The 57,671-nt window shown below is 72.3% G+C and carries 40 protein-coding genes (2 of these 40 cut by a window edge); 14 read left to right on the top strand and 26 right to left on the bottom strand.

Features of this window, described 5'->3' with window-relative positions; translation table 11 throughout:
• Positions 1 to 1,260, bottom strand: partial view of a polysaccharide biosynthesis tyrosine autokinase gene (locus AAEP80_RS06405; protein ID WP_420366403.1) — the 5' portion only. Its footprint begins 180 nt before the window's first position; only the first 1,260 of its 1,440 coding nucleotides appear in the window; it begins with the start codon at positions 1,258 to 1,260; the stop codon falls past the left edge of the window.
• A 155-nt stretch (positions 1,261 to 1,415) separates the two neighbouring features.
• Here AAEP80_RS06405 and AAEP80_RS06400 point away from each other — a divergent pair, with 155 nt between their 5' ends.
• Both AAEP80_RS06400 and AAEP80_RS06395 read left to right on the top strand, forming a co-directional pair.
• Positions 1,416 to 2,120: a CPBP family intramembrane glutamic endopeptidase gene (locus AAEP80_RS06400; protein ID WP_420366402.1), complete on the top strand. Its 705-nt coding sequence runs from the start codon at positions 1,416 to 1,418 to the stop codon at positions 2,118 to 2,120.
• Between the two features lie 169 nt (positions 2,121 to 2,289).
• A complete protein-coding gene (locus AAEP80_RS06395; protein WP_420366401.1) occupies positions 2,290 to 3,597 on the top strand; it encodes a PP2C family protein-serine/threonine phosphatase in 1,308 nt (435 codons plus the stop codon).
• Between the two features lie 38 nt (positions 3,598 to 3,635).
• Here AAEP80_RS06395 and AAEP80_RS06390 read toward each other — a convergent pair whose 3' ends face one another.
• The 4 genes from AAEP80_RS06390 to AAEP80_RS06375 all read right to left on the bottom strand — a co-directional run bounded on the left by AAEP80_RS06390 (position 3,636) and on the right by AAEP80_RS06375 (position 5,804).
• On the bottom strand, positions 3,636 to 3,965 hold the full coding sequence (locus tag AAEP80_RS06390; RefSeq protein WP_420366400.1) for a hypothetical protein: 330 nt from the start codon (positions 3,963 to 3,965) through the stop codon (positions 3,636 to 3,638).
• A gap of 55 nt (positions 3,966 to 4,020) precedes the next feature.
• The gene (locus AAEP80_RS06385; protein WP_420366399.1) at positions 4,021 to 4,353 is read right to left on the bottom strand and encodes a hypothetical protein; all 333 of its coding nucleotides are present in this window, start codon (positions 4,351 to 4,353) and stop codon (positions 4,021 to 4,023) included.
• A 237-nt stretch (positions 4,354 to 4,590) separates the two neighbouring features.
• Positions 4,591 to 5,016, bottom strand: a complete 426-nt coding sequence (locus AAEP80_RS06380) for a hypothetical protein (RefSeq protein WP_420366398.1) — start codon at positions 5,014 to 5,016, stop codon at positions 4,591 to 4,593.
• A complete protein-coding gene (locus AAEP80_RS06375; protein ID WP_420366397.1) occupies positions 5,013 to 5,804 on the bottom strand; it encodes an AraC family transcriptional regulator in 792 nt (263 codons plus the stop codon). Before AAEP80_RS06375 ends, AAEP80_RS06380 begins: the two co-directional genes overlap by 4 nt.
• Before the next feature lie 54 nt (positions 5,805 to 5,858).
• Here AAEP80_RS06375 and AAEP80_RS06370 point away from each other — a divergent pair, with 54 nt between their 5' ends.
• Positions 5,859 to 7,160, top strand: a complete 1,302-nt coding sequence (locus AAEP80_RS06370; RefSeq protein ID WP_420366396.1) for an MFS transporter — start codon at positions 5,859 to 5,861, stop codon at positions 7,158 to 7,160.
• A 69-nt stretch (positions 7,161 to 7,229) separates the two neighbouring features.
• On the opposite strand, the gene AAEP80_RS06365 is transcribed toward AAEP80_RS06370, so the two are convergent.
• From AAEP80_RS06365 to AAEP80_RS06350, 4 genes are all read right to left on the bottom strand, one after another.
• Positions 7,230 to 7,787, bottom strand: coding sequence for a low molecular weight phosphatase family protein (locus AAEP80_RS06365; protein WP_420366395.1), 558 nt, complete (start codon positions 7,785 to 7,787; stop codon positions 7,230 to 7,232).
• Positions 7,788 to 7,789: 2 nt separating this feature from the next.
• Positions 7,790 to 9,088 (bottom strand): adenylosuccinate synthase, encoded by a 1,299-nt coding sequence (locus AAEP80_RS06360; protein WP_413602887.1) that lies wholly within the window; start codon positions 9,086 to 9,088, stop codon positions 7,790 to 7,792.
• Between the two features lie 257 nt (positions 9,089 to 9,345).
• The gene (locus tag AAEP80_RS06355; RefSeq protein WP_281266854.1) at positions 9,346 to 9,510 is read right to left on the bottom strand and encodes a hypothetical protein; all 165 of its coding nucleotides are present in this window, start codon (positions 9,508 to 9,510) and stop codon (positions 9,346 to 9,348) included.
• A 112-nt stretch (positions 9,511 to 9,622) separates the two neighbouring features.
• A complete protein-coding gene (locus AAEP80_RS06350) occupies positions 9,623 to 13,165 on the bottom strand; it encodes a S8 family serine peptidase (RefSeq protein ID WP_420366394.1) in 3,543 nt (1,180 codons plus the stop codon).
• Positions 13,166 to 13,371: 206 nt separating this feature from the next.
• Here AAEP80_RS06350 and AAEP80_RS06345 point away from each other — a divergent pair, with 206 nt between their 5' ends.
• The 5 genes from AAEP80_RS06345 (at position 13,372) to AAEP80_RS06325 (ending at position 18,949) form a co-directional block, all read left to right on the top strand.
• A complete protein-coding gene (locus AAEP80_RS06345; RefSeq protein ID WP_420366393.1) occupies positions 13,372 to 14,013 on the top strand; it encodes a TetR/AcrR family transcriptional regulator in 642 nt (213 codons plus the stop codon).
• A complete protein-coding gene (locus AAEP80_RS06340) occupies positions 14,010 to 14,738 on the top strand; it encodes a hypothetical protein (protein ID WP_420366392.1) in 729 nt (242 codons plus the stop codon). Before AAEP80_RS06345 ends, AAEP80_RS06340 begins: the two co-directional genes overlap by 4 nt.
• Complete coding sequence (locus tag AAEP80_RS06335; protein ID WP_420366391.1) at positions 14,735 to 16,804, top strand: YhgE/Pip family protein; 2,070 nt, start codon at positions 14,735 to 14,737, stop codon at positions 16,802 to 16,804. Before AAEP80_RS06340 ends, AAEP80_RS06335 begins: the two co-directional genes overlap by 4 nt.
• 175 nt (positions 16,805 to 16,979) lie before the next feature.
• Positions 16,980 to 17,780: an NAD-dependent epimerase/dehydratase family protein gene (locus AAEP80_RS06330; RefSeq protein WP_420366389.1), complete on the top strand. Its 801-nt coding sequence runs from the start codon at positions 16,980 to 16,982 to the stop codon at positions 17,778 to 17,780.
• Positions 17,781 to 17,959: 179 nt separating this feature from the next.
• On the top strand, positions 17,960 to 18,949 hold the full coding sequence (locus tag AAEP80_RS06325; RefSeq protein WP_402728073.1) for a LacI family DNA-binding transcriptional regulator: 990 nt from the start codon (positions 17,960 to 17,962) through the stop codon (positions 18,947 to 18,949).
• A gap of 287 nt (positions 18,950 to 19,236) precedes the next feature.
• Here AAEP80_RS06325 and AAEP80_RS06320 read toward each other — a convergent pair whose 3' ends face one another.
• From AAEP80_RS06320 to AAEP80_RS06275, 10 genes are all read right to left on the bottom strand, one after another.
• A complete protein-coding gene (locus tag AAEP80_RS06320) occupies positions 19,237 to 21,726 on the bottom strand; it encodes a LuxR C-terminal-related transcriptional regulator (RefSeq protein ID WP_420366387.1) in 2,490 nt (829 codons plus the stop codon).
• 4 nt (positions 21,727 to 21,730) lie between these two features.
• Positions 21,731 to 22,195 carry a hypothetical protein gene (locus AAEP80_RS06315; RefSeq protein WP_402728071.1) on the bottom strand — a complete coding sequence of 155 codons (465 nt, stop codon included), beginning with the start codon at positions 22,193 to 22,195 and terminating at the stop codon, positions 21,731 to 21,733.
• Positions 22,192 to 37,299: a DUF7507 domain-containing protein gene (locus AAEP80_RS06310; RefSeq protein WP_420366386.1), complete on the bottom strand. Its 15,108-nt coding sequence runs from the start codon at positions 37,297 to 37,299 to the stop codon at positions 22,192 to 22,194. Before AAEP80_RS06310 ends, AAEP80_RS06315 begins: the two co-directional genes overlap by 4 nt.
• Before the next feature lie 521 nt (positions 37,300 to 37,820).
• Complete coding sequence (locus AAEP80_RS06305) at positions 37,821 to 38,459, bottom strand: TrmH family RNA methyltransferase (RefSeq protein ID WP_402728069.1); 639 nt, start codon at positions 38,457 to 38,459, stop codon at positions 37,821 to 37,823.
• 25 nt (positions 38,460 to 38,484) lie between these two features.
• Positions 38,485 to 39,921, bottom strand: a complete 1,437-nt coding sequence (locus AAEP80_RS06300) for a hypothetical protein (RefSeq protein ID WP_420366385.1) — start codon at positions 39,919 to 39,921, stop codon at positions 38,485 to 38,487.
• Positions 39,918 to 40,682, bottom strand: a complete 765-nt coding sequence (locus tag AAEP80_RS06295) for an ABC transporter ATP-binding protein (protein WP_420366384.1) — start codon at positions 40,680 to 40,682, stop codon at positions 39,918 to 39,920. The genes AAEP80_RS06300 and AAEP80_RS06295 overlap by 4 nt, the downstream gene beginning before the upstream one ends.
• Entirely contained in the window at positions 40,675 to 41,121 is a 447-nt protein-coding gene (locus AAEP80_RS06290; RefSeq protein WP_420366383.1) for a hypothetical protein, read from the bottom strand. The genes AAEP80_RS06295 and AAEP80_RS06290 overlap by 8 nt, the downstream gene beginning before the upstream one ends.
• A gap of 62 nt (positions 41,122 to 41,183) precedes the next feature.
• Positions 41,184 to 41,483, bottom strand: a complete 300-nt coding sequence (locus AAEP80_RS06285; protein WP_420366382.1) for a hypothetical protein — start codon at positions 41,481 to 41,483, stop codon at positions 41,184 to 41,186.
• A 17-nt stretch (positions 41,484 to 41,500) separates the two neighbouring features.
• Positions 41,501 to 41,665, bottom strand: coding sequence for a hypothetical protein (locus AAEP80_RS06280; protein ID WP_402728064.1), 165 nt, complete (start codon positions 41,663 to 41,665; stop codon positions 41,501 to 41,503).
• A gap of 172 nt (positions 41,666 to 41,837) precedes the next feature.
• Positions 41,838 to 42,515 carry a TetR/AcrR family transcriptional regulator C-terminal domain-containing protein gene (locus AAEP80_RS06275; RefSeq protein WP_281266840.1) on the bottom strand — a complete coding sequence of 226 codons (678 nt, stop codon included), beginning with the start codon at positions 42,513 to 42,515 and terminating at the stop codon, positions 41,838 to 41,840.
• A gap of 197 nt (positions 42,516 to 42,712) precedes the next feature.
• On the opposite strand from AAEP80_RS06275, the gene AAEP80_RS06270 reads away from it, so the two are divergent.
• Entirely contained in the window at positions 42,713 to 43,510 is a 798-nt protein-coding gene (locus AAEP80_RS06270; RefSeq protein ID WP_420366381.1) for an HAD-IIA family hydrolase, read from the top strand.
• Complete coding sequence (locus AAEP80_RS06265; protein WP_420366380.1) at positions 43,511 to 44,299, top strand: trans-aconitate 2-methyltransferase; 789 nt, start codon at positions 43,511 to 43,513, stop codon at positions 44,297 to 44,299.
• A gap of 36 nt (positions 44,300 to 44,335) precedes the next feature.
• On the opposite strand, the gene AAEP80_RS06260 is transcribed toward AAEP80_RS06265, so the two are convergent.
• The 3 genes from AAEP80_RS06260 to AAEP80_RS06250 all read right to left on the bottom strand — a co-directional run bounded on the left by AAEP80_RS06260 (position 44,336) and on the right by AAEP80_RS06250 (position 48,081).
• Positions 44,336 to 45,202: a L,D-transpeptidase gene (locus AAEP80_RS06260; protein WP_420366379.1), complete on the bottom strand. Its 867-nt coding sequence runs from the start codon at positions 45,200 to 45,202 to the stop codon at positions 44,336 to 44,338.
• Positions 45,203 to 45,279: 77 nt separating this feature from the next.
• On the bottom strand, positions 45,280 to 47,064 hold the full coding sequence (locus tag AAEP80_RS06255) for a phosphatase PAP2 family protein (protein WP_420366378.1): 1,785 nt from the start codon (positions 47,062 to 47,064) through the stop codon (positions 45,280 to 45,282).
• 117 nt (positions 47,065 to 47,181) lie between these two features.
• On the bottom strand, positions 47,182 to 48,081 hold the full coding sequence (locus AAEP80_RS06250; protein WP_420366377.1) for a CPBP family intramembrane glutamic endopeptidase: 900 nt from the start codon (positions 48,079 to 48,081) through the stop codon (positions 47,182 to 47,184).
• A gap of 80 nt (positions 48,082 to 48,161) precedes the next feature.
• On the opposite strand from AAEP80_RS06250, the gene AAEP80_RS06245 reads away from it, so the two are divergent.
• Entirely contained in the window at positions 48,162 to 48,851 is a 690-nt protein-coding gene (locus AAEP80_RS06245; protein WP_420366376.1) for a metal-dependent transcriptional regulator, read from the top strand.
• Between the two features lie 221 nt (positions 48,852 to 49,072).
• Here the strand turns inward: AAEP80_RS06245 and AAEP80_RS06240 are convergent, their stop codons facing one another.
• Together AAEP80_RS06240 and AAEP80_RS06235 are read right to left on the bottom strand one after the other, a co-directional pair.
• Positions 49,073 to 50,362: a sodium:proton exchanger gene (locus tag AAEP80_RS06240; RefSeq protein ID WP_420366375.1), complete on the bottom strand. Its 1,290-nt coding sequence runs from the start codon at positions 50,360 to 50,362 to the stop codon at positions 49,073 to 49,075.
• A gap of 272 nt (positions 50,363 to 50,634) precedes the next feature.
• Positions 50,635 to 51,276: a HEAT repeat domain-containing protein gene (locus AAEP80_RS06235; protein WP_413602905.1), complete on the bottom strand. Its 642-nt coding sequence runs from the start codon at positions 51,274 to 51,276 to the stop codon at positions 50,635 to 50,637.
• Positions 51,277 to 51,396: 120 nt separating this feature from the next.
• On the opposite strand from AAEP80_RS06235, the gene AAEP80_RS06230 reads away from it, so the two are divergent.
• Complete coding sequence (locus AAEP80_RS06230; RefSeq protein WP_420366374.1) at positions 51,397 to 52,350, top strand: aldo/keto reductase; 954 nt, start codon at positions 51,397 to 51,399, stop codon at positions 52,348 to 52,350.
• 72 nt (positions 52,351 to 52,422) lie between these two features.
• Here the strand turns inward: AAEP80_RS06230 and AAEP80_RS06225 are convergent, their stop codons facing one another.
• Positions 52,423 to 54,498 carry a septum formation family protein gene (locus tag AAEP80_RS06225; RefSeq protein WP_420366373.1) on the bottom strand — a complete coding sequence of 692 codons (2,076 nt, stop codon included), beginning with the start codon at positions 54,496 to 54,498 and terminating at the stop codon, positions 52,423 to 52,425.
• On the bottom strand, positions 54,495 to 55,046 hold the full coding sequence (gene pyrE / locus AAEP80_RS06220) for an orotate phosphoribosyltransferase (RefSeq protein WP_281266830.1): 552 nt from the start codon (positions 55,044 to 55,046) through the stop codon (positions 54,495 to 54,497). Before pyrE ends, AAEP80_RS06225 begins: the two co-directional genes overlap by 4 nt.
• A 105-nt stretch (positions 55,047 to 55,151) precedes the next feature.
• Here pyrE and AAEP80_RS06215 point away from each other — a divergent pair, with 105 nt between their 5' ends.
• Entirely contained in the window at positions 55,152 to 56,807 is a 1,656-nt protein-coding gene (locus tag AAEP80_RS06215; RefSeq protein ID WP_420366372.1) for a hypothetical protein, read from the top strand.
• A 67-nt stretch (positions 56,808 to 56,874) separates the two neighbouring features.
• Positions 56,875 to 57,671: the 5' portion of a M23 family metallopeptidase gene (locus tag AAEP80_RS06210; protein ID WP_420366371.1), read on the top strand. It continues 514 nt past the right edge of the window; 797 of the gene's 1,311 nt are visible here — the first part of the coding sequence; its start codon is at positions 56,875 to 56,877; the stop codon falls past the right edge of the window.

Here is a 57,671-nt window from a genome sequence, read left to right as displayed (position 1 = left end):
GTTCTGAAGCGACTGGACGGCGCCGGCGAGCTGGCCCTTCATGGTCCTGCCGGACGCCACCACGACGATCGCGCCGGATGCCTTCTTCGACAGGATGGCGGCGTCGGTGACGGGGAGCAGCGGCGGGGCGTCGAAGAGGACGTAGTCGAACTGCGCCTCGAGACGCTCGATGAGCATGCTCATCGCCTGCGATCCGAGGAGTTCGGACGGGTTCGGCGGGATCTCGCCGGCCGGCAGGACGACCAGGTTGCCGCGGCCCCACGGGACGGCGACGTCCTCGAGTGCGGCGCGGCCGATGAGGACGTCCGTCAGACCGGCGCCGCCCTCGAGGTCCATGTACTGGGCGACGCGCGGACGACGGAGGTCGGCGTCGATGAGGATGACCTTGTAGCCGGCGCTGTCGAGGGCGATCGCGAGGTTCGCGACGGTGGTGCTCTTGCCCTCGGACTGGACGGACGAGGTCATCACGAAGGTGCGGGCGTCGCTGCCGATGTCGACGAACTGCAGGTTGGTGCGGAGCGTGCGGAAGGACTCGGCGCGGGGGCTGCGCGGGTCGACCTGCACGATGAGCGGCCGCTCCGATGCCTTGTTGTCGAAGGCGATGCCACCGACGATCGGCTTGTCGCTGATCTTCTCGATGTCCGCCTCGGTGCGCACCCGGTTGTCGAGGGTCTCGCGCAGAACGGCGAGGCCGACACCGAGCGCCAGGCCGACGAGCAGGCCGAGGACGACGTTGACGGGCACGTTCGGGCTGATCGGGGTGCTCGGGACCTGGGCTTCCTTGACCCGGGTGAGCTTCACCGTGCTGGCGCCGTTCGCGTCGGTGGCCTCGATGTTCTGCACGACGTTCGTCAGGCTCTGCGACGTCGCGTTCGCGATGTCGGCGGCCTGCACGGGGTCAGTCTCGTTGACGGTGATGGCGATGAGCGTGGTGTTCGTCGGGGCATCGGCGGTGACGAGCTTCGCGAGGTCGTCGGCGCTCATGTCGAGCTTCAGACTCGAGATCACCGGCAGCAGGACGATCGGCGTCGTCACGAGGTTCGAGTAGGTCAGGACCCGCTGCTGCGTGAAGGTGTTGCCCTGTGCGAGGTCACTCGCGCTGCCGCTCGTCTGCGTGGAGACGAACACCTGCGCCGAAGCGGAGTACACCGGCTGCTTGAGCACCGAGAATCCAGCTGCCGCAGCGACGCCGACCAGCGCCAGCACCAGGATGAGCACCCATCCCTTGCGCAGCACCGTGATGTAGTCGCGTAGTTCCACGCGCCTGCCTTCCCCGTGGGACGCCGGCCGCGCGGTCCCTCGCGCGAGCGAGCCGGGATTTTCCCAGCAATCGGCAGGGAAATACTGCCACACGGATGCGTCGCGCTCGGGTCGACGGGTGTCGGGTTGCGCACCGTGTCCTCTACGGTGATGCCATGCAGCCGTCGCCCGAGGTCCAGGCTCGCCCGCGGGACCGGGTGGTTCTCGTGGTGTTCGTGGCGATCGTGGTGGCGGTCGTGCTCGAACGGATCGTCGGTGGTGTCGCACGAACTGGGGGTCTGCCGAGCCCGGTCGCGCAGGTGCTGGCGAGCGATCTCGCCGTGTGGGTGCCGCTCGTGGTCGGAGCGGTCGTCGCCCTGCGGTGGACGCGTGCTGTCCGTTCCCTGTTCCGGCTCGACCTCGCCGACGTGGTCGCGGCGATCGGCATCGTGATCGTCTGCCGCGCCGTCGACGCAGTCATGTCTCTGTCGTTCTTCGGGACGACCGGACTCACCCCGGTTCCCACGCTCGGGCCACCCTCAGCGGCGCTCTTGCTCGTCGCGGCGATCGGCACCTGCATCGTGAGCCCGATCATCGAGGAGCTCGTGTTCCGTGGGATCCTGCAGCGCCGACTCGCTGACGCGCTCACTCCGCGGACGCGGTTCGTCGCGGTGATCGTGACGGCGTTCGTGTTCGCGATCGTGCACGTGCTGCTCGGCGCAGGCGTCTCGACGCTCGGCGGGTTCGAGGTCTTCGTGACGACGTTCCTGTTGGGGCTCCTCACGGGCGCCCTGGTGGCGATGACGGACCGGATCGGTGGGGCGATCCTGGCGCACGCGGTGTTCAACGCCGTGGCGGTCGTCGCGACCTGGCCGCGCTGACCGATCCGGTCGCGATGCGAGCGTGCTGGCGCGCCCGCCCCACTCGCTCTGGGGGTGCTGCCACGCGACACCGCCACCTAGCGTTGATCGCGAGGACTCCGAACACCAGACGTGCCCCGAACCAGGGCATGACGGGCCCTCGGATCAGGGCAGCGAGCGGAGGCGACCCATGCACACGATGAACCGACTCCTCGAACGCTGGTCCCTCACGCCGCTGATGAAGCAGGCTCCGCTCGCGCTGCTCGTCGCGATGGCGACGGTCCTCTCCCTGACGATTCCGCAGCTCACGGTGAGCGACGAGGGCGGCCTGTTCACCGCGATCGCGCTGACGATCGTCGCCACGCTCTGGTCGGCGGTGGTCACGGTCCGCGGACGCTCGGTGTCGGCTCTGGTGAACATCGTGCCCGCGATCGACTTCCTCGCGCTCGGGATGCTGCGGTGGTCCACCGGATCGTCCACGTCGGTGTTCACCGCGCTCGTGGTGCTCCCCGTGGTGTGGCTCGCCGCGCAGGAGGGTCGGCGCTTCATCCTGTACTCCGCGCTCGGCACGGCGGTGGTCATCCTGACGCCGTTCCTGTTCGGCGCCGGAGTGGTCGACCCCACCACCGAGTTCGTCCGGCTCGGTGTGGTGCTGATCGCGTACGGCGCGCTCGCGATCGTGGTCAACCAGCTCAGCCGCCTGCACGGCGCGCAGCTCCGGCGGTCGCGCGACCGGGAGGCCGTGGTCCAGGCCGAGATCGAGCGCGCTGCCGAGATCCAGCGTTCACTGCTACCCCGGTCGGTCGGGCAGGTTCCCGGGTACCGCGTAGCCGGGACGTGCCTGCCCACCAAGAGCGTCGGCGGTGACTTCCTGGACTGGTACGAGACGGCCGGCGGCCTCACGCTGACGCTCGGCGACGTGATGGGCAAGGGCGTCGGCTCCGCGCTGCTCGCAGCCGCGGTCCGCGCCGTGCTGCGAAGCGCCCGTACCGAACCGGATCCCGCTGCTGCGGTGCACCGGGCGTCGCAGGGTCTCGCGATCGACCCGGACCGTGTGGAGACGACGGCCGGCTTCACGACGCTCTTCCACGCCCGGATCGACGGCGACGTGTTGCGGTGGGTCGACGCCGGCCACGGGCTGACGGTGATCGCGCGACGGGACGGCTCGGCCGAGCGACTCGCGTCGTCGCATCTGCCGATCGGCCTGGGGCTCGACGAGGTGTGGACGGCGACGGAGACCCGACTCGGACCGGACGACGTGCTGGTGTGCATCAGCGACGGCGTGCTCGACCTGTTCGGCGGCGAACTCGACACGATCGACCACGTCGCCGCGATCGCACGCGAGGACACGAGCCCCGGAGCGATCGTCGAGCGCCTCATCGCGCTCGCCCGGTCGACGGAGCACGACGACGACGTCACCGTGGTGGCGCTGCGACGGGATGCCGTCGCGGCGGCACCGGAAGCGACCGGCGCACCGGGACAGCTCGTCAGGGCGTAGCGAGGGCTGCGCGGGCGGTCAGCCCGTGGTCGTTGCGGCTAGCGAGCCGCGCGGATGACGTCCGGAAGCACTCGGCTGAGTCGCTCAGCGAGTGCGACCTTGGCCTCGTCGAGCGTGCGGTAGTCGCCGACGTACTGCCCGAAGGTGTCGGACACGAAGTAGTGCGCGCCCTGCTGGTCGACGGTGCCGCCGTAGTACCCGCCGTAGTTCGCGGCCCACAGGCCGGTGTCCGGGCGCGACCAGATGATGCGCGCCTGGGTCGGGGTCGACGGCGTGACGACCTCGGCTTCGATCGCGGTGATGACCTCGATCGTCTCGGTGTCCAGCTTCGCCTCGGTCTCGGGGCGGTGGGACTCGGCGATGCTCATGGTTCCTTCCTCAGGACGTGCAGGGGGTGCGGTGCTCAGGGGGTGTGGTCTTCGACTACTCGACCGGACGGATGACCGGCGGCAGCATGATGTGCAGCTGGTCGGCGAGGTGGCCCTGGGCGTCTTCGAGCGAGTCGAACTCGCCGACGACGAGGCCGAACGTGTCCGAGGCGACGTAGTGTCCGTCACGCTTGTCGACCGATCCACCGAAGTAGCCGCCGTAGTTGGCGATCCACTCGCCGGCGTCTTCCTGCGTCCAGGTGAGCTTGGCGCGAGCCGGCCGGGCGGCGCTGACGGTCTCGGCTTCGAGGACGGCGATCGTGTCGACGGTGTCGGTGTCGAGGGTCACGTCACGCTGCGTCTTCGTGCGGCTGTCGGTCATGCTCATCGCGCTGCTCCTGTCACGTTCCGGGGTACATCCTGCGGTCCTCAAACCGTATGGCGTCCGGCCCTCCGCTCGCCAGCGGGCCCCGTCGATTCACGGGTTCTGTTCATACGGGCCATCGCCACTTCCCGGATTCGCGGGACAGTGCGACGCATTTTCGGGGTACACGTCCCCCACCGGGGTACTCGCGGAGCGGACAGTCCACCGAGTCAGCGGATCGGGCTCGATCCCGTCACCTGATCACGCATCCTCGACGGACCGCCGGTACCGCTCGATCTCCGCATCGATCACCCGCCGGGGGACGTACCGTTCCGCGAAGACCGCGGTCACCACCCCGAACGAGAGGACCACGATGCCGATCACCAGCCCGAGCAGCGCGCGGTCCCGCTGCCAGGTGTCCGGCCACAGCGCCGGGAGCACCAGACCGAGTCCGACGAACGAGGCGCTGTACGCGACCGTGACGAGCCACTGGGGCGCACGCCGTGGGAAGACCTGTCGAACCCGACGCTCGGCGACCATCACGAACACGGAGCCTGCGGCGACCGACGACATCGTCGGCAGCCACCGGCTCAACAGCCCTAAGACGCCGAACGTGACGACGATCCCGACCGCGCTCCACCACAGCCAGGCAGCGGTCCCGGCCTTGGCCCTGAGACGCTCGGTCATCCGCCCATGCTCCCCACGTCTCGTCGGTACGCGCCGGGGGTCATGCCGACCAGCGGGGAGAACTGCTCGATGCACTGGCTCGTCGTCGCCCACCCGCACGCCGCCGCAGTGTCCGTCACCGACCACCCCTGCGCGAGCAGCACCAGCGCCCGGTGCACGCGGAGCTGCAGCCGCCACTGCCGGTACCCCATGCCCGTCTCGTCGCGGAAGAGCCGGGTCAGGGTGCGCTCCCCCACGCCCGTCTCCCGCGCCAGGGCACCGAGCGACCACGCCACGGTCAGGTCGCGTTCAACGATCACCACGACGCCGCGCAGCCGCACGTCGTGCGCCTCCGGCAGGTGCAGCGGCTGCTCGGGCGCGGACGCGACCTCGTCCACGATGACCGTCCGCAGGTGCGACCGCGCCGCCTCGGAACGCGGTGCCGACGCGGTGGCGGCGAGCAGCGCCTCCCGTGCGAGCGGGGTGACCGCCAGCACAGCAGGTCCGGACGGCAGGGACATGGCCGCATCCGCCTCCAGGTACACGACCCGCATGTCGGTCACCCCGTGGGCCCGGTGCCGGTGCTCGGCGCCGGCCGGCACCCACGCGACGCGGTTGGGCGGGGCGATCCAGGCACCGTCGTCGGTGATGAGCGACAGCACCCCGCTGGCGGCGTGCACCAGGTGGCCGCGGGTGTGGGTGTGGGAAGTCGTCGTCTCGGCGTGGTCGAACAGGAACGCGGCCTCGGACCGGCCGTCGGTCAGGCGGTCGTCGATCTCGATGTCCTCGAGGCGGCGGGTTTTCGACATCGAGCGGCAGTGTACGTGTTCCGAGCAGCAGGCGGCAGGTGGTCGGATGAGGACATGACCTCGACCGCTTCCGTTCCGCTCCCCACGACCGTGCCCCCGCCCGCGCGACGCCGCCGTGTGCTCGCCGCCTGGTACGTCGGGGCGGGGCTGCTGCTCATCGCGATCAACCTGCGCATGGGTGTCGCCTCGGTCGGGCCGGTGCTCACGGCGATCGAGCGGTCGCTCCACCTGACACCGTCGGCGGCGAGCCTGCTCACCACGATCCCGGTGTTCGCGTTCGGGGCGTTCGCGTTCCTGACTCCCGTGCTCACCCGCCGGGTGGGACTGCACCGGCTGCTCGGGCTCACGATGGCCGTGCTCGCGCTCGGCATCGCGCTCCGCTTCGAGCCGCAGGGGTGGGCACTGTACGGCGGCACGGTCCTCGCGGGGGCGGCGATCGCGGTCGCGAACGTGCTCATGCCGGCGGCGATCAAGAGCGACTTCGCCCACCGCGTCGGGCTGATGATGGGGCTCTACTCGACGATGCTCTTCCTCAGCGCTGCAGTGGCGTCGGCGTCGGTCGTGCCACTCATGGTGGCGTTCGGCGGATCGTGGCGACCGGCGCTGGCGTTCTGGGCGCTCCCCGCCGTGCTCGCGTTCCTGGTGTGGCTGCCGCGCGCGCTGCACAACCCGGGGCACGTGCGGGTCGCCGGACGGAACCGCGCGGTCGACGCCCCGTCCGAGTCCGGCGAGCCCCGGATGACGGCGCTCCTCCGCGACCCGGTGGCGATCGCCGTGACGGGGTTCATGGGGCTGCAGAGCCTGTCGTACTACGCGTTCCTGACCTGGGCGCCGACGGTGCTGCAGGACGCCGGTGTCTCCGCGCACACGGCGGGGCTGATGCTGGCGTACTCGAGCCTGCCGGGGATCCTTACGGGCATCGCGGGTCCGGCGATCGCCCGACGCATCCGCCCGTCGTGGGTGCCCGTGCTCGTGGTCGTCGTGCTCTGCATGGCGGGGTTCGTCGGGCTCGCGGTCGCGCCCGCCGCCGGGGCATGGGTCTGGATGACGCTCCTCGGCCTCGGACAGGGCGGAGCGATCAGCCTGTCGCTCAGCTACATCGTGTGGCGCTCCCCGGACGCCAGGCACACGGCGCACGTGTCGACGATGGCGCAGGGCATCGGGTACCTGCTCGCGGGCCTCGGGCCGCTCGGGATCGGGCTGCTGCACACGGCGACGGGCGGGTGGACGGTGCCCATCGGGGTGCTGCTGGCCTTGCTCGTCGTCCAGGGGTTCGCCGGCGCTGCCGCCAGCCGCGACCGCCACGTGCTCGCCCGCTCCGCCGCGCCGGACGCCCCCGCCCGAGTCTCGCGCTGAGCGACACTCCTCGGGCTCGAAGCCGCGCGATGTGTCGCCCAGGCCGAGTCTCGCGTCCGGTCGCCCGCCCTACGCGACCGCGCGCAGGGCGTCGGCGATCAGGGTGAGCGCCCGGTCGATCTCGTCGGCGACGCGGGCATGCGTCGACTCCGAGCGACGGTACGGGTCGTCGACGTCGTCGTCAGCGGGGTCGGCCGGCGGCGCGACGGTGCCGCGGAGCCGGGCGACCCGCTCGACGAGGGCCTCCGGCGAGTGCACATCGGCGAGGTCCGACGGCTCGAGCCCGTCGAGCACCCGCGCGAACTGCTTGATCGTGAACGCCCGCTTCGCGGCTCGCGGCGCCAGGCGGACGACGTCGGCCCGGTGCGAGCGCTCGGCGGTCAGCACGAGGTCGGCGCCGGCGGCGATCGACTCCGTCAGGTAACGGGACCGATGCGCGGACGGGTCACCGCCGAGCCGGACGGACTGCGCGGCGGCCGCACCGTCCATGGCCATGTCGTCCTGGGCGATGGTGCCGGCCGACTCGATGACGTACGACGACGCCACCGAGCCGAGCCGAGCCTCCAGGACCTGTGCGCCCAGCGGTGACCGACAGATGTTGCCACTGCAGACGAACAGGATCCGCATCGTCAGGCCGCGTCCTGACCGAGCAGGTCGTGACGGACGACGATCGCGTCACGGCCGGGGCCGACGCCGATCGCCGAGATGCGCGCGCCGGACATCGCCTCGACCGCCAGGACGTACGCCTGGGCGTTCGCGGGCAGGTCCTCGAACGAACGGGCACCCGTGATGTCCTCGGTCCAGCCGGGGAAGTCCTCGTAGATCGGCTTCGCGTGGTGGAAGTCCGACTGCGAGACGGGGACCTCGTCCACGCGTTCGCCGTCGACCTCGTACGCGACGCACACGGGGATGGTCTCCAACCCGGTCAACACGTCGAGCTTCGTGAGCACGAAGTCCGTCACGCCGTTGATGCGCGCCGTGTACCGGGCGATCGGGGCGTCGTACCAGCCGCAGCGACGCGGACGGCCCGTGGTGGTGCCGAACTCGAAGCCGTTCGCTCGGAGGAACTCCCCCGACTCGTCGAACAGCTCGGTCGGGAACGGCCCGGCGCCGACGCGGGTCGTGTACGCCTTGACGATGCCGATGACGCGCTGGATCTTCCCCGGGCCGATGCCGGACCCGGTCGCCGCGCCACCCGCGGTCGCCGACGAGGACGTGACGAACGGGTACGTGCCGTGGTCGACGTCGAGCATGGTCGCCTGACCGGCCTCGAACAGGACGGTCTCGCCCCGCTCGAGGGCCCGGTGGATCTCGAGGGCGGTGTCCGCGACCATCGGGCGCAGGCGCTCGGCGAAGGAGAGCAGCGATTCGACGACCTCTTCGGGGTCGATCGCGCGACGGTTGAAGACCTTCACCAGCAGGTGGTTCTTCTGGTCGAGGGCTGCTTCGACCTTCTGCCGCAGGATGTTCTCGTCGAAGATGTCCTGGATGCGGATGCCGACGCGGTTGATCTTGTCCGCGTAGCTCGGGCCGATGCCACGACCGGTGGTGCCGATCTGCCGCTTGCCGAGGAAGCGCTCCGTCACCTTGTCGATGGTGCGGTGGTAGTGCGTGATGACGTGGGCGTTCGCCGAGACGCGGAGCTTCGAGACGTCGACGCCGCGGGCCTTCAGCGCGTCGAGCTCCTGGAACAGGACCTCGAGGTCGACGACGACGCCGTTGCCGATCACGGGCGTGACACCGGGGGTCAGGATGCCGGACGGCAGCAGGTGGAGCGCGTACTTCTCGCCCCCGACGACCACGGTGTGCCCGGCGTTGTTGCCACCGTTGAACTTGACGACGTAGTCGATGCGGCTGCCGAGGAGGTCGGTCGCCTTCCCCTTGCCCTCGTCACCCCACTGGGCTCCGATGATGACTGCTGCGGGCATCTGGTTCTCCTCACGTTCGCGGAGGACCTCACGCGACCGTCGGGCCGGTGGTCCACCCGAGTCTATCGGACGGCCACTTCCGCGCTACCTGCGCCAGGTCGGCCGCCGGAACCGGAACCCGACGCAGCCGACGGCCGCCGCGACCGCGGCGACCGCAGGAACGACCAGGAGGCACGGTGCCAGCTGGCACCGTGCCTCCCGTCGCTCTCATCCACGGCCGCGACCCGATCGCGTCCGCGCGTCTCTTCTGCCGGGGATCAGGACCGGAAGAAGTCTGCGTAACTGGGGTTCGTCATCGGGGCGTTGTGGCCCGGCTCGGCGAGCCGTTCGTTGACCATCGCCTGGATGACATCCGGCGGGGTCAGGCCACGACGGCGCCACTCGACGGGGTTCTGCCGGAGCTGCGACAACGTGTTCTGCATGGGGACAACCGTGCCACCGATTGACTAGTTTGTCTAACTACATATCCGGGACACGCACCTGATGGCATGGACAGGGCCCGTGGAGACGATCCACGGGCCCTGTCCGGTCGGGCTACTTGCGTGTCACCTTCGCGGTCGACGCCGAGGTCGCGGTGCCGTCCTGGTACCCCTTCGCCGTGGCGGTCACGCGGACCTGGAACGTGTGCCCCACGTCCGACGTGCCCAGCTTGATCTTCTTCGTGGTCGCACCCTCCACGACGGATCCGTCACGGAGCCACTGGTACGAGAACTTCACGCCCAGTGCGTTCCAGTCCCCGGGAGCGGCGGTCAGCTTCTTGCCGACCTTCGGGGTCCCGGACACCGTGACCGCACTGCCCTCGCGCAGCACCAGCTTCGGCGCGGCGACCGTGGCCGACACCGTGTCGACCTGGTCACCGACCGCGTTGTGCAGGTGCAGCAGGAGCACGCTCGCGGACGAGGTACCGGCGGCACGGGTCACCGGGATCGAGCCGCTGTCCGGGAACAGGACGCCACCGAACGACACAGCCGGTGCGGACGGGTCGAACGTGGCGGACTTCGTGTCGTCGACCACGTACGAGCCACTCGTCGCCAGTGCGGGTGCGTACGCCGACTCAGTGAGCACCGAGTAGTCGAACGCGCCGGTGACACCGATCGCCTCCTGCGAGACGGTCAGCACCTTCACCGCGCTGTCGAACGTGTTGACGTCCTGACCCGGGGCGCCCCCGTTCAGCGGCTGCGAGTCGAGCGTCGCACCGGTGGCGAGGTCGATCGTCGTCGCGAACGTGGCGTCCACCGTGGCCGACTTGGCGTCGTACACCAGGTAGTCCGGCGTGCCGTCACGGTCGGCGTCGATGAGCACCTCGACGTTGGTCACGGCGCCGGGGTTGGCGTCGGGACCGGTCGTCTGGACGCCGAACGCCAGCGTGCCGTCCGACGCGTTCGCGCCGTAGGCCCTGATGTCCGCCGCCTGGAGCGACCGCTTCGCCGAACCGTCCGGGAACGACTCCTGCGGGTCGGTCCCACCGAGGACGAACGGGGCCACGAGGGCTCCGGTCACACCGCGGCCGGCCAGGGCGATCGAGGACTCGGTCGAGTCGCTCTCGAAGGACACGTCCGAACCGTGCACGGCGCTCACCGGCTTCGGCGCGGCGTAGGTGCCGATCCGCAGCGGGTTGAACTTCTTGTCGGTCGGCGTGAACGTGACGAGACCGGTGGCAGCGGAGACGAACTCGCGCTGGTACCCGAGCGTCGTCGACTCCTGCGTCGGGTCGATGGTGCGCCCGACCTTCGTCGGGTCGGCGATCGTCATCGTCAGGGTGACGGTGGCGGTGCCGTGCGGCACGACCGTGACGCGCTGCTTGTCGATCGAGAACGCGACGCCGGACTGCGCGACGCGGGACTCGTAGGCCACGTCGTACGTGTGCGGCCGACCGTCGGTGTTCTTGATCTGCAGCGTGCGCTTCTCGGTGGTCGGCGAGGCGACCTCGACGACACCGAACGACGCCGTGACGAGCTGGTCGTTCTCGACGCTGCGCACCGTGGTGCCGGCGGTGACCGCCTGCAGTGCGTCGACGCGACCGGTCCCCTGCCGCAGCAGCGTCGCGTTCCCGTCACCGTCCCGCACGTCGTGCGTCGCGGTGTTCATGATCGTCGCCTTGACGTCCGGTGCCGACCAGGTCGGGTGCGACTCGAACGTCAGCGCGGCGATGCCCGCCACGTCCGGCGTCGCCATCGAGGTGCCGCTCATCGACATGCGTCCGTCACCGGTGCCGTTGGCCGCGGAGATCACGTTGACCCCGGGGCCGGCGACGTCCGGCTTGACGATGTCGTCGAACGACCCGTGGACACCACGGCTGGTGAACTGCGCGAGCGTGTTCACGGCGTCGGCGTCGGTCGCGAGCTGGAAGCCCTTGAGCTCGTCGGCGAACTTCACGTGCAGGGTCCCGGCCTGGGCAGCGGACTGGAGGCTCGCAGCACTGTCCGCCGTCAGCTCGGCACCCGGGATGGTCGCGTTCCCCGCGATCCCGCTGTCGAAGGTGTTGATCGTCCCGGCGAGCAGGACGCCGACTCCGCCGGCGGCCTGGACGTTGTTGAACCGGACACCGGAGCCGCACTCGAGCGCACCGTCCGTCCACTTCAGCCAGACGACCTTGCCCTTGACCTTCGCGGCCTCGTCCGCGCTGAAGGCAGCGCAGCCGTCCACGTTCGTGGTCGGGACGACGACGTCACCCTCGACCGGCAGCGTGCCCTGGTAGTTCTGCGAGTACTGCGCGCGGTAGGTCTTCGCGACGTCAGCGGGAGCGGTCGCCTGGACGCCGTCGTAGAGGCTCTGGCCGGTGGCGCTCGCGGCGACCGTCAGGGCCCCCTCGGCGTTGCCCGGCGATCCACCGATGTCGGTGAAGTCGTCGGCGTTGCCCGAGGCGATCACCGGCAGCACACCGCGGGCGGTGAGCGCGTCGATCTTGGCGTTGTCGGGGTCGTCCGGTGCGCCGTAGTCGGAGCCGAGCGACAGGTTGAGGACGTTGATGTCCTTGCCCTCGGTCAGTGCCTGGCCGACCCAGTCGAGCGCGGCACCGGTCACGTCGGTCGAACCGCCGCCGTCACCGAAGACCTTGAGGGCGTAGAGCCCGGCCTCCGGTGCGGTGCCGGGGCCGATCCACATGTCCTGCACGGACTGCGTGGTCAGCTTCTCGTAGTCCCCCTCGAAGGTCTTCTTGTCGGCGTCGAGGCCGTACCCGGCGATGGTGCCGGAGACGTGGGTGCCGTGGTCGCCGCCCTTGCCGTCGATCGGGTTGTCGTCGGGCTTCGGCGTCGGGTCGTACGCCGGGGAGGCCGGGTCCGCGTTGTACGTGGGGCCGGCGAAGTCGTAGCCGCCGAGGAACTTCTTCGCGTCGAACCAGCTCGGGTCCGGGGCGCTCGAGCTCGCGAGCGCCTGCTCGTACGCCTCCGTCGTGCCGGGGCCGCCGAAGTCCGCCTGCGTGTAGTCGAGGCCGGTGTCGAGCACGGCGACGTTCACGCCCTTGCCGGTGTGGCCGGTCTGCTGCCACGCGTCGAGGGCACGCGTGTAGACGTCGCTCGCCGCGTTCTTCGGGCTGACGCCGTCGGCGCCGGGCTTGACGACGTCGGGGTCGACGCCGCTCGGGGCAGCGTCGGCGCTGTCGCTGACGGTCGGGTCGACGATCTTCTTCGGCGTGAGCGGGATGACGCTCTCGACGTCGGAGCGCTCGGCGACCTTGCGGAGCGCCGCGACGTCGGCCACGACGGCGACACCGGGGACGGTGTACTCGGTCGTGTAGAGCTCGGTCGCGTCGGCGTCGGCGGACCGCACGGCGTCGCGGACGTCCTCGGTCGTCGACTTGATCGCCGACAGCCGCTGCTTCGCGGCGCCCGACGGGCTCTTCGACTGCGTGAGGTCGCCGCCCTTCGCCTTGGCGTCCACGGCGAGCGCTCCCTCGCCGGTCGTCCGCACGAAGGCGGCGATCGTCGTCTGGGGCTTCGCGCTCCGCAGCGGTGCCGACAGCTTGAGGTCGGCCGATGCGACACCGGCCGGCGCGGCAGACGCCGTGCCACCGACGGCGAGACCGCCGCAGGCGAGGGCTCCGGCCGCGACGAGTGCGGTGACGACTCGGGTCATGCGTCTCGGGTTGGGGGTGTTCGGGTCCTGTGTTGCACGGTTCACTGGGCGCACTCCTGGCTCCGTCCGTGTTGCTTGGGAATTGCTCAGAAGCTATGTGCTGCTGCTCAGGTGCGGGAGTCGGCACTTTGGGGGACGTCCCCCGTTCGGGGGTACCCCTTCCTGCGATCTTGCACAGCGGTGTGCAAGTTATTACGATGGGTGGCGTGACCAGTCCTGACGCCCCAGTCCGCGCTCCGCGCCGCGATGCGACCGAGAACCGGGCCGCACTGCTCGACGCCGCGAAGACCGCCCTGCAGCGGGACCCGGACGCCTCGATCGAGTCGATCGCGGCCGTCGCCGGGCTCTCCCGGCGTGCGGTCTACGGACATTTCCCTTCCCGCGACGACCTCGTCCGCGCCGTCGTGACCGCCGGGGCGGCCCGGATCGCCGCCGCGATGCCGACCTCCTCGGACCTCGGCGACCTGCCCCCCGCCGCCCGCATCGCCGCCATCGCGGTCACCCTCTGGTCAGAGGTCTCGCACGTCCGCTCGATGGCCCGCATCGCCGTCAGGAGCCCGTTCGGCGAGTCCGTCGCCGAGGTGTTCGCACCGCTCAGGGCCCAGGTCCGCGACGCCTGTGCGCTCGGGATCGCCGAGGGCTCGATGCGCGACGACGTCGATGCCGCCACGCTCGGCCGGTTGGTCGAGGGGGCGTGCATCGCCGTCCTCGACGAGGCCACCCGCTCCGCCACCCCGGACGACGAGGGGCGCAGGATGGTCGTCATCTCGGCACTCGGGATGGCCGGCATCGACTGGCGCACCGCACTCCTCACCGAACCCATCAGCTCCGAAGAGGACCTCGCATGACCACGCTCGAGATCGACCACGCCGGCATCGGCGAGGAGCCCGGCGCGGCCCTCCCCGTCGTGTCCGCCGTCGCCGGACCGCACCGTCCGGGCATCGTCGCCGTCGAGACCGAGCAGGCGCCGGTCCTGGCGTCGCTCGTCGCCGGCGGCCGCATGAAGCCCGAGACCGGACGCGTGCTCGTCGACGGACACGACGACCCCGCCGCGGTCCGACGGGCGTTCGCGCTCGTGGACACCCCCGGGATCGCCGAACCCTTCCCCGTGATGACGCTCCGCCGGATCGTGCGCGAAGAGCTCGCGTTCGCCGGGCGTCGTCCCTCCCGCGAGCACGTCGACACGGTGCTCGACGAACTCGGCATGACCGCGTACGCCGACACCCACGTGCAGCGCGTGCCGACCGACGTCCGCGTGCGGCTGCTCGTCGAGCTCGCACTGCTCCGCGACGGGGTCACCGGCCTCGTGATCACCTCCCCGGAACGCCACGGCGGCTCGGTCGAGGGCTGGTTCGCCGTCGTGCGGGACGTCGCGATGCGCGGCGTCACCGTCCTGCTCGTCACCTCGAAGGCCGCGGCGGCCACCGCCGAGCGCCTCCTGGCGACCATCCCCGTACCCACAGAAGACGTGCCCGCGGAAGGCACGACCGAAACCGACGGTCCCGATGACGTGACCCGGACCGACGGAGGCGAGCCGAGCCTCCAGTCCGACCACATGGAGACCCGCTCGTGACCACCACCTCGCTCATCCGCGCGGAACTCGCGCGACTCACCGCGACCCCGCTCGCACGGCTCGCGTTCATCGCGCTCATGGTCGTGCCGCTGCTCTACGGCGGCGCGTACCTGTGGGCGAACCGCGACCCGTACGCCAAGCTCGACCAGGTCCCGGCCGCGATCGTCAACCAGGACGCCGGTGCAACGCTCGACGGCGACACCGTTGACTACGGCAAGGACGTCACGAAGCGCGCCATCGACGGCGGCGACTTCAAGTGGTCGAAGACCTCGGCGGCGGACGCCCGCTCCGGGGTCCGGAACGGCACGTACGACTTCGTCGTGACGATCCCGCACGACTTCTCGGAGTCCCTGGTGTCGGCGCAGTCGAACGACCCGAAGCGCGCAGAACTCGTGATGACGACGGCGGACACGAACTCGTACCTCGCCTCGACGATCGCGGAGCAGGCTGGCAAGACCATGCGCACGGCCGTTGCCGAGCAGGTCGGCAAGGAGGCCGCCAAGACGCTGCTCGTCGGGCTCGCCGACGTGCGCGACAGCCTCGGGGACGCGGTCGACGGCGCGGGGCAGCTCGCCTCTGGTGCCACCACCGCGTCGAACGGTGCGGACCAGCTCGCTGCCGGGACGTCGCAGCTGCGCTCCGGCGCGTCCCAGCTCGCATCCGGCACCGCCTCGCTCCCCGCCCAGACGACGAAGCTGAACGACGGCGCGCAGCAGGTCGCGTCGGGTGCGTCGACGCTGTCGTCCGGCCTGCAGTCGGCGAAGGAGCAGACAGCGGCGCTGCCGGCACAGACCGCGGCGCTCGCGGACGGCGCGGCGAAGGTCGCTGCCGGCAACAAGACGCTGGCGGACGCCACCGACCCGGCGCTCGCGTTCCTCGACGACGTGTCCGCGCAGAAGGTCGTCGACGCGGTCGCTGCCCGCGCGGCCGCGCAGGGCGTGACGATCACACCAGAGGTGCAGGCGGTCCTGGAGGCAGGGGTCCAGCAGCAGCTCGACGACCCGAAGGTGCAGGCCGACCTCGCCACCGCGAAGACCCAGCTCCAGCAGGTCGACCAGCTGCGGGACGGCTCGCAGCAGGTGTCCGACGGCGCGTCGCAGCTCGCTGCCGCAGCACCGACCCTGAGCTCGGGGATCGCCTCGGCCGCCTCGGGTGCGTCGACGCTGTCGAACGGGGCGTCGCAGGTCGCTTCCGGGACCTCGGCACTGGCCGCCGCTGCGCCGACGCTGTCGAACGGCGCAGCGACCCTGGCCTCCGGTACCGCGACCGCGGACGACGGCGCGCAGTCCCTGGCGACGGGGCTGCACTCGCTGCGGGACGGCGCATCGACGCTCGCGTCACAGCTCGACGAGGGCCGGACGAAGATCCCGGCGTCGAACGCGTCGGAGCGTGAGTCGCAGGCGTCGGTCATCTCCGACCCGGTGAAGGTCGGCGACGACAACGTGGCGGCAGCGGACAACTACGGCGCGGGCCTGGCCCCGTTCTTCATCTCGCTCGCGGCGTGGATCGGCATGTACGCGCTGTTCCTCATCCTGAAGCCGATCTCCAAGCGGGCCATCACGGCGGTGCGGAAGCCGCTGTCCATCGTCCTCGGTGGGTGGCTCACGCCCGTGGTGCTCGGGATCGTGCAGATGGTGGCGCTGTTCTTCATCGTGCGGTTCGCGCTCGACCTGAACGTGGTGCACGCCGGGGCGACGATCGGGGTGATGGTGCTGGCGTCGGCGACGTTCGCGGCGATCCTGATGGCGCTCAACGTGCTGCTCGGGTCCGTCGGTCAGTTCCTCGGGCTGGTGCTCATGCTCGTGCAGCTCGTGACGGCCGGCGGGACGTTCCCCTGGCAGACGCTCCCCGGCCCGTTGGCAGCGCTCCACTTCGCGCTGCCGATGACGTACTCGGTCGACGCACTCCGGCAGACGATGTACGGCGGGTCGATGGGTGCCGCATGGTCGGACGCGGGGACGCTCGCGTGCTGGCTCGTCGGCGCGCTGCTCGTCACCTTCGTGGTCGCTGCCCGCCAGGGCCGCTCCCGCACCCTGCGGGACCTGCGCCCGAGCCTGATCGGGTAGCGGGCCGGGCCGCCGGGCCGGCCGGGCCGGGGCGCTCCCGGCGCCCGTTCGCACAACCGAAAGCACTCCGCGCCGCGCAACGCCACGGCGCGGAGTGCTTTCCGTTGTGCGGGTGCGATCCGCGCCGGCGGCCGGGAGCGGACGGGCGCGTCCCGCCACGCGTACGGTCTCGGGCATGGCGACGCTGCTCATCACCGGGGCGGCCGGACGCATCGCGACCGCGTTGCGCCCGAGGCTGCTCGACGCCGGACACGACCTCGTGCTGCTCGACGAACGACCGCCCGACCCGGCGGTCGGCGAGCGCGAGCGGTTCATCCCGGGTTCGGTGAACGACCGTGACGCGCTCGAGCTCGCACTCCCCGGGGTCGACACCGTGGTGCACCTGGCCGGCATCCCCACCGAGGACACCTGGGAAGACCTGATCGACGCGAACGTCACCGGGACCAAGAACGTCCTCGAGGCCGCTGCGGCTTCCGGGGTGCTCCGCGTGCTGCAGGCGAGCTCGATCCACGCCGTCGGCCGGGTACCCGAGGACACCGCTGCCGGAAGCGTCCCCGGCGACCGACTCCCCCGGCCGGACTCGTACTACGGCTTCACGAAGGCTGCGATGGAGCTCCTCGGCAGCCTGTTCGCCGACCGGTACGACATGTCGATCGTGTCGGCACGCATCGGGGCGTTCGGGGACCGGCCGGACTCCCGACGGGCGTTGCTCATGTGGAGCTCCCCGGACGACCTCGCCCGGTTGGTTGCGGCAACGGTGGCGTTGACCGATGCCGGGCACCACGTCGTGTGGGCGGTGTCGCGGAACACCGGCGCCCCGGCGGACTTCGCGGCGGGCGAGCGGATCGGGTTCCGGCCCCGGGACGACGCGTCGGTGGTGCTCCCCGTCGATGAGCGGGACGACCTGCCGCCAGAGGACATGACGTTCCTCGGCGGCGGCCTGGCGGACGTCCCGCTCGGACACCCGCGCAGCTGACGCGCCAGCCGCCCCGTCCCGCCCCGCGTCCGCGCCGCCCCGCGTCCGCGCCGCCCCGCGTCCGCGCCGCCCCGCGTCCGCGTCCGCGCGCCGTGGATGGAGCGGGCCATCGGCGGGGACACCACCCAGTCGGACACCGATACGATCGCAAGGACGCAAGCCGGAGGTCGATGCTGACTATGGGAGACGCGAAACCCGCGACGATCTACGACGTCGCTGCCCGGGCGGGGGTGTCGAAGTCGCTCGTCTCGCTCGTGCTGCAGCGCTCCCCGCGCGTGAGCGACGGGCGACGGGCCGCCGTGCTCAAGGCGATCCAAGAGCTCGACTACCGTCCCTCCACCGCCGCCGTGTCGCTCGCCGGTACCCGCAGCCGCACCGTCGGCGTCGTGCTGGACGACTTCCGCAACCAGTGGTTCGTGGACCTGCTCACCGGGCTCCGCGAGTCGCTGCAGGACCAGGGGCACCGCCTCGTCGTCGCCGACCGGTTCCTCAACACCGGACTCGACGCCTCCCCGGTGGAGGGCTTCCTGTCCATGCGCGTCGAGGGCCTCGTCATCGCCGGCGAACCGGACACCGACCTCGCGATCCCCGCCTCGACCCCGCTCGTCATCGCCGGGGGCCGGGTCTCGATCCCCCGCGCGGACACCGTGGCGAACGACGACCGTGCGGGCGGACGGATGGCTGCCGAACACCTCATCGGCCTCGGGCACACCCGACTCGGGTTCGTCGGCGCCCGCTCGGCGGCCGCGACCGAACGCCTCGCCGGGTTCCGCGACGGTGTCGGCGAGGCAGCCACCGTGCACGTGTCGACCCTGCCGGAGGAACTCACCGAGGACGCCGGCTTCCGTGCCGCCACCGCGCTGTTCGACGAGCACCCCGACGTGACGGCGGTCTTCGGTGCGAACGACGTGATGGCGCTCGGCGCGATGTCCTCCCTCGCCGAACGCGGACTCCGGGTCCCCGAGGACGTCTCCGTCATCGGCTACGACGACACCCCGGTCGCCGCGACGCGGTACGTCGGCCTGACGAGCATCGATGACCGCAGTGTCGAGATCGGCCGAGGCGCCGGCGAACGCCTGCTCGCACGCATCGCCGACCCGTCGCTCGCCGCGACGGAGCTGCTGGTGGAACCCCGCCTGGTCGCCCGCCGCACCACCGCCGAGCGCTGACGCCCACCGGACTGGAGGCTCGCCCGGTCACGACACCCCGCTCACCTCCGCCGAGCGCTGACGCCCACCGGACTGGAGGCTCCCCCGGTCACGACACCCCGCTCACCTCCGCCGAGTGGTCACCATCGGTCGGTGTGGGTCGCCTGCTCCGACAGGTTGCGACCACTGGGCGAGACGCCGGCGGGGTGTCGCGACCAGTCGGGGCGGGGCGAAGCGGGGCGGGGCGAAGCGAGACGCAGGCGAAGCGAGACGCCGGCGGGGTGTCGCGACCAGTCGGGGCGTGCCCGTCAGCGACCGAGGAGCCCGAGGCCGTGCGCCTGCTCGACGGCCTCGCGGCGGCCGGAGACCCCGAGCTTCCGGTACACGCTCCTGACCTGGGTCTTCACGGTGTTCACCGACACGTGCAGCTCCGCCGCGACCTCCGGCAGGCTGAGCGGCTCCGCCAGCAGCCCGAGCACGACCGACTCACGCCCCGACAGCGTCACGGCGACGTCCGGCCCCGGCATCACCGACCTGAGCCCGAGCAACGGCTCCAGGTAGGCGCGCCCACGCGGGTCCTCCGCGGCCTCGACGAGCTGCAGGACGTCGTCCCGCGGCGGCGTCAGGAGCTCGCCGCGCATGCCGTGCCGCTCGAACAGGTCGAGCGCCTCGCGGAAGGACGCCACGGCACCGAGCACGTCCCCGGTCCGCCGGAGTGCGACGGCCCGGAAGAGGACGAGCACCGCAGACGTCCTGGCCTCGTACCCGGACCGCACCGACACCGCGGTGACGACGCGCAGCGCCCGGTCAGGTTCGTCACGGGCGAGCGCGAGTGCCACGTGCTCCGCCGCCGTCCACGCCCGCACCGGCCCGAGCGCGTCCAGGGAGCGCTCCGCCTGCCGCAGCTGCCCCGCCGCGAGCTGCAGGCGGATCCGGGAGCGGGCGAGCAACCGCGCCGCGACCCCGGTCGCCGCGCTCCGGAGCCGGAAGCGCTGCACCTCGGCGTCGTGCATCGCGAGCTGGTCCGCCGGTGGCACCCGTCCCGAGATGGTCGTCGCCCTTGCACGCAGCGCGAGCACGATCGGCCAGTGCTCGAACGCGCCGAAGAGTGGATCGATGCGCCGCAGCAGCCCGGTGACACGGTCGGGGTCGCCGTCCTCGAGCGCGACGACGGCGCTCGCCAGGACCCCGGTGGGCACGTCGAGCGCGTCGCCGGTCTCGAGCAGGCGTCGCGCGACGCCGACCTCCCCGGCGAGGGCGTGCACGAACGCGGTGAGCCCGTCGACGGCGGCCTGCTGCAGCGGTCCGTCCGGCCCTGGCGCCGGCTCGATCCCGGCGAGCGTCGCCAGGGCGCCCTCCGTGTCGCCGTCCATCAGCGCGGTCGCGGCGACCTGCTGCAGGACGTACGGGAGGCGCGGTGCCAGTTCCGTGCGCCCGTCACCGTCGAGCACGGCGAGTGCCCGGCCCACGGTCGCCGCGGCGCGACGGGCGCCACGGTCGTCGCCGGCGATGCGTCGCGCCTGGGCGTCGACGGCGGCGAGGAACGGCAGCTCGTGGGCAGGGAGGCCGGACGTCCGCGCGGCGATCGCTGGCAGCACGGCGGCGTTCACGCGGGATGCCCGTGCGTGGTGCCGGTCGGCGGCCGCCTCTGCCCGGGCGATCGCGGCGAGGACCACCGGGTGGCCGGCTGCTCGGCGCGGCTGGATCGGATCGAGGATGCGGGCGATCTCCGGTGCACCGGGGCCGGTGATGCGGGTCCAGTTGCGGACGAGGACGTCGGAGAGGACGTCGAGGTCGCCGAGCTGCACGGCGGCGTCGATCGCCGGGACGGTCGCCTCGTGCTCGAGCGACCACGCCACCGCCTGCTCGGCGCGGGCCCTGACGCCCTCGGGGTCACGACGGACGGCGGCACGCCGGAGTGCGGCGGCGACCGCGGGGTGCCACGTGAACGCGTCGGTCTGGTCGGCGCCGCCGAACCCGGCAGCGCCGAACCCGGCAGCGCCGAGCCCAGCGGCGGCAGCGGCTCGGTACGGCGCGACGAGGTCGGTCACGCCGGTCAGGTGCCGGACGAGGTCGGCCGGGGCGTGCGCGGCGGTCGCCGCACGTTCGGCGAAGTCCCGGAGCCCCGGGTCGTCGAGCGTCGCCCCGACCCATTCCGCTGCCGCGCGGTCGATCGCTCGGCCGAACCGGGCGGACACGTCGACGGGCGGACGGTCCTCGGCGGCGAGGAGCCCGCTCGCAGCGGCCAGCACCCCGGCGTTGCCCGCCGCGGACTCCGTCGCCCGTGCGACGACCGCGGGTGCCACGACGACGCCGACCGCACGGCCGACCAGGGTGGCGGTCTCCGCGGCGTCGAGGGCGAGGTCGCCCGGCCCGATCCGGACCGGGTCGTCGATACCGTCGGGCCCGGGGATCCGGCCCGCCAGCACCAGCGCACCGTGTGCGGCGAACTCGACCACGGCACGGGAGCCGGCCGCCCCGAGGAGGTGCGCGTCGTCGACGAGGAGGGCGTGCCTCCCGTCCGGGCCACCGGCGGCGGCGACCGCCACCGCGGACGTGACCGCCTCGTCACCCGCGCCGGCCGAGACGACCACCACGGTGCGTCGTGTCCGGTCGGCCCAGTCCTCGACGAGCGTCGTGACGCCGGCGCGCGGCGTCCCCTCGACGACGACCGGGCACCCGTCGTCGAGCGCGCGCTCGATGCGGTCGACGAGACGGGGCCGGTGCACGACGGGCGCGTCGGCACGACGGACCACCGGTCCGGTCGTGCCGACCTGCGTGCGCGGGAGCGGGGTCACTGCGTCAAGCGGCGAACCGCTCCACGCGGAGGACGCACGACAGGCCGCTCTCGGACGTGTCGATGGTGGTGTCCCAGTCCTTCGAGGCCTTGGCGTCCACGCCGTCGACGTCGACCTCCTTGACGGCCCGGGTGTCCGACGCGCCCTTCAGGAGCGAGACGTAGATGCGGTAGCTCTGCGCGCTGTCCTCGGGATTCTCCGCCGATCCCTTCACGGACCACGACGACCCGTCACGCTTGCACGACGTGACCTGGACGTCCTTGACCGCTCCGACGTAGTCGCCGTCGCCGCCTGCCGGGGTCTGCACCTCGGTGATCGCGGGCTGCTCGGTGGCGGACGCCGACGCGGACGCCGATGCCTTGCCGTCCGGGGCGTCGCCGGAGCACCCGGCGAGGCCGAGCCCCAGTGCGGCGACCCCGGCGAGGGCGAGCAGTCGGACGGAGACGGAGCGCGTGGGGCGCAGGGTCATCGGTGTTCCTTCCTGGAGCGGCGGCGGTTCCCGATGACCGCCAGTGCGAGGCCGAGCAGCACCATCAGGGCGGCTGCGGCCAGCGCCGGGGCGGGGTCCGCCCCGGTGAACGCGAGGGCAGGGACCCCCGCAGCGGGACGGGTGGTGATCCGGACGCTGTCGGGCGCCGACACGACCGGGTCGTCGCCGGGCAGGGCCCCCGGTGGCGGCGTCCCGATCGCCGTCGCGCTGTTGACAACCGTACCCGCGGCGCCGTCGGACTGTCCGACCGTGTATGCGGCGGTCGCGGTGACGCGCTCCCCCGGCTCGAGCACGCCGGGCGTCCCGGGCCACTGGCCGTAGACGACGGTGCCGAGCCCGGCGAGCCGGTCGTCGACGTGCACGTCGTGCAGCGTCACGGTGCCGGTGTTCACGAGCGTGAAGCCGTACTGCAGCTGCTGTCCGACGGTGCCGTCGGTGCCCTCGGCGTACTGCACGGTCTTCGTGATCGTCAGGTCGCCGACCGCTCCGGCGTCCCCGACCGGTACGGTGGCGCCGGACGGGGCACTCACGACGACGGTGCCGGTCGGGCCCGTGCCGGTCGCGGTCGCGGTGTTCACGATCGTGCCGGCGTCGATGTCGGCCTGGGTGACCGTGTACGTCGCGGTACCGGTGGCGGTCTGGCCGATGTCGAGTCGTCCAGGGGTTCCCGGCCACGTCCACGTGACGCCCGAGAGCCCGGCCATCGGGTCGTCGAGCCGGACGCCCGTCAGGGTCGCGTTGCCGTCGTTCGTGACGCGGAACGTGTAGTCCACGGTGTCGCCGACCGCGCCGCTCCCCGACAGTTCGCCGGTCTTCACGAGCGTCAGGTGCGGCGCCGTCGGCAGGCTGATCCCGGCGTTCGACGAGTCGTTCACCGGCACGCCGTCCGGGGCGTACCCGGTGGCCGTCGCGGGCGAGGTCACGAGGCCCGCGTCCACGTCGGCCTGCGTCAGCACGTACGTGGCGTCCGCCGTGACGGACTGCCCGGGCGTCAGCACGCCGCTGGTGCCCGGCCACTGGTAGGTGATCGCGGAGACGCCCGCCTGGGCGTCGCGGACCGAGACGCCGTACAGGGTCTGGTCCCCGCCGTTCGTCACGACGTAGCGGAAGCGCACGGTGTCACCCGCGACGCCGGTGGCCCCTGGTGCGAGCTGTGCGGTCTTCACGATCGTGATGCCCGGCGTGGCGCTCGGCGTCGGCACGGTGGCGGATCCGCCGGCCGATGCCGAGGTCCCGTCCGGCCCGGTGCCCGTGGCGCGCGCCGTGTTCACGACCCCGCCCGCGTCGACGTCGGCCTGCGTGAGCACCGAGGTCCCGGAGACCCGGACGGTCTGTCCGGGCGCGAGGACACCCGCGCCACCCGGCCAGGTCGTGCCCGTCGTGGCGAACCCGGCGAGGTCGTCCGTGACGGCGACGTCGGTGAGGGTCACCGCGCCGGAGTTCCGCACGTCGATCGTCCACCGGACGGTGCTGCCAGCGGTGCCGGTGCCCGCGAGGGTCCCCGACTTCACCACGGACAGCCCCGGGGTCCCGGAGATCGTCGTGGCGCCGTCGTCGGACGCCCGCACGGTGGCCCCGGCGGCGCTCGTGCCCGAGGTCGTCGCCGTGGACGCGATCCGCCCGCGGTCGACGTCCGCCTGCGTCAGCGTGTAGGTCGCCGTCGCCGTCGCGGACTGCCCGGGGCGGAGCACCCCGGACGCGCCCGGCCACTGCACGCTGACCGCGCCGAGCCCCTGCTGGCCGTCGGCGACCGTGACACCGGAGAGCGTCGCCGTGCCGGTGTTCGTGACGGTGAACGTGTACGCCACCCGGTCGCCTGCTCGACCGGCGGCCCCGTCGGCGAGCTGCTGGGTCTTGTCGAGGGTGATCCCGGCGGCGGCAGCGGCGAGTCCGACGGTCGCCGAACCGGAGGCCGTCACCGGCGCACCCGTCGGCGGGTTCGCCGTCGCGGTCGCGGTGTTCAGCACGCTGCCGGCGTCGACGTCGTCCTGGGTCACCGTGTACGCGGCGGTCGCCGTGGCGGCCTCACCCGGTGCGAGCGTGCCGTCGAACGAGTCGGCGAAGCGCAGCGCGCCGAGCCCCGGCAGCGGGTCGGTCGCCGCGACGTCGTGGAGCGTCGTGGTCCCGGTGTTCCGCACGGTGACGGTGTAGTCGACCGTGTCGCCGACCGATCCGGTGGCGCCGTCGCGCAGCGCGCCGGACTTGGTCACCGCGAGCGACGGCGATCCGGGCAGCACCACGGTCGCGTCGGCGGTCGCGTCGACGGACGGCCCGGTCGGCGGCGTGCCGGTGGCGGTCGCCGCGCTGCCGAGGGACCCGCGGTCGACGTCCCGCTGGGTGAGCGCGACCGTCGCGGTGGCCGTGACGGTCTGCCCCGGAGCGAGGATCCCGGCGGCACCCGGCCAGTCGTACGACACGGTGCCGACGCCGTCCTGCGCGTCGGTGACCGTGACGCCGTCCAGCGTCGAGGTGCCGGTGTTCGTCACGCGGTACGTGAACGTCACGAGGTCGCCGGCCCGCGGCGCGGTGTCGCCGTCCGGCAGCGCCGCGGTCTTCGTGATGCCGATGCGGGCATCGGCGGGACCGGTCGCCACGGTGGCGGAGGCGTCGGCGGTCGCGGCCTGGCCGTCGGGTGCCGTCGCCGCGACGGTCGCCGGGTTGGCGACGCTGCCTCGGTCGAAGTCGGCCTGCGTGATCGTCGACGTGGCGGTGGCGGTGACGACCTGCCCCGGTGCGAGCACGCCGTCTGCCCCCGGCCACGGCCCGAACGCCACGTCGCCGAGCTGCGCGCGGAGCGCTGCCTGGTCGAGCGTCACGGTGCCGGTGTTCGTCACGGTGAACGTCCACTGCACGGTGTCGCCCACGGCGCCGGTCGCGCCCGGTGCCAGGGCACCCTGCTCGGACAGCGCGATCGCGGGCTGCGGGGCGATGGTCACGACGGCCGAGTCGGTCGCGGTGACGGTCCCGCCGCCGGGTCCGCTCCCGGTCGCGGTCGCACGGGAGGCCTGGCTCCCGGCATCGACGTCGGCCTGCGTGAGCGCGGTGGACGCCACTGCCCGTGCGGACTCCCCTGGTGCCAGGACCCCGGTGCGTCCCGGCCAGTCGACCCTGATGGTCGAGACACCGACGCGGTCGTCGGTCACGGTGACCCCGGAGAGCGTCGCGGTGCCGGTGTTCGTCACGACGTAGCCGAACTCGACGGTGTCGCCGGCGGCACCGGTGGAGCCGTCCGCGAGGCGCGCGGTCTTCGTGACGGCGATGCGCTGCTCGGCGGAGCGGAGCACGACGGTGGCGCTGTCGTCCTGCGCGCCGGGGTCCGTGACGCCGTCCGGGGTCGCCGCCGTCGCGGTCGCACGGTTGACCACGCTGCCCGCGTCGACGTCGGTCTGCGTGACGGTCGAGCGTGCGGTGGCGGTGACGGACTGTCCGGGCAGCAGGGTGCCGGCGGTGCCGTTCGGCCACGCGGACACCGTCGGGTCGGAGACGCCTGGCAGGGTGTCCGCGACGTCGACGTCGGTCAGCGTGACCGTACCGGTGTTCGTGACGCGGTAGGTCCAGTCGATCCGGTCGCCGAGGACGCCCCGGGCGCTGTCGGCGAGCGCGCCGCGCTTGTCGATCGTCCACGAGCCGGTACGGACCGTGTCGACCCCACCCGTCGCGGTGTCGCGCACGACGTCCCCGGCCGGGGTCGTCGCGGTCGTGGTCGCCGTGCTCTCGATCGAACCGCGGTCGACGTCGGCCTGGGTCAGCACGTACGTCGCCGTGGCGGTGACCGACTGCCCTGGTGCGAGCTGTCCGGCGCGTGCCGGCCACGAGCCGAAGGTCACGGTGCCGAGGCGGGCCTGGTCGTCGTCGAGCGTGACGCCGTCGAGGGTCCGGTTGCCGGTGTTCGCGATCGTGAAGGTGAAGGTGACGGTGTCGCCGGCCACGCCGGTGCCGCTCGTCACCCGCTCGTCCTTGACCAGCGCGATGCCGTCGGCCGGGTCCGCGGTGCGCACGGTGGTGCTGTCCGTGCGCGTGACCGGTGCCCCGGCCGGCGGGTTGCCGGTCGCGGTGGCGGCGTTCACGATGCTGCCGGCGTCGACGTCGGCCTGGGTGACCGTGTACTCCGCCGTCGCCGTCACGGTCTGCGACGGTGCGAGGGTTCCAGCGGTGCCCGGCCAGTCCGCGTCGATCGCGGACAGCCCGGCGAGGCGGTCGGACAGCGTCACGCCGGAGAGCGTGACGGTGCCGGTGTTCGTCGCCGTGAGCGTGTAGCGGACGGTGTCGCCGACGCGGCCGATGCCACCGTCGGTGTACGCGGCGGACTTCGAGAACGCCAGCGCGGCGTCGGGGACGATCACGACGGTCGCGGCGTCGGTGGCGCTGGCGCGGTCACCGGTCGGCGGGTTGCCGGTCGCGGTGACGGTGCTCGTCAGGGAGCCGCGGTCCACCTCGGCCTGCGTCAGCACGTGCGAGGCGGTCGCCGTCACGGTCTGCCCCGGTGCGAGGCGTCCGGCGGTGCCCGGCCAGGTGCCGTAGGCGATCGCGGAGACGTCGTCCTGGTCGTCCGCCGCCGTCACCCCGGTGAGGGTGACGTTGCCGGAGTTCGTGATCGTGTACCGGTACTCGACCCGGTCACCCGCGGCACCGGTGGCACCGTCCGCGAGGGTCGCCGACTTCACGACGCCGATCCGCGGGCCGGACGCCGCGGTCTGCACCGTCGCGGTGTCGGAGTCGTCCACGACGGAGCCGTCCGGCGCGGTGCCGGAGACGGTCGCGGAGTTCGTGACGGACCCGGCATCGACGTCGGACTGTGCGATCGTCGACGCCGCGGTCGCCGTGACGGTCTGCCCCGGCGCCAGGACACCGGTCGCGCCGGGCCAGGTGCCGACGGTCGGGTCGGAGATCCCGGCGAGGCCGTCCGCGACGGAGACGCCCGTCAGCGTGACGTTGCCCGTGTTGGCGATGGTGAAGGTCCAGCGGATGCCCTCGCCGGCAGCGCCGGTGGCACCGGGCGCGAGCTGCCCCGCCTTGGTCACCCGGAGCCCTGGAGCCGCCACGAGGTCGACGCCGGCGGTGTCGGTGGCGCGCACCGAGCCTCCCGTCGGGGCGGACCCGGTCGCGGTGGCGGCACTCGCGACGCGACCGGCGTCGATGTCCGCCTGGGTGAGGGCGTAGGTCGTCGTCGCGGTGACGGACTCACCGGGGGCGAGGCGACCGGAGGCACCGGGCCAGGGGCCGTAGGCGACGGTGCCGACACTCTGCTGCTCGTCGGCGACCCTGATGCCGGTGAGGGTCTGGTTGCCGGTGTTCGTGATCGTGTAGCCGAGGCGCACGGTGTCGCCGACCGCCGGCGTCCCGGTGCCGGTGCGCTCCTCGGTCTTGGTGAGTGCGATCGCCGGTGCGCCGTCGGACGTGCGGATCGTGGCGCTGTCGGACGCGGTGACGTCGTCGCCGCGGGCCGGCGTCGCGGTGACCGTCGCACGGTTCACGACGGAGCCGGCGTCGACGTCCGACTGGGTCACGGTGTACGTGGCCTTCGCGGTCAGCGTCTGCCCGGGCGCGAGTGTGCCGTCGCCGTTCGGACCGTCGGCGACCGTGACCGGGCCGAGGCCGGCGAGCTCGTCGGCGACCCGGCTCGCGGTCAGCGTGACCTGTCCGGTGTTCGTGATCGTGAACGTGTAGCCCACGACGTCACCGACCCGGCCCGTGCCGCCACCGAGGTACGCCGCCTGCTTCTGGACCGAGACGTCCGCCGAGGCCGTCAGCGCGACGCTGCCACGGGCGGTGTCGGACACGGTGGTGCCACGAGGGGCGGTCCCCGTGGTCTCGGCGATGCTGGCGACGGAACCGCGGTCGACGTCCGCCTGCGTCAGCGTGACGGTCGCCGTCGCGGTGACGGACTGCCCAGGAGCGAGGGTCCCGACCGCGGACGGCCAGCTGCCGAACGCGATGTCGGACAGCCCGGGCTGCGCGTCGGTCAGCGTGACACCGGACAGTGTCGCCGTGCCGGTGTTCGTGACCGTGAAGCCGAGCCGGACGGTGTCGCCCGCAACGCCGGCTGCCCCGTCGGCGAGCCGCTCGGTCTTGTCGATCCGGATCCCCGGCGCTGCTGCGGCGAGCGGCACGGTGGCCGCGTCGCTCGCGGTGACGGTGTCGCCTGCTGGCGTCGTGCCGGACGCGGTGGCGTCGTTCGCGACGCTCCCCGCGTCGACGTCGGCCTGCGTGACCCGGTAGGTCGCGGTGCCGGTGACGACCTGTCCCGGTGCGAGTCGGCCGGTCGTGGACGGCCAGTCGGCGATCGTCACGGCGGACAGCCCGCTCAGGACGTCGTCGATGCCGACGCCCGTGAGCGTGACGTTGCCGGTGTTCTCGACGCGGAAGCCGTACCGGACGGTGTCGCCGACGGCGCCGGTCGCCCCGGCGAGGGTCGCGGTCTTGTCGACGGTGATCGACCCGCGCTGTGCGACGGTCGCGCTGCCGTCGTCGGAGGCGGACACTGCGGCACCGCGCGGCGGGGTGCCCGTCGTGATCGCCGTGCTCGAGACCGAGCCACGGTCGACGTCGGTCTGCGTGAGCGTGTACGTGGCGTGGGCGACGACGGACTGCCCGGGGGCGAGTCGGCCGGTCGTGGACGGCCAGGCGTCGAACCGGACGCCGGAGGCGCCCTGCTGCGAGTCGCTGATCCCGACGCCGGTGAGGGTCACGTCGCCGGTGTTCGTCACGGTGAAGGTCATGTCGACGAGGTCGCCGGCCGCCCCGGTGGCACCGGTCAGTCGCTCGTCCTTGACGATGCGGATGCCGGGGGCGCCGCTCGTCGTGACGACGGTCCGGGTGCCGCTGCCGGACACGCTGGTGCCGGCGGGCGTGGACGCGGTCGTCGTGGCCGTGTTCGCGATCGACCCGGCGTCGACGTCGTCCTGCGTGACCGTGCGGTCCGCGGTGACGACGACGGCCTGCCCGGGTGCGAGCGTGCCCGCGGTGGCGTTCGGCCACGTGGTGGTCGGGGTGCCGAGCCCGGCGATCGGGTCGGCGACCACCATGTCGGTGAGCGTGGTCTGTCCGGTGTTCGTTCCGGTCACGGTGTACCGGACGACGTCGCCGACCTGCACGGCGCGGATGTCGCCGCCGCCGACCGTCGCCGCGGTCTTCCTGGTGGCGACCGAGCTCGACGGGTCGAGCACGACCCGACCGTCGGACGTGGCGCTCACCGGCGCACCGGTGCGGCGGTCGGTGGCGGTCGTCGTCGCGGCGCTCGCGAGCGACACGTGGTCGTCGGTGTCCGCCGCCGCGCGGTCGACGTCGGCCTGCGTGAGCCGGTACGTCGCCGTCGCAGTGACGGACTGCCCCGGCGCGAGCGTGCCGGTGGTGCCGGACGGCCACGCGCCGAACGCGACACCGGACAGGCCCTGCTGCTCGTCGGTCAGGCCGACGCCGGTCAGGGTGGTCTTCCCGGTGTTCGTGACGGTGTAGCCGAACCGCACGACGTCCCCGGCGACACCGACCGACCCGTCGGTCAGCGCCTCGGTCTTGTCGAGCGTGATCGTCGGCGCTGGTGCGTCGGTCGCGGTGGTCGACGCTGCGGTCTTCGTGATCGCGGCTCCGGTCGGCGGGCTCGCGACCGCGTTCGCGGTGTTCACCACGCTGCCGGCGTCGACGTCCGCCTGGCTCACCGTGTAGGTCGCGGTCGCCGTCGCCCGCTGTCCCGGGAGGACCGTGCCGGGCTTCGACGGGTCCGGCCAGGTGTACGACAGGACGCCGACGCCCTGCAGCTGGTCGGTCATCTGGAGCAGGTCGAGCGTCGTGTTGCCGGTGTTCGCGGCGGTCAGGGTGAAGCGGAGCTCGTCGCCCGCGCCGGCACCGCTGCCCGTCGGGACGCCCGTCTTGCTGAAGGAGAACGTGTTGACCTGCGTGATCGGCACCGTGCGGTAGCTCGTCGCCGTCACCGCTGTGCCGCTCGCTGGCGTCCCCGTGGTGGTCGCGGGGCTCGAGACGAAGCCGGCGTCGATGTCCGCCTGGGTCAGCGTGTGCACGGCGGTCGCGGTGACGGTCTGCCCGGGCGTCAGGCGTCCGGCTGTGCCGGAGGGCCAGGTCCCGACCGTCATGCCGTCGCCGTTCGCGCCGGCGTCCCGGATCGTCACGCCGGTCAGCGTGAAGTCGCCGGTGTTCGTCACGGTGTAGCCGAGGTCCACCGGGTCGCCGGGCTTCGGCGTGCCGGTACCGGGGACCGTCGCGGTCTTGACGATGCCGATCGCCGCCGTGTTGTCGGCGTCGGTCGCGATCGTGACGGTGGCGTCGCCGGACGTGGTGGTGCCCGTCGGCGTGGTGCCGCTGATCGTCGCCGCGTTCGTGATCGACCCGGCGTCGACGTCGGCCTGGGTGACGGTGTACCGGGCGACGGCGCGGACGCGCTCCCCCGGGGCGAGCGATCCGGCGGAGCCGCCGGACCACTCGACGTTCGTCAGGGTCGGCGTGCCGGTGACCGGGGTCGCCGAGGCGAGGCCGACGAGCTGGTCGCGGAGCGCGATCCCGTCGAGCGTGACCGTGCCGGTGTTCGTCGCGAGGAACGAAAAGACGACGGTGTCGCCGACCTTCCCGCTCTGCACGGCGCCGTCCGCGCCGACGTCGTAGCGTGCGGTCTTCGTCAGGGACACGGCCGGGGTCGGAGTGATCGTGACCCCGGCGCTCGCGGTCGCGGTGACCCGGGTGCCGGCGGGGGTCGTGCCGAAGGCCGTCGCGACGGAGCTGATGCCGCCCGCGTCGACGTCGGACTGGCTCAGCGTGTAGCTGGCCGTGGCCGTGGCGCTCCGGCCGGGAGCGAGCGTGATCGTGGTGTCGCCGTCGGCGAAGACGACGCTCGAGATGCCGCGCTGGGCGTCCTGCACGCCGACGATGGTCAGCGTGACGTTGCCCGAGTTCGTGATGCGGTAGCGCATGTCGACCTGGTCGCCGGCGACGGCGGCGCGGGTGGTCGAGCCGTCCGCGGCGAAGGTCTCGGCCTTCGTGACGGTCAGGCCGGGGGCGGCGTCGTTCGTCGTCACGGTGGCCGACGCCGTCGCGGTGACGGTCGCGGGGTCGACGCCCGTGGGGGCGGTCCCGGTGACGGACGAGGAGTCGACGAGGGACCCGGCGTCGACGTCGTCCTGCGTGATGGTGGAGGTGGTGGTCGCGGTGACGGACTGTCCTGGAGCAAGGGTGTTCGGCGCGTTCGGCCATGCGTAGGTGACGGTGCCGCCGAGGGCGTGCACGATCTCCGGCACGGACAGGGTCACGGTGCCGGTGTTCGTCGCGCGGTAGGTCCAGGTCACGACGGACCCGACGCCGCCGGTGCCGCTCGTGACGGTGCCGCTCTCGGTGAGGGCGACCGCGGGCGACCGGTTGGTGTTGACGGAGCCGGTGTCCGTGTCGCGGACGGTCGTCCCGCCCGGCGAGACGCCCGTCGTCGTCGCCGTGCTCGAGATCGTGCCGGCGTCGACGTCCGCCTGGGTCAGCGCGTAGGTCGCGGTGACGGTGACCGACTGCCCGGGGGCGAGGCGTCCTGCGGTGCCGGAGGGCCATGCGCCGTAGGTGAACGCGGAGATCCCGGACTGCGCGTCGGTGAGGCTGATGTTCGTCAGGGTCTGGTTGCCGGAGTTCGTGATCGTGTAGCCGAGGCGCACGGTGTCACCCGCGACACCGGTGGCGGTCGTGCCGAGCCGCTCGGTCTTGGCCAGGGCGATCGCGGGCGCACCACCGGCCGGCGTCACCGTCGTCGAACCGGTGCCGCGCACGGCGGAGCCGCCCGGAGTCGTGCCCGTCGTGGTCGCGGTGTTGACGATGCTGCCGGCGTCGATGTCCGCCTGGGTGATCGTGTACGTCGCGGTACCGCGGACGGTCTGTCCCGGCGCGAGCGTGCCGGAGGTGCCGGAGGGCCACGTGCCGTACGAGATCGTCGAGAGTCCGGACAGCGGGTCGCTCACGCCGACGCCGGTCAGGGTCGTGGTACCGGTGTTCGACACGTCGAAGCGGTACGTCACGGTGTCGCCGGCCCGGCCGGTCCCGCCGACGACGGCGCTCTTCGCGATTGCGATGCCGGGCGCCGCGGTGATCGCCGCCGATGCCGATGCGGGAGTCGTCACGGCGGTGCCGGAGGGCGTCGTCGCCGAGGCCGTCGCCCGGTTCGCGACCGTGCCCGCGTCGACGTCCGCCTGCGTCAGCGTGTACGACGCCGTCGCGGTGGCCGACTGTCCCGGCGCGAGGCGACCCGCGGTCCCGGGCCAAGAGTACGTCATCGCACCGAGCCCGGCGTGCGGGTCGGTGATCGCGACGTTCGTGAGCGTCTGGTTGCCCGAGTTCGTCGCCCGGAACGTGTAGACGAGGGTGTCACCGGCCCGGCCCGTGTACCCGCTGCCCGTCGCCACGCTCTTCGTGAAGCCGAGCGCCGGCGAACCCGCGAGCGGGATCGTGCCGGAGCCCTGCGCCGTCGCGGTCGTCGTGCCGGACGGACCGGACCCGGACGCGGACGCGGTGTTCGTCACCGAGCCGGCGTCGATGTCCGCCTGGGTGACCGTGCCGGACGCCGTCGCGGTCGCGGACTGCCCCGGTGCAAGGGTCCCGGCGGTCCCCGGCCAGGTGTAGGTCAACGAGGAGAGCCCGGCGAGCGAGTCCGTCGCGGCGACGGACGTCAGCGTGGTGTTGCCGGTGTTCGTGATGCGGAGCGTCCAGTCGGCGCGGTCGCCGGCGGTCCCGGTCGAGCCCGCGGCGAGCGAGCCGGTCTTCGTGACGGTGATCGACGCCGTGCGGTCGATCGACACGCTGGCCGCGGTGGCCTGGGACACGACGGTGTTCGACGGGGTCGTGCCGGCGATCGTCGCGGTGTTCCGGACGGTGCCCGCGTCGACCTGCGCCTGCGTCAGCGTCGAGGTGGCGGTCGCGGTGACGGTCTGCCCCGGAGCGAGGCGCCCGGTGGCCCCCGGCCACGAGGACGTGATCGCGGAGAGCCCCGCGAGTTGGTCGGTGATCGTGACGCCGGTGAGGGTCACGTTGCCGGTGTTCCGCGCGGTGAAGGTCCAGCTCACGGTCGACCCGGCCGCTGCACCCGACGGCGCCGTGCCCGTCTTCGTGAAGGACAGTGCACCGGACGCCGGCACGACGAGCGTCGAGGGGGACGACGCGGTGACGGCCGTGCCCGCGGGCGAACGACCCGTCGACTGGGCGGTGTTCACCACGCTGCCCGCGTCGACGTCCGCCTGGGTCAGCGTGTACGTCGCGGTCGCGGTGACGGACTGCCCCGGTGCGAGCGTGCCCGCGGTCCCGGAGGGCCACGTGCCGTACGCGATCGTGGAGACACCGGCGAGCGCGTCGGACACGGTGACGCCGGTCAGCGTCTGGTTGCCGGTGTTCCGCGCCGTGAACGTGTAGTCCACGGTGTCACCGGCCTTGCCCGTCGCACCGGCGGCGAGCGCCCCGGTCTTCGCGACGGCGATCCCGGGCGCCGCCGGCACCGTGGTGCGCGCTGATGCGGAGTTGGTCGCGGTGCTGCCGTCGGGAGCGGTTCCGGTCGCGGTGGCCGTGTTCGTCACGACCCCGGCGTCGACGTCCTTCTGGGTCAGCTTGTAGGTCGCCGTCGCCGTGGCGGACTGCCCGGGGGCCAGGCGGCCGGAGGTGCCGGGCCACGAGTAGGTCAGCGAGGACAGCCCGGCCAGCGGGTCGCTGACGGCGACCCCGGTCAGGGTCTGGTTGCCCGAGTTCCGGACGGTGAACGTGTAGTTCACGGTGTCCCCGACGGCACCCGTCGAGCCCGAGGCGAGCGCCCCGGACTTCGCGACCGCGATGCCGGGTGCACGGGTCACGGAGACCGCGGCGGAGCCCGTCGACGACGCCGGGGAGCCGGTGCCGTCGGCGCGGGTGTTCCCGGAGGCCGTCGCGGTGTTCACGACGCTGCCGGCGTCGACGTCCGCCTGGGTCAGCTTGTACGTCGCCGTCGCGGTCACCGTCTGGTTCGGGGCGAGCTGGCCGCTGGTCCCCGGCCACGTGTACGTCAGCGCCGAGATGCCGGAGAGCCTGTCCGCGATCGCGACCCCGTACAGCGTGGTGTTGCCGGTGTTCGTCGCGCTGAACTGCCAGTTCACGGTGTCACCGACCCCGCCGGTCGCACCGGACGCGAGCGAACCGGTCTTCGTGACGGCGATCTTCTGCGCCGCGGCCACGTTGACCGTCTTCGTGGTCTGGCCGCTCGTCACTGCCGTGCCCGACGGGTTCGTGCCGTTCGCGGTCGCGGTGTTCGTGATTGACCCGGCGTCGACCTGCGCCTGCGTCAGCGTCGACGTCGCGGTCGCGGTGACGGACTGCCCCGGTGCGAGCTTGCCCGTGGTCCCGGACGCCCAGGTGCCGTAGGAGATCGCGGACAGCCCGGCCAGCGGGTCGGCGATCGCGACGCCGGTGAGGGTGCGGTTGCCGCCGTTGGTCACCCGGAACGTCCAGTTCACGGTGTCCCCGGCACGCCCGGTCGCGCCGGACGCCAGGCTCCCGTCCTTGACGATGGTCAGACTGGAGGCATCGGTCACCCGGACCGTCGCCGTCGCGTCCGTCGCGGTGACGGTCCCACCCGTGGCGGCCGTCGCGGACGCACCAGCGGTGTTCACGACGCTGCCGGCGTCGACGTCGGTCTGCGTGAGCGCGTACGTCGCGGTCCCGGTCACGGACTGCCCGGGGGCGAGCGTGCCGCTCGTGCCCGACGGCCAGGTACCGAACGTGATCGCCGACACCCCGGCGAGTCGGTCGGTGATGCTCGCCGACGTGACGGTCTGGTTGCCCGAGTTGGTCAGCGTGAACGACCAGGTCACGCCGTCGCCGGCCTTGCCGGTCGAGCCGGCGGCGATCGCCCCGGTCTTGGCGAGCGTCAGCGCGTTCGCGGCGGGGATCGCGACGGTCGCCGTCGCGGTCGGTGCGGTGACGGTGCTGCCGGTGGCGCTCCGTCCGGCGGCGGTGGCCGTGTTCGTCAGCGAGCCGGCATCGACCTGCGCCTGGGTCAGCGTCGAGGTCGCGGTGGCCGTGACGGACTGACCCGGCCCGAGCCTCCCGGCCGTGCCCTGCGGCCACGTGCCGTACGCGATGGACGAGACGCCGGCGAGCTGGTCGGTGATCGTCGCACCGGTGATCGTCTGGGCACCGGAGTTCGTCAGACGGAACGACCAGTTCACGGTGTCGCCGACCTTGCCGGTCGCTCCGGATGCCAGCGCACCGGACTTCGTCAGGGTGAGCGCGTTCGCGGCGCTGAGCGGCTGCGTGCGCGACGCGGTCGCGGTGGGCTTGGGGCCGCCGTCCGGGTCGGTGCCCGTGACGGTGGCGGTGTTCGTGACGGTGCCGGCGTCGACGTCGTTCTGCGTCAGCGTGTACGTGCCGGTCGCGGTGACGGACTGCCCGGCGGCGAGCGATCCGGCCGTGCCGGACGGCCAGGAGCCGTAGGTCAGCGCGGAGAGCCCGGCGAGCGGGTCCGTGATCGCGACGCCGGACAGCGGGCCGGTGCCGGTGTTCGTCGCGGTGAAGGTGTAGTTCACGGTGTCGCCGGCCTTGCCGGTCGCACCGTTCGCCAGGGCGGACGTCTTCGTCAAGCCGAGGGCGGAGAGGTACGTGTTCGTGGAGGCGGTGTCGGTCACGGACACCGTGGTGTCGCTCGCGACCTGGCCGGTCGCGGTCACCGAGCTGGTGGTGGACGCTGCCGTGGGCGGCGGACCGGTGCACTGGACCGTGGCCGTCGCGCCCGACGCCAACGGACCGGCGATGGTGGACGACGGTGTGCACGTCTCGGTGTCCGGGAACGTCAGGCGGATGTTCGACAGGGCGACCGACCCGTTGTTCGTCACCGTGATCGTGTAGGCCGTGTTCTCCGAGGCGATGCGGTACTGGTCGTTGGTCGAGCCGTCGAGGGTCTTCGACACGCTGAGCGCCGCCGTCGGCACGGACAGCACGGCGTTCTGCAGCAGGTAGGAGTCCCCGCTCGTCCCGACCGTCAGGGTCATCGACGTGTCGCCCTTGTTGACACCGGAGAGCGTCTGGGTGTGCACGTCGACGCTCTGGTTCGTGAACGCGCTGGTGTCGCTCGTCTGCGTGTACCTGGCCGAGCCGTCCGCCTGCCCGACACCGATGTTGCCGCTCGCGCCCTTGGTGTTCAGGACCTCGGTCGCGGTGCCGCCCTGCGGGGTGTACCGCATGTAGTCGCCGGTGATGCCGCGATCGCCCTCGTAGAGCGTGTACCCGAACTTCACCCCGGACTGCAGCGCCGAGAAGCCGGTGAAGTTCACGGTCAGCGGGCTGTCCGACGCGGCCTCGCGGACGTGGCCCTGGTAGTAGATGACCTTGTGCGGGGCGCTCGCGGCGTTCCCGGGGATGTACTTGCCGTAGTCGTACACGACCGTCAGGGACCAGCCCGCGTAGCAGCCGGCGCCGACCGCGGCCCAGATGTTCCCGGCGCTGACGTTCAGCGCGGAACCGGTCGTCGCGTTCGCGAAGGCGCTCGTCACGTCGGCGCTCGCCGAGTAGTACAACGCGCTCGCCTGGCTCGTCGGGTCCTCGAGGAGGGCGTCGGGCGCAACCGTCCGGATCGCGCCGGTGCCGACCTTGAGCTGCACGCCCTGCGTCCGGTACCCGTTCGCGGCGTCCGGTCGCGTGGCGTACCACTGCGAGCCGTTCGCGGAGTTCCCCGAGCAGGTCACGTTGCCCGAGCCGGTGAACACGCCCGTGTTCGCGCTCCAGTCGAGGTACGCCTTCGTCACAGTGGCACCGGACGGGATCGTCACGCTGCCGGTCGACGAGTTCGTGGTGAACCCGGACACCGTGTTCGAGTTCACCATCTTGAAGTAGTCGTTGTACGACGTCGTGACGCCCGTGCCCGGGTTGTTCGCGTGCAGGTCGGTGCAGCTGCCGCTCGTGCTCGTCGCGGTGAGCGCGGTACCCGAGCACGCCAGGACGCCGTTGCCCGTCATGGTGAAGTCGCCGTTGACGGTCGCCTGGTAGTTCGGTGACTGATCGGCCCCGCTCCCCCACTGCACCACGGCCGCCTGCGCCACCCCGGTGGTGCCCAGGGCGACGCCGGTGGTCGGGATGAGCACGGCGAGGGCCAACGCGATCCCGCGGAACCACCGGGGACGCGCGACGGATTCCGACCGATGCCGAGGGGAACGGGGCGCGAGCAGCACGTGTGTGACCTTCCGGACACGACGAGGAGACCCCTTCGTGTGGTCGGGTCCACGCGTGCAGGTCAGTTTGATCAGGGATTGCCGACCGCCTCAATGGCCGACTCCTCTGATCTTGGAGGGCGGAAAGGTCGAGGACCCCTCGTTCGGGGGTTTTTCACCCCGCCGTTCACCCTGTTCGGGGGGACAGGTGTCGCCCATCGCGTCCGGTGGTGGGGGGGGGGGCTGCGGGTGCGGGTGCCGGACGTGCCGCACGTGCCGCTCGTGCCGGACTGGATCGAGTGCGCAGACGATGTGAGCGCTCCACCCCGGACGTCAGCACTTCTGCGCACTCATCTGCCGGAGCTGGCATCCGCTACCTCGGCCCCGATCGAGTGCGCAGACGTTGTCAGCGAACCACCCCGGACGTCACCACTTCTGCGCACTCGGCAGCCGGACCCGGGACGGGTTCAGCGAGGGGGCGTGGCGTGCCGGACGATCCACGCGTGCATGACGATCGCGGCGGCCGCGGACGCGTTGATGCTCCGGGTGGAGCCGTACTGCGCGATCTCGAGGTGCCCGTCCGCGCCGGCGACGGCCTCGTCGGTCAGCCCGGGCCCCTCCTGCCCGAACAGGAACACGCAGCGCTCGGGGACCTCCGCGGTCTCGAGCATCTCGGCACCAGGGGTGTTGTCGATCGCGATGACCGGGCGCCCCTCGTCGCGCATCGCCTGCAGGAAGGACGCCACGTCGGGGTGGTTCCGGACGTGCTGGTACCGGTCCGTGACCATCGCCCCGCGACGGTTCCAGCGCCGGCGCCCGATGATGTGCACGGTCCCTGCGAGGAACGCGTTCGCCGACCGGACGATCGACCCGATGTTCAGGTCGTGCTGCCAGTTCTCGATCGCGACGTCGAACCCGTGTCGACGGGTGTCGAGGTCAGCGACGATCGCCTCCATCGACCAGTACCGGTAGGCGTCGACGACGTTGCGGGTGTCCCCGTGCTCGAGCAGCTCCGGGTCGAGCCGGGGATCGTCGGGCCACGGCCGCGGGTGCGGCCCGACCCCGTGCGTCGTGCGCTCATGGGTCGGCGCGGGCTCGTCGGTCACGGCTCCAGCGTACGGGCGAGCCGGCTCAGGGACCCTCGAGGCGGGAGCGGATCCGCGCGACGGCGGCTCCGAGCGACGCGACGGCCACCACTCCGAACAACACGCCGCTGAGTCCGAGGTGGAGCAGGTCGAGCCGCGATCCTGCCCACACGACGAGCGTCTCGCACACGATGGCCAGGACGGAGGTCACAGCCACGGACGCAGGGACGTCCGCGTTCGCCGGAGCGACGCATCCCGCCGCGTAGGCCACACTCGCCGCGGCGATGAGGACGAGGGAGTGGTGCACGACGTCCGACGGTTCGGGGACGGTCCCGATCACACCGAACGCCGCGCCTGTGAGGAGCACTGCCCACACCATCCCCGCCGCGACCTGTGGGAGCACGATGCGGGTCGCGGGCGTCCGGTCTTGCCGGTAGACCCACGACCAGGTCGCCACTCGACCCCACGACAGTTCGAGCGGCGCTGCCGCGAGCATCGCGCACGCCATGAGCGCCGCGGAGGGCGGCATCACACCGTTGCGGGCGGCCACACCCACGAGGACGACCGTGACCACCGAGACCGCGAGCGACACCTGGCCGATGGGCTGCCGGACGGCCATCGCGATCTCCCGCGTGAGCCATGAACTGCCCCGGGGCAGGCATCGGCGCAGGGTGAAGAGGCGGTGGGGATGCCCGAGTGGCTCCAAACGCTGCGCGCAGCGGACGGCGAGCAGGGTGACGAGCAGGACAGCGGTGGACAGCACCGCGGCGGACAAGGCGACGACCGATCCGTCGACACCCTGTCGCATCGTGACGATCTCCGACCAGATCGCCGCCGCCGGGGCCCTCCCCTCCCGCGCAGCGGCTGTGGAGTCGTAGACCGTCACCCCGACCACCGTCACCGCGCCGAGGATCGCGATGAGCTGGACTGCGGCCGAACTGAGCCGGACCGCGGTGCCGATGAGGCGGAGGCTCTCCGCGACGATCGCGATCCCGAGGGCCGACGCGACGTTCGTTGCGAGCAGCGCGCACGCGGTGAACGGGCCGTCGCCGACGATCGACCCGAGGTACACCGACGGACCGATGGTCAACGCCCCGGACGCCGTCGTGATGAGCACCACGAAGGGAATGGACTCGCCCAGTCGGGCAGGGACACGACGCGCTGAGAGCACCTGGGCCGAGATCCGCACGGCGGAGTTGCCAGGTGCGAGGATCAGCACCAGGACCGCGATCCCTCCCGCACTCGCCACCTGCGCTGCGGAGAGGGCATCGACCAGCTGCGCGGCGTCGATGTACGACGCCTCGACGGCGTCGGCCGGGAGGAACCGCGCGAGGAAGTCGTACGCCACGACGTTGTACAGCACGACGGCGGCTCCGACGATCGCCGCGATGACCGTGGCGACCGCTCGACCGCCGACCGCTTGCTCGATGTGCCTGAAGAGGACGAGACCGGTCGTGCGCGCGATGGCGAAGGTGGGCGTCATCGACGCGACCGTTCCGCGCGCGCCAGTGCACCGACGAACAGCGCACTGGAGCGCGCGACGGACTCGCCGATCCCGGTCGTCGCGAGGAAGACGTCCTCGATCGAGCGTCCTCCCGCCGCGAGCTCGCGCACACTGTCGTCGACGATGAGGCGTCCCTGCTGGAGGACCAGGAAGCGCGTGGCCGTCGTCTGCGCAGATGGCAGGTCGTGTGTCGAGAGCAAGACGGCGCCTCCGTGCTCGGCGAAGTCGTGGATCAGCGCGCGCAGCAGCGCTCCGGACTCTGGATCGAGACCGCGGAGCGGCTCGTCGAGGATGAGGACGCTCGGACCTCGGAGCAGAGCCGCGAGGAGCTGGAGCTTCCGCTTCATCCCGTGGCTGAACGTGGACAGCAGCCGACCAGCCGCGTCGTCGAGCCGGAGGCACTCGAGCAGCCGCTGCCGATGTCCGGCCCCGACACGAGATCCATGCAACGCCTCGGCGAAGTCGAGGTACTCGTGGCCGGTCAGGAGTTCGGGGAGCGGGAGGTCGTCCGGGCAGAACCCGATGCCGGTGTAGCCACCCGCTCTGATCCGGACGCCGTCTGCGAGGACATCACCCGAGGTCGGCTTCGTGAGACCGGTGATGACGTGGATCAGCGTGCTCTTCCCGGCCCCGTTCGGACCGACGAGCGCAACGACCTCGCCCGGCTCGATGGCGAAGGAGACATCGGCCAGCACCGCACTGTGCCCGTAGGACTTGGACACGGCTCGGACTTCAAGCATCAGGATCTCCTTCGATCGCGCGACGGACCTGGCTGCCGTCTGCGGCATGACGAGTCAGGCTGAGGAGGTGGACGGAGAACAGCGCGACGACGGGGTACGCGAGGATGAACGGGATCGGGAGCACGAGGATGAGGAGTCCGGAGGCCATCGCCGCGAAGGGGCCGGCGATCGCCACGGCGCCGTCCGCGTTGGTGCCGAGACTCCACCGGACAACACTCCCGGACGCCCACGCCCCGCGTCCCACGACGATCGCCCGGGCAGGATCGGCGAAGAGCACGTGCGCAACCGCGTGGCCGAGTTCGTGGATGAAGGACGACAGCACGAACAGCGAGAGCGCGACGACCATCGGTCCGAGGACGGCAGGGCCGAAGGCGACGACTCCGACGGTGCAGATCGCTGCGCCGGGCACGACCACGACGCCGAGGACGACGAGCGTCACTCGCCAGGAAGCCTGGCCGGCGGCGATGATCGCCGCCGGCCAAACTTCGCGCCTGCGATGTGTCACCCTCGGGGTACGGCCGCCCGGGTACCCGCTGCCGATCGACGCGAGATGAGCCAGGCGAGCACAGCTCCGACGAGCGCGAGACCGACCGGGACGATCAAGAGACCGGGACCGCCGACCGCGGTCGCAGACCCCTCGATGGTCGAAGCGTGGACGATGGGCCCGATGGTCACGGCACCGTCGCCACTGAGCACGGACGCGAACGCCCACAGCCACAGCCCGCCGTCGATGACGATGCCGGAGAGCAGCCCCAACATCCCTCCGAGGAACGTGCCGAACAGAGTGCGCTGCGTGGTCATGAGAGCCATTCCGCCGCTCACTTCAGCTTGTGGCAGGTGACCTTCACGGTCCAGTCGGACAGGCTCACGACGGAGTCGAGGACCCCACCGTTCGCCGCGCAGAGAGCGACGGCGCCGATCACGATCGTTGCGCCGAGCGCGAGCAGGACGACGATCGCCACGACGAGGATGATCGGGATCACGCCGTTCGATCGAACAGCGGGGTGAGCGGAACGCCAGGCGTTGATCAGTGAGACCTGAGCTGCATAGGCGGACGGCGACAATGCGGTCATTCGAAGACCCCCTTCTTGTTGATGTGTGAAATCCTGGCGTTCCGCACTCCACGTGTCAAGGAGTTTTCGTCGATCCCGGAAATCAGCGGACGCGGGACTCGATCCCCGCGAGCAGGATGTCCAGTCCGAGCGAGAACCGGTCGTCGTACGAGTGCGACCCGAGGATCTCACCGACGAGCGCGTGCCGCTCCGGGCGCCCGGCCTCGGCGTCACCACGACCGACCTGCACGCCGGCGTGCCCGACGACGAAGTCGTACACGACGAAGAACGCGTACATCGCCTCGGTGTCGGACAGCCCGGCGGAACGGAGCGCGCCGACGACCTTCGCGACGACCGCGTCCGACTCGCTCGACACCAGCGGCGCCCGGCTGCTGTGCGACTCGAGCACGAGCGGGTGGGTGCGCATCAGGTCCCGGAAGGTGGTGGCGAACACGCGGACGATCTCCCGCCAGTCCGTCGGCCACACGAACGTCGCCGTGAACTCGTCGACCGTCCGGCGCACGAGCTCCGCGTGCAGGTCGTCGAGCCCGCCGATCGTCCGGTGCACCGTCATCGGCGCGACCCCGAGCCGGTTGCCGAGGGCACGGAACGACAGCCGCTCGAGACCGTCCTCGTTCGCGATCGCCGTCGCCGCGTCGATGACCTGCTCGCGGGTGAGCACGTTCGGCCGCCCCCGACGTCGTCGCGGCGCCGCCGGCACGACGGCGTCACCGGCCGTCGGTCGTGGGGTGGCGGACGGGCTTCCGGGTTCGACGAGCACGGGTGGTTCTCCTGGTTTCGGACGGGTCCCGCAGTTTCGGTACGGGTCTCCAAAAGCGTACGGCAAAGCCGAACGACGTTCGGTGTCTCGACCATCTCGGGTCCACGAGCGGCGCGCAAGAGCCGATCCGAGCCTCCCGGCCTTTTCCGAGCCGGCCACGGGCGGCGTGGCAACCGGCGCGCACTAGGGTGAGGAACATGGCAACCCGCGACGAGGTCGAGTGCTGGCTGACGGACATGGACGGCGTCCTCGTCCACGAGAACCAGGCGCTCCCCGGTGCCCCGGAACTCATCCAGCAGTGGCTCGAGGAGGGCACGGAGTTCCTCGTCCTCACGAACAACTCGATCTTCACGCCGCGCGACCTCAGCGCCCGCCTCCGCTGGTCCGGGATCGACGTGCCGGAGGACCGCATCTGGACGAGCGCCCTCGCGACGGCGGACTTCTGCAAGTCGCAGATGCCGGGCGGCTCCGCGTTCGTCATCGGCGAGGCCGGCATGACCACCGCCCTCCACGAGGCCGGCTTCATCATGACCGAGACCGCCCCCGACTACGTCGTCGTCGGCGAGACCCGCAACTACTCGTTCGAGGCGATCACCAAGGCCGTCCGCCTGATCCGCGACGGCGCCCGCTTCATCGTCACGAACCCCGACGCGACGGGCCCGAGCGCCGAGGGCGTCCTGCCCGCGACGGGTGCCATCGCCGCGATGATCGAGAAGGCCACCGGCAAGCAGCCCTACGTGGTCGGCAAGCCGAACCCGATGATGTTCCGCTCCGCGATGAACCGGATCGGCGCACACTCCGAGAACACCGGCATGATCGGCGACCGCATGGACACCGACGTGCAGGCCGGCATCGAAGCGGGGCTCCACACCGTCCTCGTCATGACGGGCATCAGCGACCAGGCCGAGATCGACCGCTACCCGTTCCGCCCGAGCGAGGTCATCTCCGGCGTCCACGAACTCGTCCGCACCGAGCCCATCGAAGTCGAGATGTAGGTGCGCTGGGACCCGGCCCGCTACGCGGCCTTCAGCGACGAGCGGTCGCGTCCGTTCCACGACCTGGTCACCCGGATCGGACGGGAGGCTCCCCGTCGCGTCGTCGACCTCGGCTGCGGTCCAGGGACCCTCACCGCCACCCTCGCCGAACGCTGGCCGTCGGCTCGCGTCGTCGGGATGGACTCCTCGGCCGAGATGCTCGCCGATGCGGCAAGCGTCGCGTCCGCGCATCAGAACCTGTCGTTCGAGCAGCGTGCCATCGAGGACTGGTCCCCCACCGCGGAGGACGACGTCGTCGTGACGAACGCCGCACTGCAGTGGGTCCCGTCGCACGTGTCGCTGCTGCCGGGGTGGCTCGCCGCGATGCCGTCGGGGTCGTGGTTCGCGATGCAGGTCCCCGGGAACTTCGACTCTCCCTCGCACGCGCTGATGCGGTCCGTCGCGGCGGACGGGCCGTGGGCGAGCGCGCTCGAGGGCGTCTTGCGCGCTGATCCCGTGCTGGACCCCGCGGGCTACCTGGAGCTGTTCGAGTCGAACGGCTTCCGCGCGGACGCCTGGGAGACGACGTACGCGCAGCTCCTGCACGGGTCCGACCCCGTGCTCGACTGGGTCCGCGGGACGGGTCTCCGTCCAGCGCTCGCGGCACTCGACGCTGCCGATCCCTCCGGCGCGCTGTCCGGTGCGTACGAGTCCGAGTACGCGGCCCGCTTGCGGCAGGCGTACCCGGCGGGCCCGCACGGCACGGTCTACCCCTTCCGGCGCGTCTTCGCCGTCGCCCGCAGGTCCTGACGCCCGCACGTCCTGACGCCCCGGACGCGACGGGCACTACTGCACGGTGACGAGGGTGCCGAGCGGGAGGGCGTTGATCGCGGCCACGGCGTCGGCGTCGAGGCGGACGCAGCCGTGCGACACCGCTCCGGAGGTCTCGGCGTTCCAGTGCATGCCGATGAGCCCGCCGTCGTGTCCGCCGTACGGCTCGTCGGCCGCGGCGGAGTGCAGCGAGGTGAGCTGGATCGGGTGGTCGCCGGTCCCCTGGGACGGGTCGACGTAGCGCTGCTCGAGGTACCCCGTCACGCCGGTCGGTGTCGGGGTGTCCGCCGTGCCGACCCCGGCGGAGAACCGCTGCTGCACGGCGCCCGACGCGGCGACGATCGAGACGCTCTGGTCCGCTGTCGAGATCACCACGTGCGACGTCGGGGTCGACACCTCCGTCAGGGACGCGACCGGCACCCAGGCCGAGGTCTGCGCGGCGGCCGATCCCCCGGCTGCAGAGGGCAGCTGCTGCCGGGCGGGGGTGAGCACGAGTTCCCACGGGCCCTCACGGCGGAGCCCCACGACGGTCGTCGGCTGCTGCAGGAAGTCCGTCGCGGCGAAGCGGGCGACGGGCTCCGTGCGGTCCGAGCCGAACAGCGGCGCGTCCGCTCGCAGCCGGAAGACGGTGTCCTTCGTGACGGTGTCCCGCACGGGCATCAGCCCGCCGATGACCGCGGAGTACTGCGCCTCCGGGAGCGCGGCGAGCGCCGACTCGCTCACGGACGGCACGGCGGGGGCGGAGGCGACCGGCCGGGCGGATGCCGACACGGCCGAGGACGGCGCGGACGTGCCGCCGAGGAGCGGGATCGTGACGGCGCCGGCGACGACGACGGCCGCTGCCGCGATGCCGACGGTGGTCCAGATGGTGCGCTTGCGCATGGGGTGGAGGTGCCTTCCTGTGGAGGCCGGCGCGGCTTCGGGGAGCCGCGCCGGGCCTCCAGTCCGGTCGCTGTGGATCAGCCGCTGACGACGGGCAGGTGGATGCCGGTCGTCACCGGGCTGGTGCCGGTACCGGTCCCGCCTGCCGCGGCGGGCGCCGCCGTGACGGTGATCGCCAGCGGGTCGGTCAGCACCGACGCACCGGACGCGTCCGCGACGTCGATCGTGTGCGATCCTGCTGCGGTGTCCGCGGGGATCGTGACGCTGCCCGAGACGGCGCCGGCGGCGTCGGCCGTGAGCGTGCCGACGACCACCGGGTCGCTGTGGAGCACGACCTGGTAGGACTCCCCGGCGGTGAACCCGGTGCCGGCGAGGGCGAGCTGGCTGCCGGCCTGCACCGACGTGCCGTTCGGCGCGGTGAGGTGCGCGGACAGGACCGAGGCCTGCCCGCCGGTGGCGACCACCTTCACGGAGCCGTCGTCAGCGACCGCGACCGTGGCGCTCGTCGCGGCGGCGAGGTCGAGCCGCTCCCACGAGCCGCTCGCGCTGCCGGACTGGTCGAGCGGCGAGCCCGACGGGATCTCGGTCTGCGCGAGCACCGAGGTGCGCTGCGCGTCGGTGAGCGTCGGGAACGCGGTGAGGAGCAGGTTCTCGGCACCGGCCGGGACGGACGGGGCGAGGCCCGTGGTGCCGGTCGCCGCGAAGCCGTAGGTCATGCGCTCCTGGTAGACCTGCACGGCCGAGGCGCGGTCGGTGACGACCTGGGACGTGCCGCCGGGGATGGCCTTGCCGCCGTAGGGGTCGTTCTCGTACGGCTTCTCCGCGGCGATGCAGTTCGCGAGGGTGTCGCCGCACTTCGACTCGAGGTAGCTGACGAGCTCCTTGCGGGCCGGCTCGAGGACGTCGGTGCGGTACTGGGTGTCCGACCAGCGGGCTGCGAGGGCGGCCTCGCCGTCGATGCGCCCGCCGATGATGTCGAGCGGGTAGTGCACGCCGAGGACGATGCGGTCGTTGCCGGCCTCCGACGTGCGGGCGAGGATCTCCGGCGCGAGCTCGGGGACGAGCGTCGCGAGGGTGATGCCGGCCTGGTACGCCGTCGTCGTGTGGCCGCTCGGGTACGAGCCGCCGGTGCAGATGCCCTTCGTGCCGTAGCCGGCGTCGAGCACGACGTCGTTCGGGGAGAACTCCTTCGTCGTGTCGGTCTGCGGGGCGACGCGGGTGATGTCGAGCGTGCCGTCCGCGCTGGCCCATGCCTTGCCGACCCGGTTCGGCGTGACGGACGATGCGTTCACCGTCGCCGGGGCGCAGCCCGTCTGGTCGTCGCCGGCCGGGAGCGTGGCCGTCGTCGTGCCGGGCAGGTACGGACGCGGGTAGCTGTAGTGCGCCTTGGCGTCACCGGTGCTGACGTACGCGCCGGTGGTCCCGTTCGAGCTGTTGATGAGCGCGCTCGTCAGCGGCAGGTCACCGTTCGTCCGGCCGTCGACGTAGATCTTCTCGAGCGCGTCGCCGAGGCCCTGCGCCACCGTGAAGGACTGGTCGTAGGCGGAGTTCGTGGCGTTGTTGTACTCGGAGTCCTGCAGCGCCGTGAACTGCTGCGCCTTCGTCGCGTTCTGGTTGATCCACGAGGTCAGCTCGTCGTTCTTCGCGAGCGTCGCGGGGTCGACGACGGTGCCGTGCAGGTCGTTGACGCCGCTGGACTTCCAGAACGCGTCGTAGCCGCTGAGCAGCGAGACGAGGTCGGGCTTCGTGGTGTCGCTCGGGTAGCTCGCGGCGGAGGCCGTGAGGGGGTTGCCGATGACCAGGGCCGTCGCGACGCCCGCGACGATCACCCCCGTGGCCATGGCGCGTGCGGATGTGCGCATGCGTGGTTGCCGTCCGGAGCCGGACGGCGCTCCTCTCTGTGGACCGACGGCGTCGGTGTCGACTGGGATCGACGCGACGGTAAGGAGGCTCGGTGTCGGTCCGAGGAACGGCCGGGGTCAGGCAGGTGAACCGGTCGGAGTGTCTGTGCGGGTTCGCAGGTCGTACCACTCCGGAACGGGGCGGCGTTGCTCGGCCAACGGGTTTGGGGGGACGTCGCGCCACCGCCGCCGGAGTCTGCGCGGAGCATCGTCCCGCCACGAGACGAGCCCACCGGCCACGATCCCGAGGACCAGCACCGCGAAGGCGCCGATCCCGATGACGCCGGCGACGGCCATCGTGCCGAGGTCACCCCGCGCCGTCGCCGACACCGCGATCGACCCGAAGTCCCAGAACGCGTGCAGCAGCACCGGCAGCAGCAGACCGCCCGAGAGCCGCCGGGCGACGTACAGCACGGAGCCGAAGGACGCCGCGAACACGACCTGGATCAGCGTGGGTCCGATGCCGGCGCCGGCGAGGGCGTTGAGCAGGTGCAGCAGGCCGAAGAGCACGCACGAGACGATCCACACGCCGAACTCCGGCAGCCGCCGCCGGAGCCCCACGAGCAGCACGCCGCGGGTCATCAGCTCCTCGAAGAACCCGACGAACAGCACGCCGATGCCGAGCAGCAGGAAGTAGTGCCACGGGAGCGCCGTCCAGTCGACGAGCGGCAGCCGGACCAGGCAGACGACGAGGATCAGCGCCGGGGCGATCCACGTCCAGCGCAGCGGACTCCTGGTCGTGTCGACCGTCGCGATGCGCCACCAGCCGAGCGCCGTCACGACGACGGCGAGCGCCAGCGCGGCGATGCCCTCCGGGACGACGAGCGCCCGGACGACGCTGTCGACCGTCTCGCCGAGGGAGGGGTAGTCGTCGCTCGGTCGGGACCGCCAGGCGCTGATGCCGGCGAACACCACGAGGGGCGCGAGGCCGACCAGGAGCGACGGTGGGACGGGCCAGCGCCGTCGTTCGGATGCCATGCCTGTTTGTACCATTGCGGTATGCGACTCCCTTCTCTGTCCACGATGGCCCGTTGTGGCCACAGCACTACGGCGGCGTGATGCGACTCCCTTCGCTCTCCACGATGGCGGAGGACTACGTCAAGCTGATCTGGAAGGCCCGCGAGCGCGGGGACACCGGCATCGCCACCCGGGACATCGCCGCGTCGTTGAAGGTCTCCGCGTCGACCGTCTCGGGCAACCTCCGGAAGCTCGACCGCGACGGCCTGATCGAGCACACCCCGTACTACGGCGTCGTGCTCACGCCCCTCGGACAGCAGGTCGCCGTGGCGATGGTCCGGCGGCACCGCCTGATCGAGTCGTTCCTGGTGTCCCGGCTGGGCTACACGTGGGACGAGGTGCACACGGAGGCGGAGGCGCTCGAGCACGCGGTGTCGGAGACGTTCCTCGACCGTGTCGACGCCGACCTCGGGCACCCGACGCACGACCCGCACGGTGACCCGATCCCGCGCGCGGACGGCACGCTGCCGGACTCCCCCGGGGCGCTCCTCGGCACGATCGCGCCCGGCGCCTGCGGGACCGTCGGCCGGGTGTCGGACGACGACCCCTCGCTGCTGCGGTACTTCGACGAGCTCGGCGTCGGGCTCGGCACCCACCTCCGCGTGGAGCAGGTCCGGGACTACGCGGGGGTCATCGCGGTGTCCCGGCGCGCGGAGGACGGCACGGAGTCGCTCGTCGACCTGCCCGCCGCTGCCGCCGGCGCGATCTGGCTCGCCCCCGACGCCGACTGACCCCGGGGCGCGCTCGCCTCGCGCGAACCCGACTGACCCCGGGGCGCGCTCGCCTCGCGCGAACCCGACTGGTCACGACACCCCGTTCACGTCCGCCGAACGGTCACGAGTCGTCGCCCGGTGCAGCCCGCACCGACGTTCTCCGACCACTCGCCGGCCACGAACGGTGTGTCGGACACCGAACCTCGACGAGCCCCGGCCCCCGGAGCCCCGCCCCGCCCCTACCGCAGCGCGGGGGACGACGGGCGGCGGAACGGGGCCGCGATCGTCGGCAGGATGTCGCGGCGGTTGATCCAGAACACCACGAGGGCCGCGACGAGGTGCACGATGCTCAGCACCCAGCGCCCGTTCGTGTCCGTGACGAAGAACTGCACCGCGAACAGCGCCGCCAGCGCGATCGCCGACCAGCGGTGGAAGCGCAGCGCGATGATGATCGCGACACCGAGCAGGGTCTGCGACGCGGTCAGCATGAACTCCTCGACCTGCCGGGAGTCGAGCGGCAGCCCGCCGGTGGTGCCACCGCCGAGGACGTGTGCGATCGGCAGCGACCCGACGAGCAGCGACCACTGGTTCACCTTCGACGCGATGAGCGTGCCGATCGCCGCCCCGCCCATGCCGCGCAGCGCGAACAGCGCCGCGACGATGAACTCCGGCGCCTCGGTCGCCAGCGGCGCGAGCCACTGCACGAGGAAGTAGCTGTCGATACCGAGCGCACTGCCCGACTCGACGAGGGCGTCGGCGAACGGCTCCGCCGAGGACAGGATGACGGCGGCGGCCACGACGAACAGCGCGACGATCGTCCAGCGCCGGGCGCGCTGCGGCATCGACGCGATGTTCCCGGCCATGCCGACGATCTCCTCGTCCTCGCCGTCGTCGTCCGACACCTTCGACGCGCGCCACAGGTACACGACGAACGCGGCGAGCAGGACGAACCCGAACCACATCGGGATGGACCCCATCAGCGGGATGAGGAACGCGATGACGGCGAGGAGCGCCAGGAACCCGATGTCCACGCGCGACGACCGTGACAGCTCGAGCACCCGGGTGGCCGAGGCGGGCAGTGATCCGACGCGGACGAAGCGCCGTGCCACGAGCAGCGAGATGATCACGACGAGCGGCCACCCGAACCCGAGGAGCAGCCGGTTCGAGCCGGTCATGTTGGCGGCGGCGAACTGCTCGTACGACGGGTCGTACCCGGAGCGGAACGCGTAGTACAGGTCGACGGCGTACTCGGGCAGCACGGCGATGAGCGCCAGGATCGCGATGGCCAGCGCGCCGGCGATGTCCTTCTGCGCGGCCTCGGCGGCCCAGGCGAGCAGGAACGACGCGGCGACGACGGCTGCGCCGAAGACCAGCAGGTCGACGACGGGGTTCGGCGCGAACCCGCCGACCCGGAAGACGACGGCCGGCAGGGCGATGGCGATGCAGATCGCGATGCGACCCCAGGCACTCGCGCCCATCCGGGACACCGGCCGATCGCGCGCCGGTGCAGGTGACAGGGTGTTCGTCATGGTGGTCCTCGTGGTCGAGCCATGACGCGGCGCACGGGAGCGGCTTCGGCCATGGCGGAACGGCCGAAGGTCTCGCTCGCCCCGACCGGAGTCGAAGGTGGTGCACCGGGCCGATCGTCGTGATGGCCAGTGTGTCGATGCACGCGCTGGGAGCTACTCCCCTTCGACACCCACTCTGGCGCGCGCCGATCCGCATGTGCAAGCCGATCGGCCCTGTTCGGCACCCCGAATCCGGGACTTGGTGCGCCCGCCCCGGAACGGCGCGGGCGCCCTCAGCCCTTGGCGGAACGCGTCCGGCCCAGCGCCACCTCGCGCCGAGCACGCTCGAGCGCCAGCGACGACCCCGCGGAGGGGTCGTGCAGCAGGCGCACGGTGTCAGCGGCGTGCGTCCGGGCGGCCTCACTGCGACCGGCCGCGTCCTCGAGCACCGGCTCGACGACGTCCGCGCCGAGTCCCACGAGCGCGCGACTCAGGGCGAGGCGCGTCTCACGGTCCCCCTGGCCGAGCTGCACCGCGAGTCGGCGCGCGAGGTCGGCGCGTCCGTCGTCGGGCACGAGCGCGACCGCGGCACGCCAGGCGGTGCGGACGACGCCGGGGTCGATGTCCCCGAGCCGCTCGGTCACCTGTGGGTACACCGAGCCGTCCCCGATCTTCGAGAGCGTGTGCAACGCCTGGCTCCGCGCCTGGGCCTCCTGACGCTCGAGTTCCGGGAGCACCCGCGGCACGACGCGCTCCGCCGGGAGCCGGATGAGCGCCCACGTGAGCATCTCCCGCACCTGGAAGTCCGGCTCGACGGCGCACTGCTCCACGAGCACGTCGAGGTCGGCCGGGTCAGGGGTCGTCCCCGCCGCCATGACCGCCCGGAGTCGAGCGGACGCGGTGCCGGTTGCGAGGACGTCGGAGAGCGTGGTCATGCCACCAGTCTGCCGACTGCCACCGACCGCACTCCCACCGAGGTCACGGACCCCGAGCCGCTCGCAAGAACCGAGGCCTACGGTGGAGCGGTCGAACAGTTCCACCACGAAAGGACCCCCATGCCCCGCATCGGATCGAGCGACCTCTCCGTGTTCCCCCTCGCCCTCGGCGGCAACGTCTTCGGCTGGACCGCTGACGAATCGACCTCCCATCAGGTCCTCGACGCCTACACGGCGGCTGGCGGCGACTTCATCGACACCGCCGACGTCTACTCCGCCTGGGCACCGGGCAACTCGGGCGGCGAGTCCGAGACCGTGATCGGCTCCTGGCTCGCGAAGTCCGGCAAGCGCGACGACGTCGTCATCGCGACGAAGGGCTCGCAGCACCCCGAGTTCCAGGGTCTCGGCGCCGACACCGTCGCGAAGGCCGCCCGCGCGAGCCTCCAGCGCCTCGGCACGGACCGCATCGACCTGTACTACGCGCACTTCGACGACCAGGACACCCCGCTCGAGGAGACCGTCCGCGCGTTCGACCAGCTCGTGCGCGACGGGATCGTCCGGTACACCGCGATCTCGAACTACTCGAAGGACCGCGCGGCGGAGTGGATCCGCATCGCGGACGAGCACGGCCTCGCGAAGCCCGTCGCGATCCAGCCGCACTACAACCTCGTCACGCGGGAGCCCTACGAGTCCGAGATCGCGCCGCTCGCCCACGAGCACGGCCTCGGCGTCGTGCCGTACTTCTCCCTCGCCGCCGGTTTCCTGACGGGCAAGTACCGCTCGAAGGAGGACTTCGCCGGCAAGGACCGCGAGGGCCAGGTCTCCGGGTACTTCACCGACGCCGGCCTCGAGGTCGTCGACTCCCTGTCGTCGATCGCGACGGCGCACGACACCGAGATCGCCACGGTCGCGCTCGCCTGGCTGCAGGCGCAGCCCGACGTCGTCGCCCCGATCGCGTCGGCGCGGAACACCGAGCAGCTCCCGGCGCTCCTCGCCTCCGCCGAGCTGACGCTCACCGCGGACGAACTGCAGACGCTGTCCGACGCCTCCGCGAAGGTGCCGGCCACGGCCTGAGACCGCGCCACACGACGGACGGGAGGCTCCCCACCGGACCGGTGGGGAGCCTCCCGTCCGTCGTGTGGCCGGCTACGCGCTCGGCGCGAGCGATCCCGTCAACGCACCGCCGCCGGACCGGGTGACGAAGCAGGACCAGAAGCGGTCGCCCCTGTCCCACGCCGCCTGGTCCGGTGGGTAGACTCCCTGCACCTGGACGTCGCCGAAGCGGGCGGCGGCGGTCAGGTCGAGCCCTGCGGCGGACTGGCACTGGGTCGCCGCCTGGGTCTGCACGGCCTCGGCGCCGGGGTAGGCATCGCCGTCGATCGTCCCGCGCGCCGTGAGCTGCGCGGTGTGCTCTGTGCCGCAGTCGACGACCGTGAAGTCCTCGGCCCATGCGCTGTCGAACGGCGTCAGGCACTCCCCACCCGCGAGCTCGTACCAGGGGTGCTGACCGGGTGCCGCGGTCGAGGTCGCGAAGGTGATCGTCGGCGCCGCGGCAGCCGTCGCGGGCGCTGACGGCTCGGTCGACGAGCCGGTCGTCACTTGAGCAGATGCCGCGGCAGGCGACTTCGTCGGCGGCACGGTCTTCTCCTCGATGTTGTTGCCGATGATCCAGCGGCTGAGCAGGAACACCGCGACGAGCATCACGACGATGATCGCAATCGCACCGCCGATGAGGAGCTGCTTGCCGCGCTTGCCCTCACCGCGGAGGCGCGCGACGCCCTCGTTGATGAAGTTGCCGCTGTCGGCGTCCGGCGGCACGGGCGAGCCTGCTGCGGACGGGGCGCGGCCGGGCGCCGGTGCGTGCGCGGGGGCGCCCATCGCGGGCATCATGCGGGTGCCGGTGTCGTGCGGGTCGTAGCCGGTCCCGCCGAGCTGGTCGACGGCCTGCGTGCCGAAGAGGTCCTTGATGGCGCTCGTGTCGCTGGTCTCGCGGCCGGCCCACTCGGACTGGTCGAGGTCCTGCTCGACGGCTGGCGGGAAGTGCGTGGGGTCCTCGTCGACCCGCGGCGTCGGTTCTGCCGGCTCGACCAGGGGCGGTGGCGCGGTCGGGGCCGCGTCGTCGACGGCGTCGTCCACCGCGTCGCCGGGGAAGACCTCGCCGGTGCGTGCGGCCTCGTCGGCGAGCGACCAGCTGCCGCTGTCGCTGTCGGTGGGGTCGGGGTCGGGGTCGGGGTCGGGGTCGGGTTCGACCGTCTCCTGGACCGGCAGCGCGGTGGTCGCAGCGTCGGCGGCCACCGGGGCGGACACGGCGGGGGCCGGGGTGATCGGCACCTCGCCGGAGACCACGTCGTCCTCGGTGTCGTCCGCCAGGTGCCAGGAGCCGGCGCCGAGCGCGGTGGTGTCGAACGAGTTCGTGGTCAGGGTCGTCGGGACTTCGCCGGTCTCGTCGTCGTGGACAGCCCAGTCGAAGGGACGGCCGACGCTCGGACGCTCGGAGGCGTCAGCGCCCTGGATGCGGAGCAGGTCGGTGAAGCTCGGGGGTTCCTGGGACGACGGGAGCGTGTTCTCCACACCGACGGGCTGCTGGACGACGGGGCCGGTCGGGGTCGGCGTCGATCCGGTGGCACGGCCGAGCCAGTCGACGTCGTCACGGCCCTCGCCGCGGGGGTCCGTCCGGCGTCGTTCGTCCTCGATCGCGCGGGTCTCGGCGGCACGCTGCTCCCGGTTCGCCTGCGCGGTCGGCAGCTGGATCGAGCTGGGGTGCGGCGCGGTCGACGTCGGGGGCACGGCGGCGGCCGGCGGGATGCGGCTGCCGAGGAGTGAGCGGTCCGGGTCGGACGTCGGCGGTGCGGGCTGGGACGGTGCCGCGAGCTGCTCCGGCATCGAGATCGCCTGGGTGGCGTCCTCGTCGTACGGCGCTGGCGGGGTGGTCGGCGCGGGCTCGGCCGGCGCGGGGTCGGCCGGCGCAGGTTCCTCGGGCGTGAAGGGTTCCGGCAGCGGCGCACCGGTCTCGGCGGCGGCGCGTTCCGCCTCGCGACGCTCGCGGCGCGACGGCCACTCATCGGCCTTCCGCGGCGCACCGAAGATGTCGGCGGCACTGCGGAGTCCCGTGAAGCGAGCGTCCGGGGCGGACGCGCCACGAGCCTCCTGGCCGTCTGCCCCGGTGTCGGGGCCGCCGGTCTGGTCGGGCTCGTGCGCGTCGTCCGGACGCTCCTCCGTCACGCGGACAACCCCAGGTCGGCCAGTCCGATCGCCGCGAAGTACGGGTACCCGGCCGCCTCGATCTTCTCCTTCGCGCCGGTGTCGCGGTCGACGACGACGGCCACGGCGGCGACGATCGCGCCCTCGCGCTCGAGCGCCTCGGCGGCCTTGAGCGGCGAGCCGCCGGTGGTCGAGGTGTCCTCGAGGACGATGACGCGCTTGCCGCGGAGGTCGGGACCCTCGACCTGCTTGCCGCGACCGTGGTCCTTCGGCTCCTTGCGGACGACGAAGGCGTCGTACGTGCCACCACGGGCGGCGGCCTGGTGGAGCACGGCGCTCGCGATCGGGTCGGCGCCCATGGTGAGGCCGCCGACCGCGGAGACGTCGGGGACCTCGGCGATGAGGTCCGTCATCACCTGTCCGATGAGCGGCGCCACACGGTGGTCGAGGCTCACCTTGCGGAGGTCGATGTAGTACGTCGCCTTCTTGCCGCTGGTCAGGGTGAAGTCGCCGTGGAACACCGCCTCGGCCGTGATGTGGTCGATCAACTGCTCGCGCGCGTCCGTCACAGCGCACAAGGGTAGCCCGTCCGGGCCGCGCAGCGCTCATCCAGCCTGCACGGACGGTCAGCCGCCCGCCCGTTCGTCCCGGGTCCGCGTCGGTACGATCCGGGTATGTCCCTCGATGCACCGTCGCGCCCAGCGGTCGGGGCATCCCGGTTCCGCGGCCTCGCCGGTGCGCTCGGGCACGAGGCGATCGGGGCGATCGTCGCGGTCGCGCTCGCCCTGATCGCGCTACGGCACGTCCTGGCGACGGCCAGGGTCACGCTGCTCTGGTACGACGGCGACTCGGTCCTGCTGCCGATGGTGGTCAGGTCGATCCAGCTCGGCCAGCCGTTCGAGTGGGCGATGTCCCCCGCGCTGTTCTTCTTCCCGGAGCTGCCGGTCTACCTGGTCTGCGCCGCCGTCACCGCGACACCGCAGCAGGCGCTGGCCCTCAACGGCGTGCTCATCCTCGTGGGCGTCTACGCGCTCCTGCGGGCGGTGGCGAACGAGCTCATGCCGTCCGCGCGACGCTCGGCACGCATCGCGGTGTCGGCGCTCGCGGTCGGGTTCCTGACGCTGCACGTGCTCACCGAGTCCTCGGCGTCCGCGACGTCGCTCGAGCTCGCGTCCCTGCTCCTCACGACCACCTACTACTACGGGGTCGTCCTCGCGCTCCTCGCCACGGCGGCGCTCGCGCTCCGGGCGATCCGGGTCGGCCGGGCGTCCGTCGCCGTGCTCGTGACGCTCGGGGTCGTCGCCGCGTGCACCACGGCGTCCAACCCGTTGTACGTCCCGTGGTCGGGTGCCCCGCTCGTCGTCACGCTGCTGCTCCTCGGTGTCGCCCGTCGGGTGCCGTGGCGTCCTGCCCTGTGGCTGTCCGGGGTCGTCGTCGCGGGCTCCGTCGTCGGGTACGTCCTGCGCATCCCGCTGCGACCGTTCGTCTCGCTCGACCCCTCGACGTACGTGCACCCGGAACGCGCGGCGACGACGCTCGGGTTCTTCGCGTCGCTCACCGACGCCCGAGCGGCGACGGCGCTCGGCGACGCCGGGCTCGTCCTGATGCTCGTCGGGGTGCTGCTCGCCGTCGGTGGCACGGTCTGGGCCTGGCGGGTGCGGACCTCGCGCACCGTGCTCCTCGCGTCCCTGCTGCCGCTCGTGACGATCGTCGCCGTGTCCGTCGGGGTCGTCGTCGCCGGCTCGGAGACCCCGCGCTACCTGGAGCCCGTCGTCGTCGCCCCGCTCCTGGCGCTCGTCGCGGTCTGCGAGCTGACACGGACCGCGGTCAGGCGGACCCGGGTGCACCAGCCGCTCCGTGGCGTCCGCGTGACGCTCGCCATCGGCGCGGCGATCGTCATCGCCGCGGGGGTGGCCATGGCGCCGTCGACGCTCCGGGGGGTGCGCACCGCGGCGTACGACCCCGCGACCTGCCTGGACCACTGGGCCGGTGGGCGCGACGTCGTCGGCGTCGGGCAGTTCTGGACCGTCCGTCCACTCGCCGCCTACTCGTCGGAGAACGTCGGACTGCTCCAGGTGCGCGACACGTTCCAGACCTACCCCTGGCTGGTCGACCTCGGCGCGTACCGCGACGCGCGGCCGACCTTCGTCGTCGTGGGATCAGGGGACGTCTGGTCCACCCCGGTGGAGGACTCCCTCGGGCCGCCGGTGTCGGTGACGCACTGCACCGGCTTCGACATCTGGGACTACGCCGGCACGGCCGGTGCGACGACCCTGCAGCAGGACGTCGTCGGGAGTGCCGAGACGATCCTCCGCGACCGCGGGTTCTGACGAGAGTTCTCCACAGCGGTGCGTCGGCTTCGCATCTTCCCTGTACGGATGTATAGGCTCACCCTCGATGACTCGTCCCGCCCAACGCCCCACGCACTCCCTCACCGCCCTGCGTCTGCGCCTGGCGGTGACCGGGTTCGCCCTGCTCGGGCTGACCGGCACGCTCGTCCTCGACGCTCCTCCCGCCAGCGCGGCGACCTACCCCTCGTGGGACGACGTCCTCGCCGCCCGCGGGCAGGAGTCGGCGAAGAACGGTCAGATCGCCGACATCCAGGACCTGATCGGGCAGCTCGGGGCGAAGGCCGACGCCGCCGTCGCCGAAGCCGAAGCACGCGGCAACGAGTACTCGGTCGCGCAGCGGAAGGCCCAGCGCGCCGCCGAGAAGGAACAGACGCTCCGCGCGGACGCCGAGGAGCACGCCGAGATCGCCGAGCAGAGCGCCGCGCAGGCCGGGCAGTTCGCCGCGCAGATGGCCAGGTCCGGCGGCGCGGACGTCACGACGAGCGTACTCACCGGTGGCGAGGACGCACGTGACCTGCTGTACGACCTCGGCGCGCTGAGCAAGCTCTCCGAGCAGGCCGAGCGCGTCGAAGCCGCGGCCACCGCCGACGCCGCCGTCGCCCGGGCGCTCTCCGGGCAGGCCGACCGTGCCGCGCTGGCGCTGGCCGACCTCGCGAAGGCGGCAGAGGAACGCATGGCCGAGGCGCAGGCGGCGTCCGACCGTGCCCAGGTGGCCTACGACGAGCAGCAGGACAACAAGGCGCGACTCGAAGCACAGCTCGCGACGCTGAAGTCCGGCCGTGTCCGGACCGAGGCCGAGTTCGCCAAGGGCGAGGCCGAGCGCAAGGCAGCGGCGGAGCGTGC

It is taken from the genome of Curtobacterium sp. L3-7, assembly GCF_048756585.1.
Lineage (GTDB): Bacteria > Actinomycetota > Actinomycetes > Actinomycetales > Microbacteriaceae > Curtobacterium.
Note: the sequence above shows the minus strand (reverse complement) of the source record. Positions and strands in the feature narration are given on the sequence as shown.

Excerpts from the sequence above, each read along its gene's own strand:
- AAEP80_RS06400 (WP_420366402.1), top strand. The coding sequence starts at position 1,416 with ATGCAGCCGTCGCCCGAGGTCCAGGCTCGCCCGCGGGACCGGGTGGTT.
- AAEP80_RS06395 (WP_420366401.1), top strand. The coding sequence starts at position 2,290 with ATGCACACGATGAACCGACTCCTCGAACGCTGGTCCCTCACGCCGCTG.
- AAEP80_RS06390 (WP_420366400.1), bottom strand. The coding sequence starts at position 3,965 with ATGAGCATCGCCGAGTCCCACCGCCCCGAGACCGAGGCGAAGCTGGAC.
- AAEP80_RS06385 (WP_420366399.1), bottom strand. The coding sequence starts at position 4,353 with ATGAGCATGACCGACAGCCGCACGAAGACGCAGCGTGACGTGACCCTC.
- AAEP80_RS06380 (WP_420366398.1), bottom strand. The coding sequence starts at position 5,016 with ATGACCGAGCGTCTCAGGGCCAAGGCCGGGACCGCTGCCTGGCTGTGG.
- AAEP80_RS06375 (WP_420366397.1), bottom strand. The coding sequence starts at position 5,804 with ATGTCGAAAACCCGCCGCCTCGAGGACATCGAGATCGACGACCGCCTG.
- AAEP80_RS06370 (WP_420366396.1), top strand. The coding sequence starts at position 5,859 with ATGACCTCGACCGCTTCCGTTCCGCTCCCCACGACCGTGCCCCCGCCC.
- AAEP80_RS06365 (WP_420366395.1), bottom strand. The coding sequence starts at position 7,787 with ATGCGGATCCTGTTCGTCTGCAGTGGCAACATCTGTCGGTCACCGCTG.
- AAEP80_RS06360 (WP_413602887.1), bottom strand. The coding sequence starts at position 9,088 with ATGCCCGCAGCAGTCATCATCGGAGCCCAGTGGGGTGACGAGGGCAAG.
- AAEP80_RS06355 (WP_281266854.1), bottom strand. The coding sequence starts at position 9,510 with ATGCAGAACACGTTGTCGCAGCTCCGGCAGAACCCCGTCGAGTGGCGC.
- AAEP80_RS06350 (WP_420366394.1), bottom strand. The coding sequence starts at position 13,165 with ATGACCCGAGTCGTCACCGCACTCGTCGCGGCCGGAGCCCTCGCCTGC.
- AAEP80_RS06340 (WP_420366392.1), top strand. The coding sequence starts at position 14,010 with ATGACCACGCTCGAGATCGACCACGCCGGCATCGGCGAGGAGCCCGGC.
- AAEP80_RS06330 (WP_420366389.1), top strand. The coding sequence starts at position 16,980 with ATGGCGACGCTGCTCATCACCGGGGCGGCCGGACGCATCGCGACCGCG.
- AAEP80_RS06325 (WP_402728073.1), top strand. The coding sequence starts at position 17,960 with ATGGGAGACGCGAAACCCGCGACGATCTACGACGTCGCTGCCCGGGCG.
- AAEP80_RS06315 (WP_402728071.1), bottom strand. The coding sequence starts at position 22,195 with ATGACCCTGCGCCCCACGCGCTCCGTCTCCGTCCGACTGCTCGCCCTC.
- AAEP80_RS06300 (WP_420366385.1), bottom strand. The coding sequence starts at position 39,921 with ATGACGCCCACCTTCGCCATCGCGCGCACGACCGGTCTCGTCCTCTTC.
- AAEP80_RS06295 (WP_420366384.1), bottom strand. The coding sequence starts at position 40,682 with ATGCTTGAAGTCCGAGCCGTGTCCAAGTCCTACGGGCACAGTGCGGTG.
- AAEP80_RS06285 (WP_420366382.1), bottom strand. The coding sequence starts at position 41,483 with ATGACCACGCAGCGCACTCTGTTCGGCACGTTCCTCGGAGGGATGTTG.
- AAEP80_RS06270 (WP_420366381.1), top strand. The coding sequence starts at position 42,713 with ATGGCAACCCGCGACGAGGTCGAGTGCTGGCTGACGGACATGGACGGC.
- AAEP80_RS06260 (WP_420366379.1), bottom strand. The coding sequence starts at position 45,202 with ATGCGCAAGCGCACCATCTGGACCACCGTCGGCATCGCGGCAGCGGCC.
- AAEP80_RS06255 (WP_420366378.1), bottom strand. The coding sequence starts at position 47,064 with ATGCGCACATCCGCACGCGCCATGGCCACGGGGGTGATCGTCGCGGGC.
- AAEP80_RS06250 (WP_420366377.1), bottom strand. The coding sequence starts at position 48,081 with ATGGCATCCGAACGACGGCGCTGGCCCGTCCCACCGTCGCTCCTGGTC.
- AAEP80_RS06245 (WP_420366376.1), top strand. The coding sequence starts at position 48,162 with ATGCGACTCCCTTCGCTCTCCACGATGGCGGAGGACTACGTCAAGCTG.
- AAEP80_RS06240 (WP_420366375.1), bottom strand. The coding sequence starts at position 50,362 with ATGACGAACACCCTGTCACCTGCACCGGCGCGCGATCGGCCGGTGTCC.
- AAEP80_RS06235 (WP_413602905.1), bottom strand. The coding sequence starts at position 51,276 with ATGACCACGCTCTCCGACGTCCTCGCAACCGGCACCGCGTCCGCTCGA.
- AAEP80_RS06230 (WP_420366374.1), top strand. The coding sequence starts at position 51,397 with ATGCCCCGCATCGGATCGAGCGACCTCTCCGTGTTCCCCCTCGCCCTC.
- AAEP80_RS06215 (WP_420366372.1), top strand. The coding sequence starts at position 55,152 with ATGTCCCTCGATGCACCGTCGCGCCCAGCGGTCGGGGCATCCCGGTTC.